This is a genomic window from Streptococcus oralis, from assembly GCF_964238205.1.
Lineage (GTDB): Bacteria > Bacillota > Bacilli > Lactobacillales > Streptococcaceae > Streptococcus > Streptococcus oralis_CZ.
In genome coordinates this window covers 234512-292182 of the sequence record NZ_CAXSLF010000001.1, presented here as the reverse complement: position 1 = coordinate 292182, position 57671 = coordinate 234512, and the positions used below count along the sequence as shown (strand labels likewise).

At 39.5% G+C, this 57671-nt stretch carries 53 protein-coding genes and 1 riboswitch (1 of these 54 cut by a window edge); of the genes, 51 read left to right on the top strand and 2 right to left on the bottom strand.

The genetic code is table 11. The annotated features are described in order from the left end of the window. Both ccdA2 and sdbB read left to right on the top strand, forming a co-directional pair. Positions 1-632: the 3' portion of a thiol-disulfide oxidoreductase-associated membrane protein CcdA2 gene (ccdA2, locus tag ACESOD_RS01490; RefSeq protein ID WP_373093592.1), read on the top strand. 76 nt of this gene lie to the left of the window's left edge; 632 of the gene's 708 nt are visible here — the last part of the coding sequence; its start codon lies off the left edge, out of view; the stop codon is at positions 630-632. 12 nt (positions 633-644) lie between these two features. Then, complete coding sequence (sdbB, locus tag ACESOD_RS01485; RefSeq protein ID WP_373093590.1) at positions 645-1208, top strand: thiol-disulfide oxidoreductase-associated lipoprotein SdbB; 564 nt, start codon at positions 645-647, stop codon at positions 1206-1208. A gap of 57 nt (positions 1209-1265) precedes the next feature. Here the strand turns inward: sdbB and ACESOD_RS01480 are convergent, their stop codons facing one another. Continuing rightward, a complete protein-coding gene (locus tag ACESOD_RS01480; protein WP_000176425.1) occupies positions 1266-2252 on the bottom strand; it encodes an L-lactate dehydrogenase in 987 nt (328 codons plus the stop codon). A 193-nt stretch (positions 2253-2445) separates the two neighbouring features. Here ACESOD_RS01480 and gyrA point away from each other — a divergent pair, with 193 nt between their 5' ends. From gyrA to ACESOD_RS01340, 28 genes are all read left to right on the top strand, one after another. Next, positions 2446-4914, top strand: coding sequence for a DNA gyrase subunit A (gyrA, locus tag ACESOD_RS01475; RefSeq protein WP_373093588.1), 2469 nt, complete (start codon positions 2446-2448; stop codon positions 4912-4914). Then, positions 4914-5663 (top strand): class A sortase, encoded by a 750-nt coding sequence (locus ACESOD_RS01470; RefSeq protein WP_373093586.1) that lies wholly within the window; start codon positions 4914-4916, stop codon positions 5661-5663. Before gyrA ends, ACESOD_RS01470 begins: the two co-directional genes overlap by 1 nt. Before the next feature lie 287 nt (positions 5664-5950). Then, complete coding sequence (locus ACESOD_RS01465) at positions 5951-7027, top strand: aspartate-semialdehyde dehydrogenase (protein WP_373093584.1); 1077 nt, start codon at positions 5951-5953, stop codon at positions 7025-7027. Between the two features lie 50 nt (positions 7028-7077). Then, positions 7078-8013 carry a 4-hydroxy-tetrahydrodipicolinate synthase gene (gene dapA / locus ACESOD_RS01460; RefSeq protein WP_060955817.1) on the top strand — a complete coding sequence of 312 codons (936 nt, stop codon included), beginning with the start codon at positions 7078-7080 and terminating at the stop codon, positions 8011-8013. 111 nt (positions 8014-8124) lie between these two features. Beyond that, positions 8125-8982, top strand: a complete 858-nt coding sequence (gene dprA, locus ACESOD_RS01455; protein ID WP_083279658.1) for a DNA-processing protein DprA — start codon at positions 8125-8127, stop codon at positions 8980-8982. Positions 8983-9100: 118 nt separating this feature from the next. Then, positions 9101-11188, top strand: a complete 2088-nt coding sequence (gene topA, locus ACESOD_RS01450; RefSeq protein WP_373093582.1) for a type I DNA topoisomerase — start codon at positions 9101-9103, stop codon at positions 11186-11188. Positions 11189-11295: 107 nt separating this feature from the next. Continuing rightward, on the top strand, positions 11296-11655 hold the full coding sequence (locus ACESOD_RS01445) for a YbaN family protein (protein ID WP_373093580.1): 360 nt from the start codon (positions 11296-11298) through the stop codon (positions 11653-11655). A gap of 93 nt (positions 11656-11748) precedes the next feature. Further along, a complete protein-coding gene (locus ACESOD_RS01440) occupies positions 11749-12381 on the top strand; it encodes a copper homeostasis protein CutC (protein ID WP_373093578.1) in 633 nt (210 codons plus the stop codon). Positions 12382-12423: 42 nt separating this feature from the next. Next, positions 12424-13080, top strand: coding sequence for an MmcQ/YjbR family DNA-binding protein (locus tag ACESOD_RS01435; RefSeq protein WP_373093576.1), 657 nt, complete (start codon positions 12424-12426; stop codon positions 13078-13080). 303 nt (positions 13081-13383) lie between these two features. Continuing rightward, positions 13384-14946, top strand: a complete 1563-nt coding sequence (locus ACESOD_RS01430) for a 2-isopropylmalate synthase (protein ID WP_373093574.1) — start codon at positions 13384-13386, stop codon at positions 14944-14946. An 11-nt stretch (positions 14947-14957) separates the two neighbouring features. After that, a complete protein-coding gene (gene leuB, locus ACESOD_RS01425) occupies positions 14958-15995 on the top strand; it encodes a 3-isopropylmalate dehydrogenase (RefSeq protein WP_373093573.1) in 1038 nt (345 codons plus the stop codon). Continuing rightward, complete coding sequence (locus ACESOD_RS01420; protein WP_373093571.1) at positions 15992-16261, top strand: DUF1294 domain-containing protein; 270 nt, start codon at positions 15992-15994, stop codon at positions 16259-16261. Before leuB ends, ACESOD_RS01420 begins: the two co-directional genes overlap by 4 nt. A 3-nt stretch (positions 16262-16264) precedes the next feature. Beyond that, a complete protein-coding gene (leuC, locus tag ACESOD_RS01415) occupies positions 16265-17647 on the top strand; it encodes a 3-isopropylmalate dehydratase large subunit (RefSeq protein ID WP_373093569.1) in 1383 nt (460 codons plus the stop codon). Between the two features lie 9 nt (positions 17648-17656). Then, complete coding sequence (gene leuD, locus ACESOD_RS01410) at positions 17657-18250, top strand: 3-isopropylmalate dehydratase small subunit (RefSeq protein WP_033681709.1); 594 nt, start codon at positions 17657-17659, stop codon at positions 18248-18250. A 33-nt stretch (positions 18251-18283) separates the two neighbouring features. Beyond that, complete coding sequence (locus ACESOD_RS01405; protein WP_373093567.1) at positions 18284-19063, top strand: L-threonylcarbamoyladenylate synthase; 780 nt, start codon at positions 18284-18286, stop codon at positions 19061-19063. A gap of 312 nt (positions 19064-19375) precedes the next feature. Next, positions 19376-20359: a GMP reductase gene (gene guaC, locus ACESOD_RS01400; RefSeq protein WP_373093565.1), complete on the top strand. Its 984-nt coding sequence runs from the start codon at positions 19376-19378 to the stop codon at positions 20357-20359. Next, positions 20352-20448, top strand: a riboswitch (purine riboswitch). It overlaps the preceding gene by 8 nt. 76 nt (positions 20449-20524) lie before the next feature. Next, entirely contained in the window at positions 20525-21106 is a 582-nt protein-coding gene (locus ACESOD_RS01395) for a xanthine phosphoribosyltransferase (protein ID WP_373093563.1), read from the top strand. Further along, on the top strand, positions 21106-22365 hold the full coding sequence (locus ACESOD_RS01390; RefSeq protein ID WP_000813114.1) for a nucleobase:cation symporter-2 family protein: 1260 nt from the start codon (positions 21106-21108) through the stop codon (positions 22363-22365). Before ACESOD_RS01395 ends, ACESOD_RS01390 begins: the two co-directional genes overlap by 1 nt. Before the next feature lie 93 nt (positions 22366-22458). Next, complete coding sequence (gene ligA, locus ACESOD_RS01385; RefSeq protein WP_373093561.1) at positions 22459-24417, top strand: NAD-dependent DNA ligase LigA; 1959 nt, start codon at positions 22459-22461, stop codon at positions 24415-24417. Positions 24418-24420: 3 nt separating this feature from the next. Further along, the gene (locus tag ACESOD_RS01380) at positions 24421-25353 is read left to right on the top strand and encodes a diacylglycerol kinase family lipid kinase (protein WP_373093559.1); all 933 of its coding nucleotides are present in this window, start codon (positions 24421-24423) and stop codon (positions 25351-25353) included. Between the two features lie 49 nt (positions 25354-25402). Next, the gene (pulA, locus tag ACESOD_RS01375) at positions 25403-27685 is read left to right on the top strand and encodes a type I pullulanase (protein WP_373093558.1); all 2283 of its coding nucleotides are present in this window, start codon (positions 25403-25405) and stop codon (positions 27683-27685) included. Positions 27686-27973: 288 nt separating this feature from the next. Continuing rightward, positions 27974-29014, top strand: a complete 1041-nt coding sequence (locus ACESOD_RS01370; protein ID WP_373093557.1) for a DMP19 family protein — start codon at positions 27974-27976, stop codon at positions 29012-29014. 375 nt (positions 29015-29389) lie between these two features. Continuing rightward, positions 29390-31318, top strand: a complete 1929-nt coding sequence (gene glgB / locus ACESOD_RS01365; RefSeq protein WP_373093555.1) for a 1,4-alpha-glucan branching protein GlgB — start codon at positions 29390-29392, stop codon at positions 31316-31318. Continuing rightward, positions 31308-32450 (top strand): glucose-1-phosphate adenylyltransferase, encoded by a 1143-nt coding sequence (locus ACESOD_RS01360; RefSeq protein WP_373093553.1) that lies wholly within the window; start codon positions 31308-31310, stop codon positions 32448-32450. Before glgB ends, ACESOD_RS01360 begins: the two co-directional genes overlap by 11 nt. Continuing rightward, the gene (gene glgD / locus ACESOD_RS01355) at positions 32440-33579 is read left to right on the top strand and encodes a glucose-1-phosphate adenylyltransferase subunit GlgD (RefSeq protein ID WP_373093551.1); all 1140 of its coding nucleotides are present in this window, start codon (positions 32440-32442) and stop codon (positions 33577-33579) included. The genes ACESOD_RS01360 and glgD overlap by 11 nt, the downstream gene beginning before the upstream one ends. Further along, complete coding sequence (gene glgA, locus ACESOD_RS01350) at positions 33576-35009, top strand: glycogen synthase GlgA (protein ID WP_373093549.1); 1434 nt, start codon at positions 33576-33578, stop codon at positions 35007-35009. Before glgD ends, glgA begins: the two co-directional genes overlap by 4 nt. 62 nt (positions 35010-35071) lie before the next feature. Continuing rightward, on the top strand, positions 35072-35713 hold the full coding sequence (gene serB / locus ACESOD_RS01345) for a phosphoserine phosphatase SerB (protein ID WP_373093547.1): 642 nt from the start codon (positions 35072-35074) through the stop codon (positions 35711-35713). Between the two features lie 16 nt (positions 35714-35729). After that, positions 35730-36845, top strand: a complete 1116-nt coding sequence (locus ACESOD_RS01340) for a glycerate kinase (RefSeq protein ID WP_373093546.1) — start codon at positions 35730-35732, stop codon at positions 36843-36845. Here ACESOD_RS01340 and ACESOD_RS01335 read toward each other — a convergent pair. Continuing rightward, complete coding sequence (locus ACESOD_RS01335) at positions 36842-37288, bottom strand: DUF1694 domain-containing protein (RefSeq protein WP_248034364.1); 447 nt, start codon at positions 37286-37288, stop codon at positions 36842-36844. The two genes, ACESOD_RS01340 and ACESOD_RS01335, sit on opposite strands and share 4 nt — an antisense overlap. 164 nt (positions 37289-37452) lie before the next feature. Here ACESOD_RS01335 and eno point away from each other — a divergent pair, with 164 nt between their 5' ends. The 21 genes from eno (at position 37453) to ACESOD_RS01230 (ending at position 57570) form a co-directional block, all read left to right on the top strand. Continuing rightward, positions 37453-38757: a surface-displayed alpha-enolase gene (gene eno, locus ACESOD_RS01330; RefSeq protein ID WP_000022825.1), complete on the top strand. Its 1305-nt coding sequence runs from the start codon at positions 37453-37455 to the stop codon at positions 38755-38757. Between the two features lie 261 nt (positions 38758-39018). Continuing rightward, entirely contained in the window at positions 39019-40359 is a 1341-nt protein-coding gene (gene xseA / locus ACESOD_RS01325) for an exodeoxyribonuclease VII large subunit (protein ID WP_373093543.1), read from the top strand. Continuing rightward, positions 40337-40549 carry an exodeoxyribonuclease VII small subunit gene (locus tag ACESOD_RS01320; protein ID WP_049504637.1) on the top strand — a complete coding sequence of 71 codons (213 nt, stop codon included), beginning with the start codon at positions 40337-40339 and terminating at the stop codon, positions 40547-40549. The genes xseA and ACESOD_RS01320 overlap by 23 nt, the downstream gene beginning before the upstream one ends. Further along, positions 40546-41421, top strand: a complete 876-nt coding sequence (locus ACESOD_RS01315) for a polyprenyl synthetase family protein (RefSeq protein WP_373093542.1) — start codon at positions 40546-40548, stop codon at positions 41419-41421. The genes ACESOD_RS01320 and ACESOD_RS01315 overlap by 4 nt, the downstream gene beginning before the upstream one ends. Continuing rightward, positions 41414-42229, top strand: a complete 816-nt coding sequence (locus ACESOD_RS01310) for a TlyA family RNA methyltransferase (RefSeq protein ID WP_049504636.1) — start codon at positions 41414-41416, stop codon at positions 42227-42229. The genes ACESOD_RS01315 and ACESOD_RS01310 overlap by 8 nt, the downstream gene beginning before the upstream one ends. Continuing rightward, entirely contained in the window at positions 42222-42653 is a 432-nt protein-coding gene (locus ACESOD_RS01305) for an arginine repressor (protein WP_045763404.1), read from the top strand. The genes ACESOD_RS01310 and ACESOD_RS01305 overlap by 8 nt, the downstream gene beginning before the upstream one ends. A 6-nt stretch (positions 42654-42659) precedes the next feature. Then, a complete protein-coding gene (gene recN / locus ACESOD_RS01300; protein WP_373093540.1) occupies positions 42660-44327 on the top strand; it encodes a DNA repair protein RecN in 1668 nt (555 codons plus the stop codon). Next, entirely contained in the window at positions 44328-45056 is a 729-nt protein-coding gene (locus ACESOD_RS01295; protein WP_045763402.1) for a metallophosphoesterase family protein, read from the top strand. It abuts the gene before it with no gap. Positions 45057-45134: 78 nt separating this feature from the next. Then, on the top strand, positions 45135-46958 hold the full coding sequence (gene lepA, locus ACESOD_RS01290) for a translation elongation factor 4 (protein ID WP_373093538.1): 1824 nt from the start codon (positions 45135-45137) through the stop codon (positions 46956-46958). Positions 46959-47155: 197 nt separating this feature from the next. Continuing rightward, positions 47156-47764, top strand: coding sequence for a hypothetical protein (locus tag ACESOD_RS01285; protein ID WP_373093537.1), 609 nt, complete (start codon positions 47156-47158; stop codon positions 47762-47764). 200 nt (positions 47765-47964) lie between these two features. Beyond that, the gene (locus ACESOD_RS01280) at positions 47965-48441 is read left to right on the top strand and encodes a PTS sugar transporter subunit IIA (RefSeq protein ID WP_000521965.1); all 477 of its coding nucleotides are present in this window, start codon (positions 47965-47967) and stop codon (positions 48439-48441) included. A gap of 39 nt (positions 48442-48480) precedes the next feature. Continuing rightward, positions 48481-48786, top strand: coding sequence for a PTS sugar transporter subunit IIB (locus ACESOD_RS01275; RefSeq protein WP_000590576.1), 306 nt, complete (start codon positions 48481-48483; stop codon positions 48784-48786). A 44-nt stretch (positions 48787-48830) separates the two neighbouring features. Beyond that, on the top strand, positions 48831-50306 hold the full coding sequence (locus tag ACESOD_RS01270; RefSeq protein WP_049529555.1) for a PTS galactitol transporter subunit IIC: 1476 nt from the start codon (positions 48831-48833) through the stop codon (positions 50304-50306). A gap of 103 nt (positions 50307-50409) precedes the next feature. Further along, the gene (locus ACESOD_RS01265; RefSeq protein ID WP_373093534.1) at positions 50410-51303 is read left to right on the top strand and encodes an aldose 1-epimerase family protein; all 894 of its coding nucleotides are present in this window, start codon (positions 50410-50412) and stop codon (positions 51301-51303) included. 257 nt (positions 51304-51560) lie between these two features. Then, entirely contained in the window at positions 51561-51986 is a 426-nt protein-coding gene (gene lacA / locus ACESOD_RS01260) for a galactose-6-phosphate isomerase subunit LacA (RefSeq protein WP_373093532.1), read from the top strand. A 30-nt stretch (positions 51987-52016) separates the two neighbouring features. Beyond that, positions 52017-52532 (top strand): galactose-6-phosphate isomerase subunit LacB, encoded by a 516-nt coding sequence (lacB, locus tag ACESOD_RS01255; RefSeq protein ID WP_001216925.1) that lies wholly within the window; start codon positions 52017-52019, stop codon positions 52530-52532. A gap of 10 nt (positions 52533-52542) precedes the next feature. Continuing rightward, positions 52543-53472, top strand: a complete 930-nt coding sequence (locus ACESOD_RS01250; RefSeq protein ID WP_373093530.1) for a tagatose-6-phosphate kinase — start codon at positions 52543-52545, stop codon at positions 53470-53472. Between the two features lies 1 nt (position 53473). After that, positions 53474-54454, top strand: coding sequence for a tagatose-bisphosphate aldolase (gene lacD, locus ACESOD_RS01245; protein ID WP_373093528.1), 981 nt, complete (start codon positions 53474-53476; stop codon positions 54452-54454). Between the two features lie 235 nt (positions 54455-54689). Beyond that, positions 54690-55526, top strand: coding sequence for a PRD domain-containing protein (locus ACESOD_RS01240; RefSeq protein WP_061863124.1), 837 nt, complete (start codon positions 54690-54692; stop codon positions 55524-55526). 35 nt (positions 55527-55561) lie between these two features. Continuing rightward, entirely contained in the window at positions 55562-55879 is a 318-nt protein-coding gene (locus ACESOD_RS01235; protein WP_049527213.1) for a PTS lactose/cellobiose transporter subunit IIA, read from the top strand. Next, entirely contained in the window at positions 55879-57570 is a 1692-nt protein-coding gene (locus ACESOD_RS01230) for a lactose-specific PTS transporter subunit EIIC (protein WP_373093526.1), read from the top strand. The genes ACESOD_RS01235 and ACESOD_RS01230 overlap by 1 nt, the downstream gene beginning before the upstream one ends. Positions 57571-57671 lie beyond the last annotated feature (101 nt).

Here is a 57671-nt window from a genome sequence, read left to right as displayed (position 1 = left end):
TGTTACCAGTCTACGCAGGTGTTCTGCTAGATGATCAAGAGGAGTCAAGGACATTTCGTTTTTTGGGTAAAGATGTTGCCTGGTCAGGATTGATTCGAACACTCTGTTTCATTGCGGGGATCTCTCTCATCTTCTTTATTCTTGGATTTGGAGCAGGATTCCTTGGGAATTTACTTTATGCTGATTGGTTTCGTTATGTCATGGGAATCATGATTATTATACTGGGTTTGCATCAGATGGAAATTCTTCACTTAAAAAAATTAGAGGTACAAAAAACAGTAACATTTAATCAAAAACAGCCTAGCAAATATTTGTCGGCCTTTTTACTGGGTATCAGCTTCAGCTTTGGCTGGACTCCATGTATAGGCCCAGTTTTAAGTTCTGTTTTAGCACTGGCTGCCTCAGGAGGAAATGGAGCTCTTCAGGGGGCCTTATTAACCCTCATTTACACTCTTGGAATGGCGCTTCCATTTTTAATTCTGGCCTTGGCATCAGGTCTTATCATGCCTTATTTTAGTAGAATCAAATCCCACATACTTTTATTGAAGAAAATTGGTGGTTTATTGATCATTCTCATGGGAATTTTATTAATGTTGGGACAGTTAAATGTCTTATCTGGAATATTAGGATAAAAGGAGTTATCTATGAAAAAAATTATCTATTTTGGGCTTAGTTTCTTGTCTCTCTTTCTTCTGATTGCTTGTGGCAAGGAAGAGAAAAAATCGAGTCAAGAAAACAAAACGACTCAGACACAGCAGCAAGCAACTGTGAAGCAAGTAGCTATTGGAGTCGAAGCACCAGATTTTACCCTCCAATCGATGGATGGAAAAGAAGTCAAATTATCTGATTTTAAAGGAAAAAAAGTTTATCTTAAATTTTGGGCATCTTGGTGTGGACCATGTAAGAAGAGTATGCCAGAATTGATGGAGCTTGCTGCTAAGGAAGATCGTGATTTCGAAATTTTATCTGTCATTGCGCCAGGGCTTCAAGGTGAAAAAACGATAGACCAATTTCCAAAGTGGTTTGAAGAACAAGGTTATAAAGACATCCCAGTTTTGTATGATACAAAAGGAGCTGTTTTTCAAGATTATCAAATTCGAAGCATCCCTACAGAGTATCTAATTGATTCACAGGGTAAAATTGCTAAGATTCAATTAGGTGCGATTAGTAACGCAGATGCAGAAGCAGCTTTTGCTCAAATGAAATAAAGTAATGAAATATAAAAATGTCTAGACAAACCGTCTAGACATTTTTTCTAACTTAAATTAGTTTTTAGAAGCTGCTTGGAATTCAGGGTTTTTCCAAGCTTCATCAATAATAGCTTGCAATTCTTTTGCTGAAGCTTGCATTTTTTGAGTTTCAGCATCGTTCAATGGGATGTTAACTGGACGAACGATACCGTGTGCACCAACGATAGCTGGTTGACCGATAAAGACGTTTTCAACTCCGTATTGACCTTCTTGGAATACTGAAAGTGGAAGAACAGCATTTTCATCATCAAGGATAGCTTTTGTGATACGAGCAAGGGCTACTGCGATACCATAGTATGTTGCACCTTTTTTGTTGATGATTGAGTAAGCAGCATCACGAACTGAGATGAAGAGTTCTACAAGGTCCGCTTCATCCAAGTCACGGTTAGCTTGCAACCATTGTTCCAATTTTACACCGGCAACGTTTGCGTGTGACCAAACGGCAAACTCAGAGTCACCGTGTTCACCCATGATGTAGGCGTGAACTGAACGAGCATCAACGCCGATTTTTTCAGCAAGTGCTTGACGGAAACGAGCTGAGTCAAGTGAAGTACCTGAACCGATAACACGTTCTTTAGGGAAACCTGAGAATTTCCAAGTTGAGTAAGTCAAAACGTCAACTGGGTTAGCTGCAACAAGGAAGATACCGTCGAAACCAGAAGCAACAACTTGTTCAACGATTGATTTGTTGATAGCAAGGTTTTTACCAACAAGGTCAAGACGAGTTTCACCTGGTTTTTGTGGAGCACCAGCAGTGATAACTACAAGGTCAGCGTCCGCACAGTCTTCATACTTAGCTGCATAAATTTTCTTAGGTGAAGTAAAAGCAAGCGCGTGGCTAAGATCTTCAGCATCACCAACAGCTTTTTCAAACAATTGAGGAATTTCAATGATACCAAGTTCTTGGGCAATTCCTTGGTTAACAAGAGCAAAAGCGTATGATGATCCTACGGCACCGTCACCGACAAGGATAACTTTTTTGTGTTGTTTAGTTAATGTCATTTGTCTAAACATCTCCTTCATTTTTTAAGGGCTTCCCCTGTTTAGTTTCATTTTATCACTTTTAAATAGCTTTGTCACGGATATAACATCCACTTGGTCATGTAAACGTTTTAGTCATACTGTAACACTGAAATAAGAGACAAACTATGGTATAATATATCTAGTTACTAATAGTGAAATGAGGCATTTGTTAATGCAAGATAAAAATTTAGTGAATGTCAATCTGACAAAGGAGATGAAGACCAGCTTTATCGACTACGCCATGAGTGTTATCGTATCGCGGGCCCTTCCTGATGTTCGAGATGGGTTGAAACCAGTTCATCGTCGTATTCTATACGGTATGAACGAATTGGGTGTGACACCAGATAAACCTCATAAGAAATCTGCCCGTATTACAGGGGACGTAATGGGTAAATACCACCCACACGGTGACTCATCTATCTACGAAGCTATGGTTCGTATGGCGCAATGGTGGAGTTACCGATACATGCTTGTAGATGGGCATGGGAACTTTGGTTCCATGGATGGTGATGGTGCCGCAGCTCAGCGTTATACTGAAGCACGTATGAGCAAGATTGCTCTTGAGATGCTTCGTGACATCAATAAAAATACCGTTGATTTTGTTGATAACTATGATGCCAATGAACGTGAACCCGTGGTTCTCCCAGCTCGTTTCCCAAACCTTTTGGTCAATGGTGCTACAGGTATCGCTGTTGGTATGGCGACCAATATTCCGCCACATAACTTGGGTGAAACCATAGATGCTGTTAAGTTAGTGATGGATAATCCAGAAGTCACAACTAAGGAATTAATGGAAGTTCTTCCTGGTCCAGATTTCCCAACTGGTGCCCTTGTTATGGGGAAATCAGGGATTCATAAGGCCTATGAAACTGGTAAAGGATCGATTGTGCTTCGTTCTCGTACTGAAATCGAAGAAACTAAGACTGGTCGCGAACGTATCGTTGTAACAGAATTTCCATACATGGTTAATAAAACCAAAGTCCATGAACATATTGTGCGTTTGGTTCAGGAAAAACGTATCGAAGGTATTACAGCTGTTCGTGACGAATCAAACCGTGAGGGAGTTCGCTTTGTTATCGAAGTGAAACGTGATGCGTCAGCTAATGTTATTTTGAACAACTTGTTCAAGATGACTCAAATGCAAACTAGCTTTGGATTTAACATGCTGGCTATCCAGAATGGTGTACCAAAGATTCTTTCTCTTCGTCAAATCTTGAATGCCTATATTGAGCACCAAAAAGAAGTGGTGACTCGTCGTACTCAATTTGACAAAGAGAAAGCTGAAGCGCGTGCACACATCTTGGAAGGTTTGTTGATTGCTCTGGATCACATCGATGAAGTTATTCGTATCATCCGTGCCAGTGAAACGGATGCAGAAGCCCAAGCTGAATTGATGAGCAAGTTCAAGTTATCTGAACGTCAAAGTCAAGCAATTCTCGATATGCGTCTTCGTCGTTTGACAGGTTTGGAACGTGACAAGATTCAGTCAGAATATGATGAGCTTATTGCTTTGATTGCTGACTTGGCAGACATTCTTGCAAAACCAGAACGTGTAGCGCAAATCATCAAGGAAGAATTGGATGAGGTCAAACGTAAGTTTGGCGATCCACGTCGTACTGAGTTGATGGTTGGTGAAGTCTTGACGCTTGAAGATGAAGACTTGATTGAAGAGTCTGATGTCCTCATCACTCTATCAAATAAAGGTTATATCAAACGTTTAGACCAAGACGAATTTACAGCTCAAAAACGTGGTGGACGTGGCGTTCAAGGAACTGGAGTTAAGGACGATGACTTTGTGCGTGAATTGGTTTCAACCAGCACTCACGATCATTTGCTATTCTTCACCAATAAAGGGCGTGTGTATCGTCTTAAGGGGTATGAAATTCCAGAATATGGTCGTACAGCCAAAGGTTTGCCAGTTGTCAATCTTTTGAAACTGGATGAAGGTGAAAGCATTCAAACCATTATCAATGTTGAATCAGAACGTAGTGATGATGCCTATCTCTTCTTTACAACTCGCGCAGGTATTGTCAAAAGAACCAGTGTCAAAGAATTTGCCAACATTCGTCAAAATGGTCTCAAAGCCTTAAATCTGAAAGATGAGGATGAGTTGATTAATGTCTTACTAACTGAAAAAGACACAGATATCATCATCGGAACCAAATTAGGTTATGCAGTTCGTTTCAATCAGTCTTCAGTTCGTAGTATGAGTCGTATCGCCACTGGTGTTAAAGGGGTAAACCTTCGTGAAGGTGATGCAGTAGTAGGAGCGAGAGTGATCACTGACCAAGATGAAGTCCTCATTATCACCGAAAAAGGATACGGTAAGCGTACAGTTGCCACTGAATATCCAACTAAAGGTCGTGCTGGTAAAGGAATGAAAACAGCCAATGTTACTGAAAAAAATGGTCCTCTTGCTGGTCTCTTAACAGTAAACGGTGACGAAGACTTGATGATTATCACTGACACAGGTGTCATGATTCGAACAAATGTAGCCAATATTTCACAAACGGGGCGTTCAACTATGGGAGTAAAAGTGATGCGTCTAGATCAAGATGCTAAGATTGTGACTTTTACAAGTGTTGCAGCAGCAGAAAAAGAAGAAGTTGGGGCAGAACAGGAAACAGAAAGTGAAGCATAATGTCTCAAAAAAAGAATAAAAGTAAAAAAAATAAACGTAAGAATCTACTGATTAACATACTGGCAGGATTCCTGATCTTGTTATCTATCGCTTTAATCTTCAATGCCAATATTCGTGATATGTTCATGATTTGGAACACTAATAAGTATCAGGTCAGTCAAGTAACTAAGGAAGAGATTGAGGAGAATAAAGAAACAGAAGGAAATTTCGATTTTGATTCTGTAAAATCACTTTCCTCGGAGGCAGTCCTATCAGCTCAGTGGAATTCTCAGCAACTTCCGGTTATTGGAGGTATTGCCATTCCAGAGCTTGAAATGAATCTGCCAATATTTAAGGGGCTCGATAATGTTAACCTCTTTTATGGTGCTGGGACAATGAAAGCCAATCAGGTAATGGGGGAAGGAAATTATTCTCTAGCAAGTCACCGTATCTTTGCAGGTGAAAATGCAGATAAGAAATTATTCTCTCCTCTTGCTCGCGCTGAGAAAGGGATGAAAATTTATCTCACTGATAAAGAGAAAGTCTATACATACGAGATTGAAGAAGTTAAAATTGTAACTCCTGATCGCGTAGATGTAATTGACGAACGTGATGGGGTTAAAGAGATTACCTTGGTAACCTGTGAAGATGCTAATGCAGTTGAGAGAATTATCGTTAAAGGGAATTTGACAGAGATAAAATCTTATGCAGAAACTCCATCAGATATCTTAGAAGCCTTTAATAAACCCTATAAACAATTTTATGAATAGTAGAAGAGGTTGGGACAAAAGAGCCCGACCTCATTTTTTATTAGCAATCAAACTTTGACGCGGTAGCTGATTGAACTTTTTGTTCGTCTTTTAGACTCCAAAAAGCTCCTAATCATCCTCGCGGGGCTGGGACTACGAAATCGAGACTTTGTCTATCGATTTCTGTCCCACCGCCTTTTCTTGTCAATTTCAGAAAATAGATAGGAAAAAGACTTTTCAATTTTGGTAAAAAGTAGTATAATGTTTCTATTATAGAAATTTTTAGAAAATTCCGAAAGAGGTTTGTTATGGGATACACAGTTGCTGTTGTCGGCGCTACAGGTGCCGTTGGTGCACAAATGATCAAAATGTTGGAAGAATCAACTCTTCCGATCGATAAGATTCGTTACCTTGCGTCTGCACGTTCTGCAGGAAAGGTCTTACAATTCAAAGGTCAAGATGTGACCATCGAAGAAACAACAGAAGATGCTTTTGAAGGGGTTGATATAGCTCTCTTCTCAGCTGGTGGATCAACTTCTGCAAAATACGCACCCTATGCTGTAAAAGCAGGAGCAGTCGTCGTAGATAACACTTCTTACTTCCGTCAAAATCCAGATGTACCATTGGTTGTTCCTGAAGTGAATGCTCACGCCCTTGATGCTCACAACGGAATCATCTCTTGTCCTAACTGTTCAACTATTCAAATGATGGTAGCTCTTGAACCAGTTCGTCAGAAATGGGGCTTGGACCGTATTATCGTATCAACTTATCAAGCAGTTTCAGGTGCTGGTATGGGAGCAATTCTTGAAACCCAACGTGAGCTTCGTGAAGTCTTGAATGACGGTGTTAATCCACGTGATGTACATGCGGAAATCTTGCCTTCAGGTGGCGATAAGAAACACTATCCAATTGCCTTCAATGCTCTTCCACAAATTGATGTTTTCACTGATAATGACTACACTTACGAAGAAATGAAGATGACCAATGAAACCAAGAAAATCATGGAAGACGATAGCATTGCCGTATCAGCAACATGTGTACGTATTCCAGTTTTGTCAGCTCACTCTGAGTCAGTCTATATTGAAACAAAAGAAGTAGCACCAATCGAAGAAGTGAAAGTAGCTATTGCTGCCTTCCCAGGTGCAGTTCTTGAAGATGATGTTGCTCACCAAATCTATCCTCAAGCAGTAAATGCTGTTGGTTCACGTGATACATTCGTTGGACGTATCCGTAAAGACTTGGATGCAGAAAAAGGTATTCATATGTGGGTAGTATCTGATAATCTTCTTAAAGGTGCAGCTTGGAACTCAGTTCAAATCGCAGAAACACTTCACGAACGTGGTCTAGTACGCCCAACAGCTGAATTAAAATTTGAATTGAAATAATGTGTAGGAGTTCATTTGAACTCCTTCTTTAAAATAGAGAGGTGTTTTGTATGTCTTATCAAGATTTAAAAGATTGTAAAATTATCACGGCCTTTATTACTCCTTTTCATGAAGATGGGTCAATCAATTTCGATGCCATTCCAAAGTTGATTGAACATTTATTAGCACATCATACAGACGGAATTCTCCTAGCAGGAACAACTGCTGAGAGTCCGACTCTGACTCACGATGAGGAGTTGCAGTTGTTTGCGGCTGTTCAAAAGGTTGTCAATGGCCGTGTTCCTTTAATCGCTGGTGTTGGTACCAATGATACACGAGATTCTATTGAATTCGTCAAAGAGGTAGCAGAGTTTGGCGGTTTTGCGGCTGGTCTTGCGATTGTTCCTTACTACAATAAACCATCTCAAGAAGGTATGTATCAACACTTTAAAGCTATTGCAGATGCATCTGATTTGCCTATTATAATCTATAACATTCCAGGTCGTGTAGTTGTAGAAATGACTCCAGATACTTTACTTCGTTTGGCGGAACATCCAAATATCGTTGGTGTTAAGGAATGTACCAGCCTTGCTAATATGGCTTACTTGATTGAGCATAAGCCAGAAGAATTCTTGGTATACACTGGTGAGGATGGAGATGCCTTCCATGCTATGAACCTTGGTGCAGACGGAGTTATATCTGTTGCATCCCATACAAATGGGGATGAGATGCATGAAATGTTCACTGCAATCGAAGAAAGTGATATGAAGAAAGCGGCAGCTATTCAACGTAAATTTATTCCTAAAGTTAATGCTCTATTCTCTTACCCGAGTCCGGCACCTGTTAAGGCAGTACTCAACTATATGGGATTCGAAGCTGGGCCTACTCGTCTACCTTTGGTTCCTGCGCCTGAAGAGGATGCTAAACGCATTATCAAGGTTGTTATTGATGGGGATTACGAAGCAACTAAGGCAACTGTCACTGGAGTTCTTCGTCCTGATTACTAAAATTTTCATTATTAATGATAGAAACTTCCTAAACAAGTCAATTTGTTGGGAAGTTTTTTTCTTTTTTACGAATAAATAGATAGAGAGAAAAATAAGGAGGCTATCATGAAAATTAAGATTGATAATTTTGAGATTTATAAGTTGAAACAAGCAGGTCTAAGTAATCAACAAGTGCTAAAGGTTCTTCAATATGGAGAAATTTATGATCAGGAATTAAGCTTAGAAACGATAGCAGAAGCATCTGAGTGTAGAAATCCAGTGGTTTTTATGGAACGTTACCATAAACTCACCTTTGAAAGTATGGAGAGATTAAGAAGTGACTTTGAAAAATTTCCCTCATTTTCCATCCTAGACGATGTCTATCCCTTTGCTCTCAGTGAAATCTATGATGCTCCAGTATTATTATTTTATAAGGGCGATTTAAATCTCTTAAAGTTGCCTAAGATTGCAGTTGTAGGCAGTCGCTCTTGTAGTCAAACAGGGACAAAATCAGTCCGTAAGGTTATTGAAGAACTGGAGAATGAGCTGGTGATTGTGAGTGGGCTTGCTAGAGGGATTGATACTGCAGCCCATATGTCTATTCTTCAAGGTGGTGGAAAAACTATTGCAGTTATAGGGACTGGCTTGGATGTCTATTATCCTCGATCTAATAAACGACTGCAGGACTACATCGGTGAATATCATTTGCTACTGAGTGAATATGGACCTGGTGAAGAACCCTTGAAATATCACTTTCCAGCACGAAATCGGATTATTGCTGGTCTATGTATGGGTGTTATCGTTGCTGAGGCAAAGATGAGATCTGGTAGTTTGATTACCTGTGAGCGAGCTATGGAAGAAGGAAGAGATGTTTTTGCTATTCCAGGTAGCATTTTAGATGGTCGTTCAGATGGTTGTCATCACTTGGTTCAAGAAGGTGCAAAACTTGTTTCGAGTGGTCAGGATGTGCTAGCAGAATTTGAGTTTTAAGAACTAGTAAGGTTTTATCGGTTAAACTTTTCTTCTATATATAAGAGTTAAGTCTTGACAGGTTTTTAAAAATGGTTTACACTTTATAAAGTTTATTACTTTGAAAAGGTGTGATACTGTGGCTACGGCAACAAAGAAAAAAAAATCAACAGTTAAAAAAAATCTAGTAATCGTGGAGTCGCCTGCAAAGGCTAAAACGATTGAGAAATACCTGGGTAGAAATTATAAGGTTTTAGCCAGTGTTGGTCATATTCGTGATTTGAAAAAATCCAGTATGTCAGTCGATGTAGAAAATAATTATGAACCCCAATATATCAATATTCGTGGGAAAGGTCCTCTGATCAATGACTTGAAAAAAGAAGCTAAAAAAGCCAGTAAAGTCTTTCTCGCAAGTGACCCGGACCGCGAAGGAGAAGCAATTTCTTGGCATTTAGCTCATATTCTGAATCTAGATAAAAATGATGCTAATCGTGTTGTTTTCAACGAGATTACCAAGGATGCGGTAAAAAATGCCTTTAAAGAACCTCGTAAGATTGATATGGATTTGGTGGACGCCCAACAAGCACGTCGTGTCTTGGACCGCTTGGTAGGTTATTCTATTTCACCAATTTTATGGAAAAAGGTCAAGAAGGGCTTATCAGCTGGCCGTGTTCAGTCTGTCGCGCTCAAGTTAATCATTGACCGTGAAAATGAGATCAATGCTTTTCAACCAGAAGAATATTGGACTATTGATGGAGTCTTCAAAAAGGGGACTAAGCAATTCCAAGCATCTTTCTATGGAATGAATGGCAAGAAGATGAAATTGGCTACCAATGAAGAGGTCAAAGAAGTCTTGTCTCACCTATCCAGCAAAGACTTTACAGTGGATCAGGTAGATAAAAAAGAGCGCAAGCGTAACGCTCCACTACCTTATACTACCTCAACTATGCAGATGGATGCAGCTAATAAAATCAATTTCCGTACTCGAAAGACCATGATGGTTGCCCAGCAACTCTATGAAGGGATTAATATTGGTACGGGCGTCCAAGGTTTGATCACCTATATGCGTACAGACTCGACTCGTATCAGTCCAGTTGCACAAAATGAAGCTGCAAGCTACATCAATGAACGTTTTGGTAGTAAGTATTCTAAGCATGGTAGCAAGGTCAAAAATGCTACTGGTGCTCAAGATGCCCATGAGGCTATTCGCCCATCAAGTGTCTTTAACACGCCAGAAAAAATTGCTAAATACTTAGACAAAGACCAACTAAAACTCTATACCCTTATCTGGAACCGTTTTGTAGCGAGTCAGATGACTGGTGCCATCTTTGATACCATGGCTGTTAAGCTCTCTCAAAATGGAGTTCAATTTGCAGCAAATGGCAGTCAGGTTAAATTTGATGGTTACTTGGCCATTTACAATGACTCAGATAAGAATAAGATGTTGCCGGACATGGCAGTTGGTGATGTTGTCAAACAGGTCAATAGTAAACCTGAGCAACACTTTACTCAACCACCAGCCCGATATTCGGAAGCAACACTGATTAAGACCTTGGAGGAAAATGGGGTTGGACGTCCATCGACTTATGCACCTACCATTGAAACTATTCAAAAACGCTATTATGTGCGTTTGGCAGCCAAGCGTTTTGAACCGACAGAGTTGGGAGAAATTGTCAATAAACTGATTGTTGAGTACTTCCCTGATATTGTCAATGTGACCTTTACAGCTGAAATGGAAAGAAAACTTGATGATGTCGAAGTCGGTAAAGAACAATGGCAACGAGTGATTGATGAATTTTACAGACCCTTCTCTAAAGAGGTTGCCAAAGCCGAAGAGGAGATGGAAAAAATCCAAATCAAGGATGAGCCAGCAGGATTTGATTGTGAAGAGTGTGGTAGTCCGATGGTTATTAAACTTGGTCGTTTTGGTAAGTTCTACGCTTGTAGCAATTTCCCAGATTGCCGTCATACACAGGCTATCGTGAAAGAGATTGGTGTTGAGTGTCCAAGCTGTCATCAAGGACAAATCATTGAAAGAAAAACCAAGCGTAATCGTATCTTTTATGGTTGCAATCGCTATCCAGAGTGTGAATTCACTTCTTGGGACAAGCCTGTAGGGCGAGATTGTCCAAAATGTGGTAACTTCCTCATGGAGAAAAAAGTCCGTGGTGGCGGTAAGCAAATAGTTTGTAGCAATGGCGACTATGAAGAAGAAAAAATCAAATAAAAAAATGAGTCCTGAAAATAAATTTCAGGCTCTTTTTAGTAAAGGCTTGACAAAATTCATTAAAATGTGGGAAACTAGTAAATGATTATTCTAAACTAGGAGAAGATATGCGTTTCATTTATCTCAGTATTGGTTTTATCTCGTTAGCTCTAGCTCTCGTAGGTATAGTTTTACCACTTTTGCCAACAACACCCTTTCTCTTGTTGTCAATAGCTTGTTTTTCAAAATCTTCTAAACGTTTTGAAGATTGGCTCTATCATACCAAGCTCTACCAAACTTATGTTGCGGACTTTCGTGAGACCAAGTCTATTGCGCGTGAACGTAAGAAAAAAATTATTGTATCGATTTATATCTTGATGGGAATTTCCATTTATTTTGCGCCTCTTTTACCAGTTAAAATCGGTTTGGGATGTTTAACCATCTTTATTACCTACTATCTTTTTAAGGTGATTCCTGATAAAGAATAGCTTTAATAAGTAAAGATTTCCCTTGATAAAAATAAAAACATATTCAAAATAATATGATATAATAAATTCAAACTAATCTTCAAGGAGTATCAAATGATTTACGAATTTTGTGCTGAAAATGTAACCTTGCTTGAAAAAGCTATGCAGGCAGGAGCTCGTCGCATCGAGCTTTGTGACAATCTAGCAGTTGGTGGAACAACTCCAAGTTACGGAGTTACCAAGGCGGCTGTGGAACTGGCTGCCGACTACGATACGACCATTATGACTATGATTCGCCCACGTGGTGGTGATTTTGTCTACAATGATTTAGAAGTTGCCATCATGCTTGAGGATATTGCTCTAACTTCTCAGGCAGGTAGTCAAGGAGTTGTCTTTGGTGCATTGACATCAGATAAGAAGTTGGACAAAGCCAACCTTGAAAAATTGATTGATGCATCTAAAGGCATGGAAATTGTCTTTCACATGGCCTTTGATGAATTGAGCGACCAAGATCAGTTAGAAGCTATTGATTGGCTCAGTCAAGCTGGAGTAAGACGTATCTTAACTCGTGCTGGTGTATCTGGCGACTCTTTAGAGAAACGCTTTGCTCACTATCATAGAATTCTAGAACACGCAGCTGGTAAAATTGAAATCTTACCGGGCGGAGGGATTGATATGGACAACCGTCAAACCTTTATCGACCAACTGGGTGTGACACAATTACATGGAACTAAGGTTGTCTTTTAAAAAATAGAAAGGAACTGCTGCTTAGGGTAGCAGTTTTCACTTATGTTTGAAATTTTTAAATCCTATCAGTTTAATCAAGAAAAAGCTCATGCTTATGGTTTTGTAGAAAATAGTGGAGTCTGGACCTATAGTTGCCAGATTTTGCAAGGTGACTTTGTCATGGTTTTGTCCATCACTGCTGATAATGTGAGTTTTCAGGTCTTTGACCAGGAAACCGGTGACCTCTATCCACAAGTCCATATGGAAAGCATGAGGGGAAGTTTTGTCGGAAATGTCCGTGAGGCTTGTCTGGAGATTCTTTACCAGATTCGAAAGGCTTGTTTTGAGGTACAGGATTTTATCTGTCCTCAGACTAAGCGAATCATGACTCAAGTTCAGGAAAAGTATGGAAATCAGTTGGAGTATTTGTGGAAAAAATCACCTGATACGGCAGTGTTAAGACATGAAGGCAATAAAAAATGGTATGCTGTTTTGATGAGAATCTCTTGGGATAAGCTGGAAAAGGGTAGAGAAGGTCTAGTCGAAGCAGTCAACCTCAAACATGATCAAGTAGTGGATCTACTTTCACAAAAGGGCATTTATCCAGCTTTTCATATGAACAAACGTTACTGGATTAGTGTGGCGCTTGATGATACTTTATCAGATGAAGAAGTACTAGAATTGATAGAAAAAAGTTGGAACTTAACTTCTAAAAAATGAAACATTTCAATAATTTTCAATTAGCTAAATATTCTCTACTGAAGAAATTTTCAGAAAATATTGGATTTTTTCTTGACAAGTACTTTTGCCTATGCTAAAATACTAAACAAGATATCAAACGAAGGAGAAAGTCAAACATGAAAGCAGCTAAGTTTAATCAATTCGCTTTGTTGTTGAGGTACTCGGGCTAGTGCAAAAAGCATTAGTCCTGTTTGGCTTACCAAGCGGGAGTGAATCAACATCTCGCTTGGGTTTCTGAGCGAGATGTTTTTTTAAAACCGCATTTGGAAAAGGGGAAATCTTATGAGAACAGTTGAATTTCTAGATACCAGCCTTCGGGATGGAGAACAGACACCGGGTGTTAACTTTTCAATCAAGGAAAAAATTGCCATTGCAAGACAGTTGGAGAAATGGGGCATTTCAGCCATCGAAGCTGGTTTTCCAGCGGCTAGTCCAGACTCATTTACGGCAGTTCAGGAGATTGCTAAGACCTTGAAGAAAACAGCGGTGACTGGTTTGGCACGCTCTGTCAAGTCTGATATTGATGCTTGTTATGAGGCCCTCAAGGATGCCAAATATCCACAGGTTCACGTCTTTATCGCTACCAGTCCGATTCACCGAAAGTATAAGCTCAATAAGAGCAAGGAAGAGATTTTGGAAGCAATCAGTGAGCATATCTCTTATGCACGTTCCAAGTTTGAAGTGGTCGAATTCTCTCCTGAAGATGCGACCAGAACGGAGTTGGATTTCCTTCTACAAGTTGTTCAAACAGCGGTTGATGCAGGTGCGTCTTATATCAATATCCCTGATACGGTAGGATTTACCACACCAGAAGAATACGGTGCTATCTTCAAATACTTGATTGAGAATGTCAAGACGGAACGTCAGATTATCTATTCACCACACTGTCATGATGACCTCGGAATGGCAGTAGCTAATAGCCTTGCTGCTGTCAAGAACGGAGCAGGACGTGTTGAAGGAACTATCAACGGTATTGGGGAGCGAGCTGGAAATGCTGCTTTGGAAGAAATAGCAGTGGCCCTCAATATCCGCCAAGATTACTATCAAGCAGAAACTAGTATTGTTTTAAATGAAACCATCAATACGTCAGAAATGGTTTCTCGCTTCTCAGGAATTCCAGTTCCTAAAAACAAGGCTGTGGTCGGTGGCAATGCCTTTTCTCACGAATCTGGTATTCACCAAGACGGAGTCCTTAAAAATCCTCTTACCTATGAAATCATCACTCCTGAATTGGTCGGTGTCAAGAGTAATAGCCTTCCGCTTGGAAAATTATCTGGACGTCATGCTTTTGTTGAGAAACTGAGAGAATTGGCCCTAGATTTTACAGAAGAGGATATCAAACCACTTTTTGCTAAGTTCAAGGCGCTGGCTGATAAAAAGCAAGAAATCACAGACGCAGATATTCGTGCTCTGGTAGCTGGAACCTTGGTTGAAAACCCAGAAGGATTCCACTTTGATGATTTACAACTGCAAACTCATGCAGATAATGACATTGAAGCGCTTGTTAGTCTGGCTAATATGGATGGTGAGAAGGTCGAATTTAATGCGATAGGGCAAGGTTCTGTTGAAGCAATCTTTAACGCTATCGACAAGTTCTTTAACCAATCCGTCCGCTTGGTGTCCTATACCATTGATGCTGTGACAGATGGAATTGATGCCCAGGCTCGGGTCTTGGTCACTGTTGAAAACAGAGATACAGAAACCATCTTTAACGCAGCAGGTCTTGATTTCGATGTGTTGAAGGCTTCGGCTATTGCCTACATCAATGCTAATACCTTTGTTCAAAAAGAGAATGCTGGTGAGATGGGACGTAGCGTTTCCTATCGCGATATGCCTAGTGTGTAAAGGAGAATACTATGACAAAGAAAATAGTAGCTCTAGCAGGGGATGGAATTGGCCCAGAAATCATGGAGGCTGGTTTAGAGGTTTTGGAAGCTCTAGCTGAAAAAACAGGCTTTGTCTATGAAATAGACAGACGACCTTTTGGAGGTGCAGGTATTGATGCTGCAGGGCATCCCTTACCTGATGAAACCCTCAAGGCAAGTAGAGAAGCAGATGCCATTCTTCTAGCGGCTATCGGTAGTCCTCAGTATGATGGAGCAGCGGTTCGGCCTGAACAAGGCTTGCTGGCTCTCCGTAAGGAACTCAATCTTTACGCTAATATTCGCCCTGTAAAAATCTTTGACAGTCTCAAGCATTTGTCACCACTCAAACCGGAACGAATTGCTGGTGTAGACTTTATCGTGGTGCGTGAGTTGACAGGCGGGATTTACTTTGGAGATCATATCCTTGAAGAGCGCAAAGCGCGTGATATCAACGACTATAGCTATGAAGAAGTAGAGCGGATTATTCGTAAGGCCTTTGAAATTGCAAGAAATCGCAGAAAAATCGTTACTAGTATCGATAAGCAAAATGTGTTGGCAACATCAAAACTCTGGCGGAAAGTAGCTGAGAAGGTCTCACAGGATTTCCCAGATGTGACATTGGAACACCAGTTAGTGGACTCAGCTGCCATACTCATGATTACCAATCCTGCTAAGTTTGATGTCATCGTGACGGAGAATCTTTTTGGAGATATTTTATCTGATGAATCAAGCGTCCTATCTGGTACACTTGGGGTCATGCCATCAGCCAGTCATTCTGAAAATGGACCAAGTCTTTATGAACCCATTCACGGTTCAGCGCCTGATATTGCAGGTCAAGGAATTGCAAATCCTATCTCTATGGTTTTATCAGTTGCCATGATGTTGAGAGATAGTTTTGGACGTCATGAGGATGCGGAGCGCATTGAACGTGCTGTTGAGGCAAGTTTGGCAGCTGGTATATTAACGAGAGATCTAGGAGGACAGGCTTCAACAAAGGAAATGACGGAAGCTATTATTGCAAGGTTATGAAGTTAGACGAAAAAATTACTCTAGTCCTTTTGATTTGGAATGTTATAGTTTTCTTGATTTATGGTATTGACAAATCCAAGGCGAGGAGAAGAGCTTGGCGCATTTCTGAGAAAATCTTACTTATTTTAGCCTTTACTTGTGGTGGTTTTGGTGCCTGTTTGGCAGGAATCATCTTTCACCACAAGACTCGAAAATGGTACTTTAAAACAGTTTGGTTTCTCGGGATGGTGTCCACACTAGTAGCCTTATATGTTATTTGGAGGTAATGGATGGCAGGAAAATCGATTTTTGATAAATTATGGGACCGTCATGTCATCACAGGAGAAGAGGGGCAACCCCAACTCATGTATGTGGACCAGCACTATATTCATGAAGTGACCAGCCCTCAAGCCTTTCAAGGTTTGCGAGACGCAGGACGAAGATTGAGACGACCAGACTTGACATTTGGAACTTTTGACCACAATGTCCCGACGGTCAATATCTACGATATTCGAGATGTCATTTCCAAGGCACAAATTGATAAGCTGGCTGAAAATGTTGAGGAGTTTGGGATTGAACATGCGGCCCACGGTTCTGAAAAGCAGGGGATTGTTCATATGGTTGGTCCAGAAACAGGAAGAACTCAACCAGGAAAATTCATTGTCTGTGGAGACAGTCATACAGCAACCCATGGAGCTTTCGGAGCTATCGCCTTTGGAATTGGGACCAGTGAGGTCGAACATGTTTTTGCTACCCAGACTCTCTGGCAGGTCAAACCTAAGAAAATGCTGGTAGAATTCACTGGTGTTCCTCAAAAAGGAGTTTATTCCAAGGATTTCATTTTAGCCTTGATTGCTAAATACGGCGTTGCCTGTGGAGTTGGCTATGTGGTGGAATATAGGGGTCAGGCTATTGATGTACTGAGCATGGAAGAGCGCATGACCATCTGCAATATGTCCATCGAGTTTGGATCTAAGATGGGAATCATGAATCCGGATCAAACCACCTATGATTATCTCAAGGGACGCGAGTGTGTTCCAGAGGACTTTGAAGAGGCTATGGCAGATTGGGAGACCCTTGTCAGTGATGAGAATGTCGTTTACGATAAGGTTATCCAGATGGATGTCTCAGACTTGGCTCCTATGGTGACCTGGGGAACCAATCCTGCTATGGGGGTTGACTTTGACAGTAGCTTCCCAGAAATTAAGAATATGAATGATGAGCGAGCTTACAATTACATGGACTTGGCACCAGGTCAAAAGCCAGCGGATATTGAACTAGGCTATATCTTTATCGGCTCTTGTACCAATGCTCGTCTCAGCGATTTGCAACTGGCTGCGAGATTTGTTAAAGGGAAGAAAATAGCACCCAACTTAACGGCTATCGTGGTTCCGGGCTCTCGTCCTGTGAAACGAGCTGCTGAGAAGTTGGGCTTGGACAAGGTCTTTCTAGATGCTGGCTTTGAGTGGAGAGATCCCGGTTGCTCTATGTGCCTAGGAATGAATCCTGACAAGGTACCTGATGGCGTTCACTGCGCCTCAACCAGCAACCGCAACTTTGAAGACAGACAGGGCTTTGGTGCTAAAACCCACCTCTGCAGTCCAGCCATGGCAGCTGCGGCAGCTATTGCAGGGCGTTTCGTAGATGTTCGGCAAATGCCAGAAGCCCAGTAAGGAGAGGATATGGAGAAATTTACAGTTTATACGGGAACGACCGTTCCTCTTATGAATGATAATATCGACACCGACCAAATCCTACCCAAGCAGTTTCTCAAGTTAATTGATAAAAAAGGTTTTGGTAAGTACCTCATGTATGCTTGGCGTTATCTGGATGACAAGTATACTGAGGATCCAGACTTTGTCTTTAACCGACCTGAATATCGGAAAGCTAGTATTCTCATTTCAGGGGATAACTTTGGGGCAGGGTCTTCGAGGGAACATGCAGCTTGGGCCTTAGCAGACTATGGTTTTAAGGTCGTGATTGCTGGCTCTTTTGGAGATATTCATTACAATAATGAACTCAATAATGGCATGTTGCCTATTGTTCAGCCTAGAGAGGTTAGAGAGAAACTAGCCCAGCTAAAACCAAGTGACCAGGTAACTGTGGACTTGGAACAACAAAAAATCATCTCACCAATTGGAGAATTCACTTTTGAAATCGATAGCGAGTGGAAACACAAGCTCTTAAATGGTTTGGATGATATCGGTATTACCTTGCAGTATGAAGATTTGATTGCTGCTTATGAAAAACAACGCCCAGCCTATTGGCAGGATTAGGATTAGAAGAAAAATAGAAAAGGAAATAGAACTATGACAAAACACATTCAATGGAACGGAACACTTTCACAAGAAGGATATGACATTTTAAAAGGTGAGGGCGGATGTATCGTTTGTCCTACAAAAGTTGGTTACATCATCATGACTAGTGATAAGGCAGGTCTTGAACGCAAGTTTGAAGCCAAAGAGCGTAACCGTAACAAACCAGGTGTTGTTCTCTGCGGTAGCATGGACGAGCTTCGTGCTTTAGCACAACTCAACCCAGAAATTGAAACCTTCTACCAAAAACATTGGAACGAAGATATTCTTCTTGGTTGTATCCTTCCTTGGAAACCAGAAGCTTTTGAAAAACTAAAAGCATACGGTGATGGCCGTGAAGAACTCATGACTGACGTACGTGGTACTAGCTGTTTTGTTATCAAATTTGGGAAAGCTGGTGAACAATTAGCTGCCAAACTTTGGGAAGAAGGCAAGATGGTTTATGCGTCATCAGCTAACCCATCTGGAAAAGGAAACCGTGGTAAGGTAGAAGGTATCGGAGAACGCATCGAAGGGGCAGTGGACCTTGTCATCGAAGCAGACGACTATGTCGCATCTATCCAGCCTGACAAAACGATTGAAACTCGCTACGAGCAAGGTGTGATGGTGTCTATGGTCGATAAAGATGGTAAACTCATCCCAGAACAAGGAGGAGCACGCTCAACTTCACCAGCTCCAGTTGTAATCCGCAAAGGGCTTGACATTGATAAGATTATGATGCACCTGTCAGACACTTTTAACTCATGGGACTATCGTCAGGGCGAGTATTATTAAGATAAAAAAGAAGTCTAGTGTTATGAGGGAATACCCCACCCTACACTAGGCTTTTTCTTTTTTATCTTCAAAAATTTATCTTCAAAAACGTTTTATAGCAAGCATCATTAAGGCATTGCAATTTCAGACATAAGACATCTCAATGTCTACTTATTGTCTAAATCAATAATTACAAACACGAACATTATTTGTTTTCAGTTATAATAATTGACAAAAAACGGACATTATTGTAAACTTGTTAGAGTAATTGTCTGGAAAAGACGAGGCTATTCCTAACTTTAGGAAAGTCTAAAGAAGAGAAATGAGAGATATATGTTAAACGAATTTCCAATCTTTGACTATGAAGATATTCAGCTAATCCCAAATAAGTGTGTCCTTCAAAGTCGAGCAGAAGCTGACACACATGTGACCTTGGGGAAACATACCTTTAAGTTGCCAGTTGTTCCTTCTAATATGCAGACTATCTTGGATGAAGATGTTGCTGAACAGCTTGCCAAGGGTGGCTATTTTTACATCATGCACCGTTTTGATGAAGAGGGACGCATTCCTTTTGTCAAACGTATGCACGATCAGGGCTTGATTGCTTCAATCTCAGTAGGTGTTAAAGACTACGAGTATGACTTTGTTAGTCAATTAAAGGAAGATGCTCCAGAGTACATTACCATTGATATTGCTCATGGTCATGCTGATAGCGTTATTTCAATGATTCAGCACATCAAGAAAGAATTGCCAGATACGTTTGTCATCGCTGGAAACGTTGGAACTCCAGAAGCCGTGCGTGAACTTGAAAATGCTGGAGCAGACGCTACTAAGGTCGGGATCGGTCCAGGTAAGGTATGTATTACTAAGGTCAAAACTGGTTTTGGTACTGGTGGTTGGCAGTTAGCAGCCCTTCGTTGGTGTGCTAAAGCTGCGCGTAAACCGATTATTGCCGATGGTGGTATCCGTACACACGGTGATATCGCCAAATCAATCCGCTTTGGTGCAAGTATGGTTATGATTGGTTCACTATTTGCAGGTCATATCGAAAGTCCTGGTAAAACAGTTGAAGTTGATGGTAAACAATTCAAAGAATACTATGGTTCGGCTTCAGAATACCAAAAAGGTGCCTATAAGAATGTCGAAGGTAAAAAAATCCTTCTTCCTGCCAAAGGGCATTTACAGGATACCTTAACTGAGATGGAACAGGATTTGCAAAGTTCGATTTCTTATGCTGGAGGTCGTAAGGTTGCTGATCTTCGTCACGTTGACTATGTCATTGTGAAGAACTCTATCTGGAATGGAGATGCTCACTAAAAATATGATTACTTATTTATGTCGCGAATTGGCGTGGCGTTTCTACAAGGTACCGTAAATACCTAACAATGAGTAAGCTGCAGAGATATAAGGATAGGTGTTAAATCTATTTCTTTATTTCCTAGAGGCTTACTTGGTAAGTCTCTTTTTATTTCGGAGGTTATTGTGAAATTATTAGAAGAACGAATTTTAAAGGACGGAAACGTTCTTGGTGAGAATATTCTTAAGGTGGATTCCTTCTTAACCCACCAAGTTGATTATTCCTTGATGCGCGAGGTTGGTCGTACTTTTGCAGAGCATTTTAAAAATGCTGGTATTACCAAAGTCGTAACCATTGAGGCATCTGGAATTGCCCCAGCCCTTTATGTGGCTGAACAGTTAGATGTACCCATGATTTTTGCTAAGAAGGCAAAAAATATTACTATGAATGAAGGAATTTTGACTGCTGAAGTTTATTCTTTTACTAAACAAGTAACTAGTACCGTATCTATTGCAGGTAAGTTCTTATCTCCTCAAGATAAAGTATTAATTATTGATGATTTCTTGGCTAATGGTCAAGCAGCTAAAGGTTTGATTCAGATAATTGAACAGGCTGGTGCTACAATTGAAGCTATCGGAATTGTGATAGAAAAATCCTTCCAAGATGGTCGTGAACTGCTAGAAAAATCAGGTCATCAAGTAGTATCACTCGCGCGATTAGAGCGTTTTGAAAATGGAAAAGTTATATTTAAGGAGGCAGACATCTAATGAAACAACAGGAAAACCACTCACAGGCAGCCGTTCTTGGTTTGCAACACTTGCTAGCCATGTACTCAGGTTCAATCCTGGTACCAATCATGATTGCAAGTGCTTTAGGGTATTCAGCTCAACAGTTGACCTACCTTATTTCAACAGATATCTTTATGTGTGGGGTTGCAACTCTCTTACAATTGCAACTCAATAAACATTTTGGTGTTGGTTTACCTATTGTTCTTGGGGTAGCCTTCCAGTCTGTTGCTCCTCTTATCATGATCGGTCAGAGTCATGGTAGCGGTGCTATGTTCGGAGCTTTGATTGCTTCAGGGATTTATGTTATCCTGATTTCAGGTATCTTCTCTAAGGTTGCCAATCTTTTCCCTGCAATCGTAACTGGATCTGTCATTACGACGATTGGTTTGACCTTGATTCCTGTTGCCATCGGAAATATGGGAAATAACGTTGAAAAACCAACTGGACAAAGTTTAGCCTTGGCCATGATTACAGTCCTCATTATTCTTTTGGTCAATATCTTTACAAAAGGATTTATCAAATCTATTTCAATTTTGATTGGTTTGATTGCAGGTACAATTATCGCTGCTACAATGGGCTTGGTTGATTTCTCACCAGTAGCAGAAGCTCCACTCGTTCATATCCCAACTCCATTTTACTTCGGTGCTCCGCAATTTGAGATTTCTTCTATTGTCATGATGTGTATTATCGCTACTGTATCTATGGTAGAATCAACTGGTGTTTATCTTGCCCTTTCTGATATTACTAAAGATCCAATCGATAGCACTCGTCTTCGCAATGGTTATCGTGCAGAAGGTCTCGCTGTTCTGCTTGGTGGACTTTTCAACACCTTCCCATATACAGGATTTTCACAAAACGTTGGTTTGGTGAAACTTTCAGGTATTCGTACTCGTTTGCCAATCTACTATGCAGCTGGTTTCCTTATCTTACTTGGTCTCTTGCCTAAGTTTGGTGCCTTGGCTCAGATTATTCCGAGCCCTGTTCTTGGTGGAGCAATGCTTGTCATGTTTGGTTTTGTATCTCTTCAAGGGATGCAAATCTTGGCGCGTGTAGACTTTGAGCACAATGAACACAACTTCCTCATTGCAGCAGTTTCTATTTCTGCTGGGGTGGGATTGAACGGAAGCAATCTCTTCAATACTTTACCGACTGAATTACAAATGTTCTTTTCAAATGGTATTGTTATTGCAAGTACAGTAGCCATCGTCTTGAATGCTATTTTGAATCGTAAAAAATAAAAATAAATGAGAAGTGATAGAAATATCCTTCTCATTTTCTTTTTTAGAGCTTGAGTATTGTTTATAGAGTCCTTTTTATGGTAAAATGGTTCTATGAATGAAAGAATGAAAGAGCTCGTTGAACTGCTCAATCACTATGCGACAGAGTATTATACAAGTGATAATCCATCTGTATCTGATAGTGAGTATGACCGTCTTTATCGTGAACTGGTAGAGTTAGAAAAAGCTCATCCTGACCAAGTCTTGCCAGAAAGTCCGACACATCGTGTTGGTGGAAAGATTCTTGATGGATTTGAGAAATATAGTCATCAGTATCCTCTTTATAGTTTGCAGGATGCTTTTTCACGTGAAGAACTCGACTCCTTTGATGTGCGTGTTCGTAAAGAATTGGATGATGTCACTTATATTTGTGAGTTGAAGATTGATGGTTTATCGATTTCCTTGACTTATGAGCAGGGAATTTTTGTTGCTGGAGCAACTCGAGGTGATGGCTCCATTGGTGAAAACATCACTGAAAATCTTAAACGAGTGAAAGACATTCCTTTATCATTATCTGAAAAAATAGATATAACAGTTCGTGGTGAATGTTATATGCCGAGAGCTTCTTTTGACCAGGTCAATCAATCTCGTCAAGAAAACGGGGAGCCAGAATTTGCCAATCCAAGAAATGCCGCTGCAGGAACACTTCGCCAGTTAGATACAGCAGTAGTAGCCAAACGTAATCTTGCAACCTTCCTTTATCAGGAAGCTAGTCCTTCAACTCGGGATAGTCAAGAGAAGGTTTTGAAACATTTAGAACAATTAGGCTTTGTAGTTAATCAAAGACGTCTATTAGCTCATAGTATGGATGAGATTTGGGCGTTTATTCAAGAAGTAGGTCAAGAAAGAGACCAATTGCCATATGATATCGACGGTGTCGTGATTAAGGTCAACGACCTAGCTGGTCAGGAGCAACTAGGATTTACAGTCAAAGCACCCAAATGGGCAGTCGCTTATAAGTTCCCTGCAGAAGAAAAAGAAGCAAAATTGCTTTCTGTTGACTGGACAGTAGGAAGAACTGGTGTTGTAACTCCGACTGCTAACCTTACTCCAGTGCAACTTGCAGGTACAACTGTAAGTCGTGCAACTCTTCATAATGTCGACTATATCGCTGAAAAGGATATCCGTAAGGATGACACAGTCATTGTCTACAAAGCGGGTGATATCATACCAGCCGTTCTACGAGTGGTGGAGTCTAAACGTGTATCGGAGGAAAAACTAGATATCCCAACAAACTGTCCAAGTTGTGAGAGTAAGCTGTTACACTTTGAAGATGAGGTGGCTCTTCGTTGTATAAACCCACGTTGTCCAGCTCAAATCAAGGAAGGGTTGATTCACTTTGCATCTCGTGACGCCATGAATATCTCTGGCCTTGGTCCATCAATCGTGGAGAAATTATTTGCTGCTAATTTGGTTAAGGATGTTGCAGATATTTATCGCTTGACTGTGGAAGATTTGCTCTTGCTAGATGGTATCAAGGAAAAATCTGCTCACAAGCTCTACCAGGCTATTCAAGCATCCAAAGAAAATTCTGCTGAAAAACTCTTGTTTGGTTTGGGGATTCGTCATGTAGGAAGTAAGGCAAGTCAGTTGCTTTTACAAAACTTCCACTCAATCGAATCGCTAGCACAAGCCAATCCTGAAGAAATTGCAAATATTGAAAGTTTGGGGAGTGTCATTGCTCAAAGCCTACAGACCTATTTTGCTACAGAGGGTTCTGAAATCCTTTTAAGGGAATTGAAAGAATCAGGTGTTAATCTAGACTACAAAGGACAGACAGTTGCAGCAAATGCAGCCTTGTCTGGTTTAACTGTCGTATTGACAGGAAAGCTAGAGCGTTTGAATCGCTCAGAAGCTAAAAATAAATTAGAAAGTCTAGGAGCCAAGGTTACTGGTAGTGTGTCGAAAAAAACAGACCTTGTTGTAGCAGGAGCAGATGCAGGAAGCAAGCTCCAAAAAGCACAAGAACTGGGAATAGAGATTCGTGATGAAGCTTGGCTTGAGAGTTTGTAAGCTATGAAAGAAGTAAAAAAACGCGCACGTCTCATTTATAATCCGACCTCAGGCCAGGAAATTATCAAGCAAAATATCGCAGAAGTTCTAGAAGTGTTAGAGAGCATAGGCTATGAAACAAGTGCTTTTCAGACCAAAACTGAACACTTATCAGCCCAGAAAGAAGCAGAAAGAGCTGCAAAAGCTGGATTTGATTTGGTTTTGGTAGCTGGTGGCGATGGTACTATCAATGAAGTGGTTAATGGAATTGCACCTCTGGAACATCGTCCAAAGATAGCCATCATTCCTACTGGAACTACCAATGACTATGCAAGAGCATTGAAAATACCTATGGGAGATCCAGTTGCTGCAGCGAAAATCATTGCTAAAAATGAAACCAAGCAAATTGATATTGGTCGTGCTTATGGTGATAAGTATTTCATCAATATTGCTGCGGCAGGAACTCTTACGGAGTTAACTTTTAGCGTTCCGAGTGAACTAAAGACGCGTTTAGGTTATCTGGCTTACGTTGCTAAAGGCTTCGAGATGTTTCCAAAATCCAAAGCCCGTCCTGTTCGTATTTACCATGATTGGGGAATTTTTACAGGAGAAGTTTCTCTTGTCTTTGTTGCCTTGACCAATTCTATTGGTGGATTTGAGCAATTTGCACCTGATACCAAACTGGATGATGGCAATTTCACGCTTATTCTAGTAAAGACGGATAAAATACTAGATATGTTGAGTCTGCTAGTTCAGGCCATGAACGGAGGCCAACACGTTTCAGATATCAATGTTGAATACCTTAAAACGAGTAAACTCCGAATTGAAACTTTGGATCATGAAGAGCCTTTTATGCTCAATCTTGATGGAGAATACGGTGGCGACACACCAGTAGATTTGGAAGTGTGCCATAATCACATTGAATTTTTTGTGAATCGTGAGGCACTTAATCAATAAATTATTAGTCACATATAAAATCAAATTTATTTAGAAATTAGGGAGAAACATGTACAATTATCCTGTACTTATTCATTATCATCGTAAAGATGAAGCTTACGAGGCTTGCAGTTTCAGCAAAAAGCCTCTAGATTCAGCAGAACTTATCAAAGAAGAAGAATATTTTGGAGCAAAATTCTCACTGACTCAATCGAGTGAAGTAGCTCTTGAGACCATGACTTTTACTGTTGAAAAAGATGGTGTCAGCAAAGAATATCCTATTCGCTTCAATTATTATCCACTTTTGACAGAGGTTTGGATTTTGGATGGAGATGATACAGTTTATTATTCTGAAAATCCAGCTATTGCAAGTACTCATTATAAAGACCAAAATCCTTTTGCCTTCGACAAGGCAATCAATAGCGCTAGTTTTGACCACCACTGGGGTTATCAAGGAGAGTTGGGATGTCAAGTTTCTGAAACTGAAACAAGATTTAGCCTATGGGCACCAACAGCTACATCTGTCCAAGTAGTAGTCTATGAATCTGCAAGTAACGACGCACCTATCCTTAAAACCTTTGAAATGGAGCGAGGAAATAGTTACTCCTATAGTCACAAGTATAATACAATTGGTGTTTGGAGTTTATCAGTTCCAGAAAGCTTAGCAGGTTGTGCTTACCACTACCAAATTGACTTTCCTCATCACCAGTCATTAACTCGTGATCCATATACAATAGCGACAAGTCCTGATGGAAAACGTTCAGCCATTGTCTCAAACCAAGATCGTCAGGTCGAAGGTTTTGAGGTTAAGCATGGTACAGAAGCAACTTGGCGTTTGGAAAATCCTTGCCAGGCAGTTGTGTATGAAATGCATATCCGTGATTTGACTAAGTCTGAAACATCTGGTGTTGCGCCAGAATTAAGAGGAACCTTCTTAGGTGCAGCGCAAACTGGAACAGTTAACCAATATGGTCAATCGACTGCGTTTGATTACATCAAAGAACTTGGTGTCAACTATGTTCAGTTGCAACCAATTGCTGACCGTCATAAAGAATACGATGCTGATGGAAATGTAACTTATAACTGGGGATATGATCCACAAAACTACAATGCTCCAGAAATTAGCATGTCTACAAATCCAAATGATCCAGGTCAAGCTATCCGTGATTTGAAAGCCATGGTCCAAGCTTATCACGATGCTGGTATCGGTGTTATTATGGACGTTGTTTACAATCATACCTACTCAACTGTTGATGCACCATTCCAAACAACGGTTCCTGATTATTACTATCGAATGAACCATGATGGGACCTACCAAAATGGAACAGGAGTCGGTAACGAAACTGCCAGTGAGCATGAAATGTTCCGTAAATATATGATTGATTCTCTTCTCTACTGGGTAAAAGAATACAATATTGACGGTTTCCGCTTTGATTTAATGGGAATTCATGACGTCAAAACCATGCAGATGATTCGTTGGGCTATGGACGAAGTCGATCCGAAAATCATCCTGTATGGAGAAGGTTGGGATATGGGAACAGGTCTTGCTCCTTATGACAAGGCTAAGAAAGACAATGCCTACCAGTTGCCAAACATTGGATTCTTTAATGATAATCAACGTGATGCGATCAAAGGTTGTGAAGTCTATGGCTCTATCAAATCTGGCTTCGTCAGTGGAGCAGGTACTGAGCCGATCCTCGCAAAGGCTATTCTTGGAAGTCGTGAGCTCGGTTCTTATCTCAGCCCCAATCAGGTTCTTAACTATGTAGAAGCCCACGATAACTACAATTTGCATGATTTACTTAGAACCCTTCATCCATCGGAGAGTGATAAACGCATCATGAAGAAAGTAGAAACAGCAACGGCTATGAACCTCCTCATGCAAGGGATGGCCTTCATGGAACTGGGGCAAGAGTTTGGCCGTACTAAACTCGTAGCTACAGGCGAAAATGGAGAGTTGACTCACGCAGATCGTGAGCGAGCAATGAACAGTTACAATGCTCCTGATAGTGTCAACCAAGTCAACTGGGATTTGATCAATGAGCGTCAAGATAGCATCGAGTTTGTCCGTCAGATTATCCGTCTTAAAACACAAACTAGTGCCTTTTCATACCCTACCTATGAAGAAGTCTACCGTCATGTCTTTGTTCACACAGCTATTGAAAATAGTGGTTGGATTGTTTACGAGATTCAGGGAATTGAAGAGCATTTCTTGGTTGTTTTCAATGCCAAAGGGGCTTCATATTACTATGAAAATGCAGGGAACCTTGAAATGTTGGTAACTAATAGCCGTTCTAATCAAGAAAATGTTATTGACGACGTCAGTGTGGCAGTCTTGAATGTTTTATCGTAAGTCTTAAATTGAAGACGGAGTCAATGAAATGTAGGGCAAAGCTATTTTGTAGAGTCCAATGAATGAACAAAAATGTTTCAACGGCTCATTTCTACTAAAAATACGAGGTCGGGATTTTTGATCCCGGCCTATAATTCTAGACAGTCTCCGTTGAAGTCCTAAGTAAAACTAAAATTTTCAGAAATAGTAGTTCATTTTCAAGTCGTAGACAGATAGAAAAAAAACAGAAGTTTCATTACTAATTGAATTAAAATTAGAAAAGTTCATTACTTTTAGTGGGAGATACCTATGGATATCAATACAATTACTCTGGAAAAATTCATCACCTTAAATGAAGAGGAGAAACTTCAATGTCTCAAAGACATTAAGCATACCTACCAATTCGAAAAGATAAAGGAAATCCTCTCAGAGCTTGGGTTAGAAAATTTAAGTGGCCAAGTACTTAGTGAACTAGCCAAAGTTTGTAATAATTGGAGTCAATTCGAAGAGGCAAAAACAGTTTTAGAGATGGTTTATGAAGAAGATAGGGATGCTATTTGGTATTATCGAAATGGTTTTACCCATTGGCGTTTATCTAGTGACCCGAACAATGACTTTGAAACTGAAGCTAATCAGGCTCTAGCCTTATTAGAAAATGCTATCAAAAATGCTGATTCCTCAACAAATCCAGTCATTGAATGGTGTATTGAGTTGGTTAAAGTAGGTTCTCTAAAGGAAGTTCTTGAAGCTAATCCAGCAGATTATCCCTTGCTAGAAAAATACTATTTTGAAGATGTTAATGAAACTAATCAAGAAATGACAATTGCGCAGAATAAGAAATTATACAAGAATATTACGGTAGAAGACGTTCAAAAGGCAAAAGACTCATGGGATATTATTAAACCAGTATACGAAACTGTTAACATCTATAACACCTATGAAGACTATCTCGATTCTGCAAAAATCTTTACTTCAGAACAAAGATACCTTCTAGCGATTATCTGGTATTTTATCGAAGTAAACAATGGAGGCCACTATCAATTTTTCGATAATTCTACAGGGATTGTCTGGGAAGATACTTTAAAGGGCTTCGAACTGTTTGGAATGAAGGAGCATGCTGCTAATTTCAAAAATCTTCTTGCATACTTTGGTGGAGCTATCTCCTTTGTTAGAGAAGAGAGATCGGAGATGCTAGCACAGATGGAAGAAGAGTATGGTGATGCTTTTTATGAGAAATTGGATGAAGCAGATGATTTTATCTATGATTATGATGGAAATGAGAATGAACTAAGTTTTATCAAAAAATATCCCGAGAAATTCATTTTTCATGGAAGTGCAGATAAATCGTAAAGAATAGTAAATAAAGAAAGAGCAGATTGGAAGATATGCTCTATTTTTTGGGAGAAATTCCTTGTTTCTGAATAGTTGCAATCTAAATTAAATGTTATAAACTCAATATTTACGGATTTTCAATATATTTTTCAAAAATATAAGGCTAAAAATTGCTTAAATCCGAATATTTTGTTACTATTATATAAAAATGTAAGAAAATGAAAAGAGGCGAAGATAAATCAGAAAATTAAAATGATTTTCCCAGGACACATCAGAGAATTATTTTCAGATTTTCGAAATAATTTTTAAAAATATAGTAATTTACTTGAAACTTCTCTTAAAAGGTAGTATAATAAAAAACAAGAAAACGCTTTCAATTAAAAGGGGGATTCAATGGATAAATTTGAGGCTTTAAGAACTTTTACCAGTGGTGAAAATTTCCATCTTCAACACTATTTAGGAGCGCATCGTGAAGAAAGAGACGGTGAGTATGGTTATACATTCCGTGTCTGGGCGCCAAATGCGCAGGCTGTCCATCTAGTTGGTGATTTTACTAACTGGGTTGAAAATCAAATCCCCATGGTTCGTAATGAATCTGGAGTTTGGGAAGTTTTTACAACTTTAGCTCAAGAGGGGCATATTTATAAATATCATATTACTCGTGCTAATGGTCATCAGCTTATGAAGATTGATCCCTTGGCAGTACGCTATGAAGCTCGTCCAGGAACAGGGGCAGTTTTAACAGAAATTCCTGAGAAAAAATGGAAGGACGGTCTCTGGTTAGCTCGCAGAAAACGTTGGGGATTTTTCGAACGACCAGTCAATATCTATGAGGCGCATGCAGGATCTTGGAAGAGAAATCCTGATGGAACACCTTATAGCTTTGCTCAACTCAAAGAAGAGCTCATCCCCTATCTTGTTGAGATGAACTATACTCATATCGAGTTTATGCCTTTGATGTCTCACCCACTTGGTTTGAGTTGGGGCTACCAGCTCATGGGCTACTTCGCTTTAGAGCATGCCTATGGTCGTCCAGAAGAGTTTCAAAACTTCGTTGAGGAATGTCACATCAACAATATCGGTGTAATTGTGGACTGGGTACCTGGACACTTTACAATCAATGATGATGCTTTGGCATACTACGACGGCACACCGACTTTTGAATACCAAGATCATAATAAGGCTAACAACTACGGTTGGGGAGCACTCAACTTCGACCTTGGAAAAAATGAAGTCCAATCTTTCTTGATTTCTAGCATTAAGTTTTGGATCGATTTCTATCACCTAGATGGTATTCGTGTTGATGCCGTAAGTAATATTCTCTATCTAGATTATGACAATGCTCCATGGACACCAAATAAAGACGGTGGCAATCTCAACTATGAGGGATATTATTTCCTACAACGTTTGAACGATGTTATTAAGCTAGCTCATCCGGATGTTATGATGATTGCAGAGGAGTCTTCTTCAGGTACCAAGATTACTGGCATGAAGGAAATGGGTGGACTTGGATTTGACTACAAGTGGAACATGGGGTGGATGAATGATATCCTACGTTTCTACGAAGAAGATCCAATTTACCGCAAGTATGACTTTAATCTTGTAACTTTCAGCTTCATGTATGTCTTTAATGAAAATTATCTCCTACCATTCTCACATGATGAGGTTGTACATGGTAAGAAAAGTATGATGCATAAGATGTGGGGTGATCGTTACAATCAGTTCGCTGGTTTGAGAAACCTCTACACTTATCAAATTTGTCACCCTGGTAAGAAATTACTCTTCATGGGTAGTGAGTTTGGTCAATTCCTAGAGTGGAAATCCGAAGAGCAATTAGAGTGGTCTAACCTAGAAGATCCGATGAATGCCAAGATGAAGTACTTTACATCACAGTTGAATCAGCTTTATAAAGACCACCGTTGTCTTTGGGAAATTGATACAAGCTATGATGGTATTGAAATTATTGATGCGGATAACAGAGATCAGAGTGTTCTTTCCTTTATCCGAAAAGGCAAGAAAGGCGAGATGCTAGTCTGTATCTTCAATATGGCACCGGTTGAACGACCTGATTTCACAATCGGTCTTCCTGTTGCAGGTATTTATGAAGAAATTTGGAATACAGAGTTAGAACAATGGGGTGGTGTGTGGAAAGAGCATAACCAAACTGTTCAAACTCAAGAAGGATTGTGGAAGGATTATGAGCAGACTTTGACATTTACCTTGCCAGCTATGGGAGCAAGTATTTGGAAAATCAAACGTCGCATAAAACCTACTAAGAAAGTCGCTAATAAAACTCAAAAAGGAGTAGAAAATGAAGAATGAAATGCTAGCTTTAATCCTTGCTGGTGGGCAAGGAACTCGTCTCGGTAAACTCACTCAAAGCATTGCTAAACCTGCCGTGCAATTTGGTGGGCGCTACCGTATCATTGACTTCGCTCTTTCAAACTGTGCCAACTCTGGTATCCATAATGTTGGGGTTATCACACAGTATCAACCACTAGCTCTCAATAGCCACATTGGTAATGGTTCTAGTTGGGGTCTAGATGGTATTGACACCGGAGTTTCTATCCTTCAACCCTACTCTGCAAGTGAGGGGAACCGTTGGTTTGAAGGTACAAGTCATGCCATTTACCAAAACATCGACTATATCGACAGCATCAATCCTGAGTATGTTTTGATTCTTTCGGGTGACCATATCTACAAGATGGACTACGATGATATGCTCCAATCACACAAGGACAATAATGCCAGCTTGACAGTCGCTGTCTTGGATGTGCCACTTAAAGAAGCTAGCCGTTTTGGTATCATGAATACAGATGCTAATAATCGTATTGTCGAATTTGAAGAAAAACCAGCTGAACCAAAATCAACTAAGGCCTCAATGGGTATTTATATCTTTGATTGGAAACGACTTCGCAATATGCTAGTTGCAGCTGAAAAGGCTAATATTGATATGTCAGATTTTGGTAAAAACGTTATTCCAAATTATCTTGAAACTGGTGAAAGTGTCTATGCTTATGAGTTCAATGGATACTGGAAGGACGTTGGTACTATCGAATCACTCTGGGAAGCAAATATGGAATACATCTCTCCAGAAAATGCTCTAGATAGCCGTAACCGTCAATGGAAAATTTATTCTCGTAACCTTATCGCTCCACCAAACTTCCTTGGAGAATTCGCTCAAGTAGAAGACTCTCTTGTAGTGGACGGCTGTTACGTAAATGGTACAGTGAAACACTCTATTCTTTCTACAACTGCTCAAGTTCGTAAGGGAGCAGAAGTTGTTGATTCTGTCGTCATGAGTGGAGCAGTTATCGGTAGAGGTGCTAAAATTACACGTGCAATCATCGGTGAAGGAGCAATCATTGCTGATGGCGTGGAAATTGATGGTACAGAAGAAGTACAAGTAGTCGGATATAACGAAGTAGTGGGGGTAGTAACAGATGAAGATTGATAAATATTCAGCGATTTTAGGAAATACCGTTGGTTTCCATGATATGTCAACCTTGACAAGTAACCGTCCAGTGGCAAGTTTGCCATTTGGAGGAAAGTATCGTTTGATTGACTTCCCACTTTCAAGTTTAGCTAATGCAGGCGTTCGTAGTATCTTCGGAATTTTCCAACAAGACAATATCAGCTCTGTTTTTGACCATATTCGTTCAGGACGTGAGTGGGGCTTGAATACCCTTCTTAGCCACTACTATCTTGGAATCTACAATACTCGTGTAGAAAGCAGTACAGTTGGTAAAGAGTACTATCAACAACTCTTAACTTACTTAAAACGTTCTGGGTCTGACCAAACAGTTTCCTTGAACTGTGATGTTTTGGTGAATATCGATCTCAATCAAGTTTTCCATTTGCATAATACAACAAAATCACCAATTACAGTTGTTTATAAGAAATTGCCTAAGAATGACATTTCAGAAGTAAATGCAATCCTTGGTATCGATGAAACTGACCACGTGCTTTCTCACAAACTCTTTGATAAAAAATCAAACCAAGAATACTACAACATGTCGACAGATATCTTTGTTGTAGACACTCAATGGTTGATTAAACGTTTAGAAGAAGAAGCTCAAAAAGAATATCCAGAAAAATTACGTTATGTTCTTCGTGATTTGGCAGCAAAAGAAGGTGCTTTTGCCTACGAATATACTGGTTACCTAGCAAATATTCATTCAGTAGAAACCTACTACCAAGCGAACCTAGATATGCTTGATCAGCATAAATTCTACTCTTTGTTCTCACCAAATCAAAAAATTCATACTAAAGTTAAAAACGAAGAACCTACCTACTATGCACCTGGTTCTAAAGTAAACACATCTCAATTTGCTTCAGGTAGTATCATTGAAGGTGAAGTGGATAAATCTGTTATTTCGCGTAATGTTCGAATCAATAAAGATAGCTTGGTTAAAGAGTCTCTTATTTTCCCTCGCGTTATCGTTGGTAAAGGTGCACAAGTCGAGTATGCAATCGTTGATAAGGGTGCTGAAATAGCTGAGGGAGTTGTCATTCGAGGTACAGCAGAAAACCCTGTTGTCATCAAAAAAGGCGAAAAAGTAACAGAGGATGTCCTTTCATGAAAATTTTATTTGTAGCAGCAGAGGGCGCTCCCTTTTCAAAAACTGGTGGATTGGGAGACGTTATCGGAGCACTTCCAAAATCATTAGTAAAAGCTGGGCATGAAGTTGCTGTTATCTTACCCTACTATGACATGGTTGAAGCCAAGTTTGGTGATCAGATCGAAGATGTCCTTCAATTCGAAGTCTATGTTGGTTGGCGCAGACAATTTTGTGGAATTAAGAAAACTGTTTTAAACGGTGTTACTTTCTACTTTATTGACAATCAATATTATTTCTTCCGCGGACATGTGTATGGAGATTTTGATGATGGTGAACGCTTTGCCTTCTTCCAACTTGCAGCCCTTGAAGCTATGGAGCGTATTGGATTTATCCCTGATGTTCTACATGCTCATGATTATCATACAGCAATGATTCCGTTCTTGTTAAAAGAAAAATACAGATGGATTCAAGCCTACCAAGGAATCAAGACTGTTTTGACCATTCATAACTTGGAATTTCAAGGTCAATTCTCTGAAAGCATGCTTTGGGACTTGTTCAGGGTTGGATTTGAGCGCTACGCTGATGGAACAGTTCGTTGGAATGATTGTCTTAACTGGATGAAGGCAGGTATTCTCTATGCAGATCGTGTATCAACCGTGTCACCGAGTTATGCTTATGAGATCATGACTACAGAGTTTGGTTGCGGTATTGATCAAATTCTTCGTATGGAATCTGGTAAGGTTTCAGGTATTGTTAATGGTATAGATACAGATTTGTACAACCCAGAGACGGATGCTTTACTTGACTATCATTTTAATAAAAATGATCTGTCAGGAAAGGCTCAAAATAAAGCAAAACTTCAAGAAAAAGTTGGTCTTCCAGTACGTTCTGATGTACCAATGATTGGTATTGTATCTCGCTTAACTCGTCAAAAAGGTTTTGATGTGGTAGTTGAGAGCTTGCATCGAATGCTTCAAGAGGATATTCAAATCGTTGTTTTGGGAACTGGAGATCCAGGATTTGAACAAGCCTTCTCTTGGTTTAGTCAAGTATTCCCAGAAAAACTTTCTGCCAATATCACTTTCGATGTGAAATTGGCACAAGAAATCTATGCAGCATGTGATATTTTCCTCATGCCAAGTCGCTTTGAACCGTGTGGCCTTTCACAAATGATGGCCATGAGATATGGTACGCTTCCTTTGGTAAATGAGGTTGGTGGTCTTAGAGATACTGTTCAAGCCTTTAATCCAATTGATGGAACAGGTACAGGCTTTAGTTTTAATAACCTAACTCCATACTGGCTCAACTGGGCCTTGCAAACAGCTCTGGATGTTTATCACAACCATCCTGATGTTTGGAAGAACATGCAAGTTCAAGCTATGGAATGTGATTTCTCTTGGGATACAGCCTGCAAGTCATATCTTGATTTGTATCATAGCTTAGCAAACTAAATAGTTAAAATCGTATGATACCTTCATACGATTTTTTGAGATTCTGAAAGTAAGGCAATTATATGAAAAAAATTAAAGGACTCTGTGTACTGGATGTTGATGGGACACTAATAGAAGAGGAAATTATTGATTTGTTGGGGAAAGAAGCAGAGTGTGAAAATGAAGTAGCTCTACTGACTGCCCAAGCTATGAGGGGAGAACTAGATTTTGAAGAAAGCCTGAGAAAACGTGTTTCTTTATTACAAGGACTATCTGTCGATAAATTTGAACATCTTTATACACAGGTTCATTTTAGCAAGAATGCCCAAGAGTTCGTTAAAATTCTTCAAAAACATGATATTGAGGTCGGTCTAGTTTCGGGTGGTTTTGTACCTATTGTCGAAAGACTGGCGACCGAACTTGGTATTAGGCTTATTGCTGCAAATCGTCTTGAAGTAAAGGATGGATTTTTGACAGGAAAACTTGAAGGAGAGATCATTACTAGGGAAGTCAAGGAAGAAACTCTAGTAAGATGGGGCAAAGAATTAGACCTTCCTATTGAGAGGACCATTGCTATTGGAGATGGAGCTAATGATTTAGCAATGTTGAAGAGAGCTGGAATCGGCATTGGCTTCTGTGCCAAAGCAATCGTGAAAGAGGAAATTCCCCTTCAAATTGAAGAAAGAGACTTCTCAAGAGTATTGAAGCTGATAGATTTATTTTGATTAGAAAGGAGAGTGTATGAAAATTGTTATCGCACCTGACTCTTTTAAGGAGAGTCTCCCTGCAAGTGAAGTAGCTAAAGCTATCAAACGAGGCCTTCAAAAGGCTCTACCTGAATCGGAATGTTTGCTCTTACCTGTTGGAGATGGAGGAGAAGGAACAGTAGACGCTATAAAAAGTGCTTTAGGTCTTGAAGAACATACAACTCAGGTAACAGGTCCATTTGGTGATAAGGTACAAATGCCTTATGTTTATAAAGAAACTCTCGCTTTATTTGAAGTTGCGGATTTGATAGGTCTTGCTAAAATTCCCATTGAAAAACGAAATCCCCTGAAGATTCAAACAAAGGGGATTGGCCAACTAATCCTGCATTTAATAGAGCAAGGAATGAAAGAAATCTATATCGGAGTTGGTGGGACATCCAGTAACGATGGTGGGATTGGTATTGCTTCAGGAATTGGTTACCAGTTCTATGACAAAAATGGAGATGAACTTCTAGCTACGGGTCAATACTTGTTTGAAATTACTGATATCTCAAAGGAGAAAGTTATATCTATTCCTTCTGATGTGCGAATTAAAATCTTAGCAGATGTTACCAATCCACTCTGTGGAACTCACGGTGCTACCTATACATTTGGAAAGCAAAAAGGATTAGATCCAGCTCAATTTCAAAAAGTTGATGATGCTATTGAAAACTTTTACCACAAAGTTGCACCTGAAATGTTAAAATTGGATGGTGCTGGAGCAGGTGGTGGTATTGCAGCGGGCTTATGTGCTTTTGCTGGAGCAGAGATCGTATCTGGTATCCAAACTTGTTTGGATTTGATAAACTTTGATGAACAGGTTGTAGATGCAGATCTAGTTATCGTTGGTGAAGGTAGATTGGATGCTCAAAGTTTTTCAGGCAAGGCGCCAATCGGGGTAGCAAAAAGAACACCAAATGGTGTTCCAGTTATTGCTATTTGTGGGAGTCTGTCAGAGGATTTACCACCCTTACCATTTGAAAATATCGTTGCAGCCTTTTCTATATTAGAAAAAAGTGAACCACTGGAAGATAGTCTAAAAAATGCCGCTATCTATTTAGAAGATACAGCTGCAAACATTGGTCAAATTTTAGCTTTGAAGAAAAATTAACCAAACCACTTTTTCCAAAGAGAAGTAGGAGCTTTTTTCATCTCTTTTTCCTGCCATAAGTCTGAAAAGGCCTTTCTGAGGTCTTTTTCACTTGTTTGAACAGGGGCATCGCTATGGATAACTAGGCCAAAAGGAGAAGAGTTATGATCTTCAGAAACGATGGTCGCTTGGCAGTCAGCATCTTTGGATTGTTTTAGATAAAAAACTTGTTTATCAAACTCTACCTGAGGAGAAATTTTGACAAATAGAGGTTGAGTCTCTTTTTTAAAGGTTTCTATAATTGTTAAAAATCCATTTTTAAATTTATCATCATCAGCTGTTTCAAGGTCTGCGTAGCCAAGGACACGTTCTTCAAATGTTCCGAGAAAACGTCTTTGTTCATCAGGATTTAGTTTAAGACCACCATTGGCCTTTTCTAGGATTTGTTTAGATAGATCAGTCATAAAAATAGTATATCATAAAATAAAGGAGAAAACAGATAAAAGAAAGCGATTACTTTATAAACTTAAGGAAAATTTGCACAAAGATAACGTTTTTCCTTGAAAAAGGAGTCTTTTTAAGGTATCATAGAGGTGTAAAAAATTTAACTCAATAAGGAGAGTAAAAAATGTCAATTATTACTGATGTTTACGCTCGCGAAGTCCTAGACTCACGCGGTAACCCAACACTTGAAGTAGAAGTTTACACTGAATCAGGTGCTTTCGGACGTGGTATGGTTCCATCAGGAGCTTCTACTGGTGAACACGAAGCAGTTGAACTTCGTGATGGTGACAAATCTCGTTACGGTGGTCTTGGTACACAAAAAGCTGTTGACAACGTAAACAACATCATCGCTGAAGCAATCATCGGCTACGATGTACGTGACCAACAAGCTATCGACCGTGCTATGATCGCACTTGACGGAACTCCTAACAAAGGTAAATTGGGTGCTAACGCAATCCTTGGTGTGTCAATCGCTGTAGCTCGTGCTGCTGCTGACTACCTTGAAATCCCACTTTACAGCTACCTTGGTGGATTCAACACTAAAGTTCTTCCAACTCCAATGATGAACATCATCAATGGTGGTTCTCACTCAGATGCTCCAATCGCTTTCCAAGAATTCATGATCGTACCTGCTGGTGCACCAACATTCAAAGAAGCTCTTCGTTGGGGTGCTGAAATCTTCCACGCTCTTAAGAAAATCCTTAAATCTCGTGGTCTTGAAACAGCCGTAGGTGACGAAGGTGGATTCGCTCCTCGTTTCGAAGGAACTGAAGACGGTGTTGAAACTATCCTTGCTGCTATCGAAGCTGCTGGTTATGTTCCAGGTAAAGACGTATTTATTGGATTTGACTGTGCATCATCAGAATTCTACGATAAAGAACGTAAAGTATACGACTACACTAAATTCGAAGGTGAAGGAGCTGCTGTTCGTACTTCTGCAGAACAAATCGACTACCTTGAAGAATTGGTAAACAAATACCCAATCATCACTATCGAAGATGGTATGGACGAAAACGACTGGGATGGATGGAAAGCTCTTACTGAACGTCTTGGTGGTAAAGTTCAATTGGTTGGTGACGACTTCTTCGTAACAAACACTGCTTACCTTGAAAGAGGTATCGCTGAAGGCGCTGCTAACTCAATCCTTATCAAAGTTAACCAAATCGGTACTCTTACTGAAACATTCGACGCTATCGAAATGGCTAAAGAAGCTGGTTACACTGCCGTTGTATCACACCGTTCAGGTGAAACTGAAGATTCAACAATCGCTGACATCGCAGTTGCAACTAACGCAGGACAAATCAAGACTGGTTCACTTTCACGTACTGACCGTATCGCTAAATACAACCAATTGCTTCGCATCGAAGATCAACTTGGTGAAGTAGCTGAATACCGTGGATTGAAATCATTCTACAACCTTAAGAAATAAAATAGTTCAGTGAACTATTTTATCCCGAACCTTGAAACTCAAAAGTTCGGTCGTTGATTTAACAACGTTTTAAGCCCCTCGGATTTTATCCGAAGGGCTTTTTTTCTGTTCAGGGGGCATAAAAGGGGCAAAAATATTAAGAAATCAATTCACACATAAATTCCCTGTATTTTCACTATTCTAGGTGGAAATTCAAGATTTTTAAGCATATTTTTGGTATAATAATACCCAGGAAAAACTAGAGAAAAGAAGGAGGTAGAGATGGAAAAGTATTTATCGGTTACAACTTTGACCAAGTATTTAAAAATGAAATTCGATAAAGACCCCTACTTGGAACGGGTCTATTTAACTGGTCAAGTCTCTAACTTCCGCAAGCGTCCAACGCATCAGTATTTTTCTCTTAAGGATGATCGTGCAGTTATTCAAGCAACCATTTGGTCAGGTATTTATCAGAAACTAGGTTTTGATTTGGAAGAAGGTATGAAGATCAATGTGGTTGGTCGTGTCCAGGTCTATGAGCCAAGTGGAAGTTATTCGATTATCATTGAAAAAGCTGAACCAGATGGTGTCGGTGCCTTAGCTATCCAATTTGAACAACTTAAGAAGAAACTGGCAGAAGAAGGTTTGTTTCAAGAACGCTTTAAACAATCTTTACCACAATTTTCAAAAAAAATAGGGGTGGTGACCAGTCGAAGTGGTGCTGTGATTCAAGATATCATCACTACAGTCAGTAGACGCTTCCCTGGTGTGGAAATTGTCTTATATCCTACTAAAGTTCAAGGTGAGGGTGCTGCAGAGGAAATCGCTCGTAATATAACTCGAGCCAATGAACGCGATGACTTAGATGTTCTGATTATTGGTCGTGGGGGAGGTTCCATTGAAGATCTTTGGGCCTTTAACGAAGAAATTGTAGTTCGAGCAATTTTTGAATCTCGTTTACCGATTATTTCGAGTGTAGGTCATGAAACAGATGTCACCTTGGCTGATTTTGTTGCTGACAAGAGAGCAGCAACACCGACAGCTGCTGCTGAACTCGCTACACCAGTAACTAAGTTAGATCTTTTGACCTATCTTCAGAATCAAGAAAAACGTATGACTACAGCGGTTAAGTATAGTTTGTCAAAGAAACAAGAAGCTTTGAGAATCCTCAGTCAATCGGTCATCTTCAGACAACCAGAGCGTTTATATGACGGTTATCTACAACGCTTGGATCAGTTACAGCTACGACTGAAGCAAGGACTGAATGCTGAATTGGTTCGAAATCAACAAAAGGTTCAAGAACAAATCCACCGTTTGGAACAATTATCACCAATCATCAAAATCCAGCGTTATCAGGATCGTATCCAGCAATTAAAGAAACTGCTGCGAAGCCAGATGGCTGTGACCTATGATGCAAAAGTAGCAGAAGTAAAACGCCTATCAGAAGCTCTCCTTATGCTAGATACTAGTCGAATTGTAGCCAGAGGTTATGCAATTGTCAAAAAAGGAGAAGTTGTAGTGGCTTCCGCGAAAGATTTGAAAGAAAATGACCAAGTATCACTGTTGATGCGAGACGGTCAAGTAGATTTAGAGGTAAGAGATGTCAAAACAAAAGAAATTTGAGGAAAATCTAGCAGAACTTGAAACGATTGTTCAAAGCTTAGAAAATGGTGAAATTGCTTTGGAAGATGCTATTTCTGCATTTCAAAAAGGAATGCTCTTATCCAAAGAATTGCAGGCAACACTTGATAAGGCTGAAAAGACCTTGGTCAAGGTGATGCAAGTAGATGGAACAGAAAGTGAACTGGTATGAACAAGCAGGAAAAACTAGCTTTGGTCGAGTCAGCTCTTGAAGACTTTTATGGCAACCAACAATTTGCGTCCAGTTTAAGAGAAGCTGTTCTTTATTCCATACATGCTGGAGGTAAACGGATTCGTCCATATTTACTTTTAGAAGTTTTGGACTCCTTGCAAGTGCCTATCACTCAGGAACATGCTCAAGTTGCAGCGGCACTAGAAATGATTCATACAGGAAGTTTGATCCATGATGATCTACCTGCTATGGATAATGATGATTATCGCCGAGGACGTTTGACCAATCATAAGGTGTATGGTGAAGCTCTAGCTATTTTAGCAGGGGATGCGCTTTTTTTGGATCCCTATGCTTTAATTGCTCAAGCTGATTTACCGAGTCAAACAAAGGTTGATTTAATAGCTAATTTATCACTTGCTTCTGGAAGTATGGGAATGGTAGCTGGTCAAGTGTTAGATATGGAAGGTGAAGGAAAACAGTTAAGTCTAGAAGAACTTCAGACCATTCATGCTAATAAGACCGGTAAACTATTAGCCTTTCCTTTCCAAGCTGCTGGTATCATTGCTGGATTGGATGAAAATCTTCAAAAACAGCTTAAAACAGTTGGCGAATTGATTGGCCTGGCTTTCCAAGTGAGAGATGATGTCCTTGATGTAACAGCAAGTTTTGAGGAAATAGGAAAGACACCCCAGAAAGATTTGCAAGCCGAGAAGTCAACATATCCTGCATTGTTGGGATTAGACCAGGCGATAGCGTTTTGCAATCAAACTTTGGATCAAGCTACTGCGAAACTAGAAGAGATTAGTCAAGTTGTGAGTTTTGATAAGGAGCCAATTGTGAAAATAGTAGAAAGTTTGAGAATCAATGGCTAAGGAAAGAGTAGATGTACTAGCTTACAAACAAGGTTTATTTGAAACGAGAGAACAAGCCAAACGAGGTGTTATGGCAGGTTTGGTAGTCGCTGTTTTAAATGGCGAACGATTTGATAAACCAGGAGAAAAAATTCCTGATGATACAGAGTTGAAACTCAAGGGTGAGAAACTTAAGTATGTCAGTCGTGGTGGCTTGAAACTTGAGAAGGCACTAGATATTTTTGATCTATCAGTTGAGGGACAAACGACCATTGATATCGGAGCTTCAACAGGTGGTTTTACGGACGTCATGTTGCAAAATGGTGCTAAACTAGTTTTTGCAGTTGATGTTGGTACTAACCAACTGGCATGGAAATTACGCCAAGACCCTCGTGTTGTCAGTATGGAGCAGTTTAATTTTCGTTATGCGGAAAAAATTGATTTTGAACAGGAACCAAGTTTCGCAAGTATCGATGTCAGTTTTATTTCCTTAGGCCTTATTTTGCCGGCTTTGCACCGTATTTTAGCTGATCAAGGTCAGGTTGTAGCTCTAGTTAAACCTCAATTTGAGGCTGGTCGAGAACAGATTGGTAAAAATGGAATTATCAGAGATGCCAAAATTCACCAAAATGTTTTAGAATCAGTTACTAAAATGGCAGTTGATGAAGGATTTTCAGTCTTAGGATTGGATTATTCTCCTATTCAAGGTGGTCATGGGAATATCGAGTTTTTAGCCTATTTGCGAAAAGAAGATCACGCAATCAATCAGGTTACTTCTGAAATAGAAAAAATAGTGGAGAAAGCACATAGAGAATTTAAAGATGAATAAAAAAGAGAGACTTGAGAAGATTAGAAGATTTGTGACTGATTATCAAATCGGCACACAGGAAGAAATCGTTGAACACTTGAGAGAAGCAGGTATCTCTGCTACTCAAGCAACAGTCTCCCGAGATATTAAAGAATTGGGTATTGTAAAAATTCCATTGAAAGACAATACTTACATTTATGAATTACCAAAATCAATCGTTAGAAGCTTGCAATTGGCAGAAAACAATATTGTTCATGCTGAACGCATGGGAAATATGATCAATTTGCAAGTCATTCCAGGAAATACTATTTTCGTCAAGAGTCAGTTGATGACTGTTTTTTCTGACCAAATTTTTAGCTGTATTGCTGATGATAATTCCATCTTGATGGTATTGAGAAGTGAAGAAACAGCCAAAGATATTTTTGAGCAAGTTAAAAATTGGTAGGATTATATGTTACTGGAAATTTCGATTAAAAATTTTGCTATCATCGAATCAATTTCTTTGAACTTTGAACAAGGGATGACTGTTTTAACTGGTGAAACAGGTGCGGGTAAATCAATCATTATTGACGCTATGAATATGATGTTAGGAGCTCGAGCTACAACAGAAGTCATTCGTCATGGGGCACCAAAAGCGGAAATTGAAGGTCTTTTTTCAATTGAAAGTAATCGTGCGCTAGAAGAAATTTTTGATGAACAAGGATTAGAATTAAGTGATGAAATCATTATTCGTCGCGAAATTTTACAAAACGGTCGGAGCATCAGTCGTGTCAATGGACAGATGGTTAATCTTTCAGTATTAAGGACGATTGGTCAACAGCTAGTTGATATCCATGGTCAACATGACCAAGAGGAGTTAATGCGCCCACATCGACATATCCAGATGTTGGATGAGTTTGGGGATGCCTCTTTCTTTGAATTAAAAGAAGCCTATCAGACGAGCTTCGATAACTACCGCCGTATGCGCAAGCAAGTGCTTGACATCAAAAAAAATCAGCAGGAACACAAGGCTCGAATTGAAATGTTGGAATTTCAGATGGCTGAGATTGAAGCAGCTAATTTGAAAGCTGGTGAAGATATTGCCCTTAATCAAGAAAGAGACAGACTACTGAACCATAAACATATCGCCGATACTTTAACAAATGCTTATAGTATGTTGGATAATGAAGAATTTTCAAGCCTTGCAAATGTTCGTTCGGCCATGAATGATATGGAAAGTCTTGAAGAGTTCGATCCAGAGTATCGTGAGATTTCAAACTCCCTTTCTGAATCCTATTATGTTCTAGAAGATATCACCAAGCGCTTGGAATCCATTATTGATGATTTAGATTTTGATGGTAATCGTTTGATGCAGGTTGAAAGCCGACTAGATTTAATTCACACCATTACCCGTAAGTATGGTGGTAGTGTGGATGATGTCCTTGAATACTTTGCCAAGATTACAGATGAATACAATCTTCTAACAGGAAATAATCTATCTTCTGAAGATATGGAAATCGAACTCAAGAAACTTGAAAAAAATCTTGTGGATCTAGCGGGTCAAGTTGCTCAAGCTCGCCATAAAATAGCGCAGGACTTAGAAGCTGAAATCAAGCAAGAATTGCAAGACCTATACATGGAGAAAGCACAATTTCAAGTTCGTTTTAGTCAAGGAAAATTCAGTCGCGAAGGTAATGAGAGTGTTGAATTTTACATTTCAACCAACCCTGGAGAAGATTTTAAACCATTAGTAAAAGTAGCTTCTGGAGGAGAGTTGTCTCGTTTGATGTTGGCTATCAAGTCTGCTTTTTCTCGTAAGGAAGGCAAGACCAGTATCGTCTTTGATGAGGTGGATACGGGAGTTTCAGGTCGTGTAGCTCAAGCCATTGCACAAAAGATTCACAAAATTGGTCAGAACGGACAAGTATTGGCGATTTCTCACCTTCCGCAAGTTATTGCGATTGCAGATTATCAGTTCTTCATCGAAAAGATTAGCAATGAATATTCAACCGTTTCAACAGTTCGCTTGTTGACAGTTGAAGAAAGGATTGAAGAAGTCGCTAAGATGTTGGCTGGAGAGAATGTAACAGAAGCAGCATTGACTCAAGCAAGAGAATTATTACAAAGTAAGGAGAAATAAATGACAGACTATTATGTAATTGGTGATGTCCACGGAAAAGCTGGAATGTTAGAAGATTTACTTAAAACATGGGATGGCAAGACTCAATTACTTTTTCTTGGAGATTTGATTGATAGAGGAGAAGATAGTCGCCGTGTTCTTGAAATGGTCAAGGATTTGGTAGATAACCAAGGAGCCATCTGCTTATCAGGGAACCACGAGTATATGTTTTTAACTTGGTTGGATAATCCTGAAGAAAGTTATGACCACTATCGTCGAAATGGTGGGGATACAACTATTAATTCTATTTTGGGACGCCCACTGGATGCACCAGTAGATGGAGTAGCAGATGCAAAGCGTGTTGAGACAGAAGCAGCAGACTTAGTGGAGTTTATCCGTCAGATGCCTTTTGTCATTGAAACGGAAAAGTATATCTTTGTTCATGCCGGTATTGATTTGACTTTGGAGGATTGGCACGATACTACTGACTATAAGAAGGTATGGCTCAGAAAACCATTCCACGAAGCAGCCAATCATACTGGAAAAACCATTGTCTTTGGACATACACCAGTCTATGGTTTGTTGGATCAAAAACCTGGTACATCTGAACTTTGGATGACAGAAGACGGTAAGATTGGAATGGATGGAGGAGCTGTTTACGGTGGTGTCCTTCACGGTATTGTCTTTACCGACCAAGGTATGACAGAACATTACTTCATTGAAAATGACGGCTTTGTTGCTGAAGATTAGTACTCCTAACAGGGTATGGTCTTGTCAAAATGTTAAAAACAATTTATAATTAATAGATACCCTGAAAGGAAGAGAATGATGAACTTAGAAGAATTGAAAAAACGACAGGAGAAGATTCGTAACTTCTCTATTATCGCCCATATTGACCATGGAAAGTCAACACTAGCAGACCGTATTTTGGAAAAGACAGAGACAGTTTCCAGTCGTGAAATGCAGGCCCAACTTCTTGATAGTATGGATTTAGAGCGTGAGCGTGGAATTACTATCAAGCTTAATGCTATCGAGCTTAATTATACGGCTAAAGATGGTGAGACTTATATCTTCCACTTGATTGACACACCTGGACACGTGGACTTTACCTATGAGGTTTCACGTTCCCTAGCTGCCTGTGAAGGTGCTATTTTGGTCGTTGATGCTGCCCAAGGGATTGAGGCTCAAACTCTAGCAAACGTTTACCTTGCCTTAGATAATGATTTGGAAATCCTTCCAGTTATCAATAAGATTGACCTACCAGCAGCAGATCCAGAGCGCGTGCGAACAGAAATCGAAGATGTCATTGGTCTAGATGCTAGCGAAGCAGTATTGGCTTCAGCTAAGGCGGGTATCGGTATCGAAGAAATTCTCGAGCAAATCGTAGAAAAAGTTCCATCACCAACTGGTGACGTGTCAGCACCATTGAAAGCTTTGATTTTTGACTCAGTTTATGATGCCTATCGTGGTGTTATCCTCCAAGTTCGTGTCATGGATGGAGTAGTCAAACCTGGTGATAAGATTCAGCTCATGAGCAATGGTAAGACCTTCGATGTTACTGAAGTCGGAATCTTCACACCTAAAGCTGTAGGACGAGAATTCCTTGCGACAGGTGACGTTGGTTATATCGCGGCTTCTATCAAGACTGTTCAGGACACACGTGTCGGTGATACAGTAACCTTGGCGACAAATCCAGCGACCGAACCACTTTCAGGATACAAGCAGATGAATCCAATGGTTTTCGCAGGTCTCTATCCAATCGAGTCAAATAAATACAATGACCTTCGTGAAGCTCTTGAAAAATTGCAACTCAACGATGCTAGTCTTCAGTTTGAACCTGAAACTTCTCAAGCTCTTGGATTTGGTTTCCGTTGTGGTTTCCTTGGACTTCTTCATATGGATGTTATTCAGGAACGTTTGGAACGTGAGTTTAACATCGACCTTATTATGACTGCACCATCAGTTATCTACAAGGTTAATCAGACTGATGGTGAGTCTATGGATGTGTCTAACCCATCCGAGTTCCCAGATCCTACAAAGATTGCAACTATCGAAGAACCTTATGTTAAGGCACAAATCATGGTACCGCAAGAATTCGTCGGAGCAGTAATGGAATTAGCTCAGCGCAAACGTGGTGACTTTGTGACCATGGATTATATTGATGACAATCGTGTTAATATTATCTATCAAATCCCACTAGCTGAAATTGTCTTTGACTTCTTCGATAAACTAAAATCTTCGACACGCGGTTATGCAAGCTTTGATTACGAATTGTCAGAGTATCGTCCATCTAAGCTGGTGAAAATGGATATCCTTCTTAATGGTGATAAGGTGGATGCTCTTAGCTTTATCGTTCACAAGGACTTTGCCTACGAACGTGGGAAACTCATCGTTGATAAGCTCAAGAAAATCATTCCTCGTCAACAGTTTGAAGTTCCGATCCAAGCAGCTATTGGGCACAAGATTGTCGCGCGTACAGATATTAAAGCTCTTCGTAAAAATGTGCTTGCTAAATGTTACGGTGGTGACGTTTCTCGTAAACGTAAACTCCTTGAAAAACAAAAAGCTGGTAAGAAACGCATGAAAGCCATCGGTTCAGTAGAAGTCCCACAAGAAGCCTTTCTCAGCGTATTGAGCATGGATGAAGAATAGTCGCTATGTGAGAATAGCATAGATTGTAATAAATCGATCAGTTGATTTAGATTGAAGAAAAGTCCATTTTGGACAATTTTCTTCAATCTTTTTCTTTCTTTTGAATCACTCAATTGATTTTGTAAAGTGTCAAAATACAGTAATTTTTTGACACTTTTCTCTTCATACTTTAAAATAGAAGTGAAAGGAGAGTTATCATGAAAAAAATAATAACTTTATCTACACTTTTACTTTGTAGTCTTAGTCTAATTGCTTGTAGCAATTCAGAGAAGACAAATGAAGTAAAGACAGAAGCCTCTTCTAGTGTTCAAGAAGTTTCAAGTCAAGAGCCTAGTTCATCGCAAAAGCAGACGGAAGAAACTCAAATAGTTGGATCTGATGATTATGGATATGTGAAAATTCCTAAATCATGGGTTCATTTCAAAGAAATTGAAGGTGGAGATGACATTCAGTATTGTGATGGGACGGATGTCAATATTGTAACTCTCAATACCTTTAAACCAGAGCAGTTTGGTATTAGTGAAAGTGAGTACGCTGCGCTTGAAACTGTTCAAATCTCAACTAGTATTTATGAATCTAAACAGAAAAGTCAAGACTTTTCCAAGGTATGGGGGTCAAAATCAACTATCGGTGGCTATGAGGCCTATGTAGTAAACTGTATTGCTAAAAATGGTAAACACTTAATTATCTGGGTATTTAAATCTGATGATGGTAAGTTTAGATATGTTTCTCTGGAAGGTGTTCCAGAGGTATTAAAAAATCTTCTTCCAATGGTGGAAGAAAGTTGGACCAATAAAAAGAGTTAACATCGTGAAAACAGGAGTACTTCCTGTTTTTTTGTTTTACTTATTAAGAAATTTATAAAAAATATGTTTGAAATCATTAAATGTTTAATTCGTAAACAAAAAAAATAAATATCAAACAAAATACAACAAAAAAACATTGACAACGGTTTCATATAGTGTTATACTTGTACCATAAAAGTTAAATATGAAGGGAGAAGGTCATGGGATTAGATCATTTCTTTGACAAAGACTTAGTCTTTTGCTTAGAAGCAGATAATCAAGAGCAACTTTTCGATCAAGTTGCAACCCTACTGGAAGAAAAGAAAGTTGTTACAGAGACCTATCGATCGGCCTTGATTGAACGTGAAAAATCGTTCCCAACTGGTTTGGATATGGAGTTTTTAGGGAAGGATTTGCCTAACGTAGCTATCCCTCATACTGATACAATTCATAATCTAACTGAAAATGTTGTCGTGGTTCGTCTGGAAAAACCAGTAACATTCCACAATATGATTGCTCCTGATAAGGAAGTAGAAGTTTCATTGTTGTTCTTTATCATCAACAATTCAAGTTCAAGTCAAACAAATATTCTTGCACAGTTGATGGACTTCTTTACAGGCAATGGTCATCTTGAAGCGCTGTCTAAGATTACGGAACCTGAAGCCTTGTTCCAATATATCTCAGAAGCGACTGCTTAATTTGTTAATAATTTTTATATAAAAACGGAGGAAATCCAAATGATTAAAATTCTTGCTGCTTGTGGTGCAGGTGTTAACTCAAGCCACCAAATTAAAAGTGCTCTTGAAGAAGAACTTTCTAACCGTGGGTACGATGTTCAATGTGATGCCGTTATGGTAAAAGATGTCAATGAAGACTTGATTAAAGGTTATGATATCTTCACACCAATCGCTGCTACAGATTTAGGTTTTGAACCAGGTATTCCAGTTGTTGAAGCAGGACCAATCTTGTTCCGTATTCCAGCTATGAGCGCTCCAGTCTATGACAATATTGAAGCAGCTATCAAAGAACATGGTTTAAGCTAATCATTAATTTGTAAATATTCCATAAAAATAAAGGGAGGAAAATTATGGATTTCATTATCAATCTGGCCAACGATTTCTTTAAACCTATCTTGGCTATGGGTGGCCCAATCATCATGCTGATCATTTTGACAGTATTGGCCTTGCTTTTCGGAGTGAAATTCTCCAAAGCACTTGAAGGTGGTATTAAACTTGCCATCGCGCTTACTGGTATCGGTGCGATCATCGGAATGCTTAACGGAGCTTTCTCAGCTTCTCTTGCAAAATTCGTTGAAAATACTGGTATTCAATTGAACATCACCGACGTTGGTTGGGCACCACTTGCTACAATCACTTGGGGTTCTGCCTGGACACTTTACTTCTTGCTTGTGATGTTGATTGTCAACATTGTAATGCTTGCAATGAAGAAAACTGATACACTTGACGTCGATATCTTTGATATCTGGCACTTGTCTATCACTGGTCTTTTGATTAAATGGTATGCTGACAACAATGGAGTTAGCCAAGGAGTTTCACTCTTCATCGCGACTGCAGCAGTTGTTCTTGTTGGGGTTCTTAAAATCATCAACTCTGACTTGATGAAACCAACATTTGATGACCTTCTTAACGCACCAAGTTCATCACCAATGACTTCAACTCACATGAACTACATGATGAACCCAGTTATCATGGTTTTGGATAAGATTTTTGATAAACTCTTCCCAGGTCTTGATAAATTTGACTTTGACGCTGCTAAATTGAACAAGAGAATCGGTTTCTGGGGATCTAAATTCTTCATCGGATTCATCCTTGGTATCGTTATCGGTTTGATGGGAACTCCACATCCAGTTGCTGGAGTAGAAGATGCATCTTCATGGGAACTTGTTATTAAAGGTTGGTTGTCACTTGGTTTGACTGCCGGTGTCTGCTTGGAGCTCTTCTCATTGATCGGTTCATGGTTCATCGCAGCCGTAGAACCACTTTCACAAGGTATTACAAACGTTGCTACTAAACGTCTTCAAGGACGTAAATTCAACATCGGTCTTGACTGGCCATTTATCGCTGGTCGTGCTGAAATCTGGGCTTGTGCCAACGTACTTGCACCAATCATGTTGGTTGAAGCTGTGCTTCTTTCAAATGTCGGAAATGGTATCTTGCCACTTGCTGGTATCATCGCAATGGGTGTAACTCCAGCTCTCTTGGTAGTTACTCGTGGTAAATTGCTCCGTATGATTATCTTCGGAACACTCTTGTTGCCACTCTTCCTTCTTTCAGGTACACTTATCGCACCATTTGCAACAGAACTTGCTAAAGGTGTAGGTGCCTTCCCAGAAGGTGTAAGCCAAACTCAATTGATTACTCACTCAACTCTTGAAGGACCAATCGAAAAACTATTTGGTTGGGCAATTGGTAACGCTACAACTGGTGATATCAAAGCTATCCTTGGCGCATTAGTATTCCTAGTATTCTACGTTGGTATCTTTGCATGGTACAGAAAACAAATGATCAAACGTAATGAAGAATACGCAGCAAACGCAAAATAATTCGCTCCTAAAAATGTAAATTGTAAAAACTAGGTTGTCAGTTTCCAAATCTGGAGTCGACAGCCTAGTTTTTTTAGGCCTTAAATAAATGGAGGTAATTCTAATGATTGAATTAAAAACAGAACAGTTAAGTGTACAGTTTCAAACTTTTGGTGGTGCACTTTCTTCAATAAAAGACAAAGATGGAATTGAGTATTTGTGGCAGGGAGATCCAACTTACTGGAGTGGACAAGCACCGGTTCTATTTCCAATTTGTGGATCTGTTAGAAATGATACTGTCTTGTATGAGCAAGAAGATGGTAGTCAAGTAGCAGGAAAAATTCCGCGTCATGGTTTGGTTCGAAAAAAAGAATTTGAATTAGTAGAACAAACAGAGAATTCTGTCACCTTTGCTATCGAAGATGACCAAGACATGTATGAGAATTATCCCTATCATTTTCGACTAGAAATAACTTATACTGTTACTGGAAAGACTATTCGAACACAGTATCAAGTTACCAATAAGGAAACAGATAAGAAAATGCCATATTTTATTGGTGGACATCCAGGCTTTAACTGTCCTTTATTTGATGATGAAGCTTATGAAGACTACTATCTTGAATTTGAAAAGCCAGAAACTTGTACAGTTCCTAAACCATTCCCAGAAACAGGGATGTTAGATTTTCAAGATAGAAGTAGCTGGTTAAAAGACCAAAAAGAATTGGATCTAAACTATGATTTCTTTAGCTATGATGCTGTGACTTTAGATGAATTAACCTCTCGCTCTGTTTCCTTACGGTCACGTAAGCATGATAAGGGATTAAAACTGGACTTTGAAGAGTTTCCAAACCTCATCGTTTGGTCAACGCTTAATAAAGGTCCTTTCCTTGCTCTGGAACCTTGGTCAGGTTTGTCAACTTCACTCGAAGAGGGCGATCATCTAGAAGATAAGAAAAATGTTCGAATCTTAAATCCAGCTCAAAGTGATCAAATTGGTTTTGATATAGAAATTTTCTAAAAAATAAACAAAAACAAACATAAACTGTTGACTTTTTTAAACAATAGTAGTATATTATGTTTAGAAAGAACAATTTGTGTTTGTTTTGACAAGTTATTCTTCCAATTTCTCCAAGGAGAAGTTACTAAGAGTGAATAGATGATTCATTCTTAATCTAAAATAGTCAACAAAACTACTAGTAACTATTTGGTGATGGTCATTTTCTTTCCAGAACAAAAAAATTTTTACTGGTCTATTATAAAAAAGGAGTATACAATATGTCTATTGTTATTGGTGCAGATGCTGCAGGTTTGAGATTGAAAGAAGTCGTTAAAGATTTCTTGGAAAAAGAAAACTTCCACGTTGTGGATGTTACAGCTGAAGGTCAAGACTTCGTTGATGTAACTCTTGCAGTTGCTGAAGAAGTTAAAAAAGAAGAACAAAACCTTGGTATTGCCATTGATGCTTATGGTGCAGGTCCATTTATGGTTGCAACTAAAATCAAAGGAATGGTTGCTGCAGAAGTATCTGACGAACGTTCAGCTTATATGACTCGTGGTCACAACAACTCACGTATGATTACTATGGGTGCTCAACTTGTTGGTGACGAATTGGCTAAAAACATTGCTAAAGGCTTTGTAAATGGTAAGTATGACGGCGGTCGTCACCAAATTCGTGTCGATATGTTGAACAAAATGTGCTAATTTTTATAACGAAAGAAAGGTAAGATAAAAATGAGAATTGCAATTGGATGTGACCACATCGTAACTAATGAAAAAATGGCGGTTTCAGAATTTTTGAAATCAAAAGGACATGAAGTCATCGACTTTGGTACTTATGACCACGCTCGTACTCACTACCCAATCTTTGGTAAAAAAGTTGGTGAAGCAGTAGTTAGTGGCCAAGCTGATCTTGGTGTATGTATCTGTGGTACTGGTGTAGGTATCAATAACGCTGTTAACAAAGTTCCAGGTGTTCGTTCTGCTTTGGTTCGTGATATGACAACAGCTCTTTACGCTAAAGAACAATTGAATGCCAACGTTATCGGATTTGGTGGTAAAATCACTGGTGAATTGCTTATGTGCGATATCATTGAAGCTTTCATCAACGCTGAATACAAACCATCTGAAGAAAATAAAAAATTGATCGCTAAAATCCAACACGTTGAAACTCATAACGATCATCAAACAGATGCCAACTTCTTTACAGAATTCCTTGAAAAATGGGATCGCGGTGAATACCACGACTAAGAGGTGACTCATGATTTTAACAGTCACAATGAACCCATCCATTGATATTTCCTATCCTTTGGATGAATTGAAAATCGACACTGTCAACCGTGTTGTCGATGTTACGAAAACAGCGGGTGGTAAAGGTCTTAATGTTACACGAGTTCTATCAGAACTTGGTGATTCTGTAGTTGCAACTGGGCTTGTCGGTGGTAAGCTTGGAGAATTTCTTGTAGAAAACATTGATAATAAAGTAAGCAAACGTTTCTTTTCTATCCAAGGGGAAACTCGTAACTGTATCGCAATTTTACATGGAGAAAATCAAACAGAAATCCTAGAAAAAGGTCCTGAAGTTCAAGAACAAGAAGGTCAAGATTTCTTGGCTCATTTCAAGGAACTTTTAGAGACTGTAGAGGTAGTAGCCATTTCAGGTAGTCTACCAGCAGGACTTCCAGTGGATTATTATGCTAGTCTGGTTGAACTTGCTAACCAAGCTGGTAAACCTGTTGTCTTGGACTGTTCAGGAGCTTCACTTCAGGCGGTTCTTGAATCTTCACATAAGCCAACAGTTATCAAACCAAATAATGAAGAATTATCTCAACTTTTAGGAAGAGAAATTTCTAAAGACTTGGATGAATTAAAAGAAGTCCTTCAAGAACCACTATTTGATGGAATCGAGTGGATCATCGTTTCTTTAGGTGCTAACGGAGCATTCGCTAAACACGATAACACTTTCTACAAAGTAGATATTCCAAGAATCCAAGTTGTAAACCCAGTTGGATCTGGTGATTCTACAGTAGCAGGTATTGCTTCAGGATTGTTCCATAAAGAATCTGATCAAGAATTACTGACTAAGGCGAATGTCCTTGGTATGCTAAATGCTCAAGAAAAAATGACTGGTCATGTCAATATGGCAAACTATCAAGGCCTATATGACCAACTAGTAGTGAAAGAGGTATAAAATGGTTTTAACAGAAAATAAACGCGCTTGTATGCAAAAACTCTCTAATGAGAATGGTATCATCTCAGCTCTTGCTTTTGACCAACGTGGTGCTTTGAAACGCCTTATGGCTCAATACCAAACAGAAGAGCCAACAGTAGCTCAAATGGAAGAACTTAAAGTCTTGGTAGCGGATGAATTGACAAAATACGCTTCATCTATGCTTCTTGACCCTGAATACGGACTTCCTGCAACAAAAGCTTTGGATAAAGAAGCTGGTCTTCTTCTTGCATATGAAAAAACAGGATATGATACTTCAAGTACAAAACGTTTGCCTGACTGTTTGGATGTTTGGTCTGCAAAACGTATCAAAGAACAAGGTGCAGATGCAGTTAAATTCTTGCTTTACTACGATGTAGATAGTTCAGATGAATTGAACCAACAAAAACAAGCCTACATCGAACGTGTTGGTTCTGAATGTGTTGCCGAAGATATTCCTTTCTTCTTGGAAATCTTGGCTTACGATGAAAAGATTGCTGATGCAGGTTCTGTAGAATATGCGAAAGTAAAACCTCGTAAAGTTATCGAAGCTATGAAAGTATTCTCTGATCCACGTTTCAACATCGACGTATTGAAAGTTGAAGTTCCAGTAAACGTGAAATATGTTGAAGGATTTGGTGATGGAGAAGTCGTTTACAGCCGTGAAGAAGCAGCAGCATTCTTCAAAGCTCAAGACGAAGCTACTAACTTGCCATACATCTACTTGAGTGCAGGTGTATCAGCTAAATTATTCCAAGAAACATTGCAATTTGCTCATGATTCAGGTGCTCGTTTCAACGGTGTACTTTGTGGTCGTGCTACTTGGGCGGGTTCAGTTGAACCTTATATCAAAGATGGAGAAGCAGCAGCTCGCGAATGGCTTCGTACAACTGGATTTGAAAACATTGATGAACTCAATAAAGTACTTCAAACAACAGCTACTTCATGGACTGAACGTGTCTAAATTCCCCCCCCTTTTATGTCCTAAAACCTAGCAAAAAAACTTTTAAAAAAAGTTGTATGTAAAGGTTTACAAAATAAAAATCTTGTGCTATACTTAAATCACAAGTTAATACAAAGTGAGTGTTACTAAGTAATATTAGGCATGATCACAGATGACTCAGATGTATATTTTTTGAGTTCATTTGTGGTCATTTTTTATGCTCACAAAACTTAAATAATAGGGCAAGGAGGTTGCCATGTATCGGATATTAAATCCAATGAATAACAATGTTTCTCTCGTGCGGAATAGCAAGGGAGAGGAGTTGATCGTAATTGGTAAGGGTATTTCGTTCGGTAAGAAGAAAGGAGATTTGATTTCTGAGGATCAGGTTGAAAAAGTTTTTCGGATGAAAACAGAAGAGTCGCGAGAAAACTTTATGGCTCTTCTAAAGGATGTACCGCTTGATTTTATTACGGTCACTTATGAGATTATTGATAATCTTTCTAAAAAATATCAATATCCTGTCCAAGAGTATCTATACGTCACTCTGACAGACCATATCTATTGTTCTTATCAGGCTATTAGCCAAGGACGCTATAAGGATAGTAACTTGCCTGACATTTCTGCCAAATATCCTATCGCTTTTCAAATTGCACAAGAAGCTTTTGAAATTTATCGTCAAAAACTGACAGAAAATTTTCCTGAAGACGAAATCATTCGTATCGCTTATCATTTCATCAACGCCGAAGGTGAGAGTGAAGTCGAAGTTGTTGAGTCGATTGATAAGAGAAAGGAAATTTTAAAGAGGGTCGAAAGCGTTTTGAAGAGTTATAAAATCCAGCGAACACCTGAAAATAATAATTTCTACGACCGCTTTATGATTCATCTCAATTATTTCTTGGATTATCTGGATCGTAGTCGCGATGATAATCAATCCTTGCTCGATATGGAAGAACATATAAAGAATACCTATCCAGAAGCATTCGAGATTGGTAGCAAAATTTATGAGGTCATTGCTCAGGAAACTGGTCTTGACCTCTACAAGAGTGAACGAGTTTATCTTGTTCTACACATCCAACGTTTATTGTCATAACGCTTTACTAAAAAATATATAAGGAGAATTCTATCATGAATAGGGAAGAAGTAACATTGTTAGGTTTTGAAATCGTTGCCTATGCAGGTGATGCTCGTTCAAAATTATTAGAAGCTTTGAAGGCTGCTGAAGCTAGCGATTTTGCTAAAGCAGAAGCTCTTGTTGAAGAAGCAGCAGGTTGCATTGCGGAAGCTCACAAAGCGCAAACATCTATGCTTGCTCAAGAAGCTGCAGGGGAAGAAATTCCATACAGCATCACAATGATGCACGGACAAGATCACCTGATGACAACAATCTTGCTAAAAGATTTGGTGCATCATTTAATTGAACTTTATAAAAGAGGAGCTAAATAATGAATAAGTTAATTGCCTATATCGAGAAAGGGAAGCCTTTCTTTGAAAAACTATCTCGAAATATCTATCTTCGTGCTATTCGAGATGGATTTATCGCTGGAATGCCTGTCATTCTCTTCTCAAGTATTTTTATCTTGATTGCTTTTGTTCCAAACTCTTGGGGCTTTAAATGGTCTGATGAAGTAGTAGCACTTTTGATGAAACCTTACAGCTACTCTATGGGGATTCTAGCAGTCTTGGTAGCTGGTACCACTGCTAAATCTTTAACAGACTCCGTCAATCGTAGTATGGAGAAAACCAACCAAATCAACTATATGTCAACGCTATTGGCGGCTATTGTTGGTTTACTGATGTTAGCAGCTGACCCAATCGAGGGTGGCTTTGCAACTGGTTTCCTAGGAACAAAAGGGTTGCTTTCAGCCTTCCTGGCAGCTTTTGTAACTGTAGCTATCTATAAGGTTTGTGTGAAGAACAACGTTACTATTCGCATGCCTGACGAAGTTCCACCGAATATCTCACAAGTCTTTAAAGACGTTATTCCTTTTACACTTTCCGTTGTTTCTCTTTATGCCCTTGACTTGCTTGCACGTCATTTTGTTGGTACAAGCGTTGCAGAATCAATCGGTAAGTTCTTTGCACCTCTTTTCTCAGCAGCAGACGGTTATCTTGGTATTACTATTATCTTTGGTGCTTTTGCCTTCTTCTGGTTTGTCGGTATTCACGGCCCATCTATCGTTGAACCTGCCATTGCAGCGATTACTTATGCAAATGCCGAAGTCAACTTGAACCTTCTTCAACAAGGTATGCACGCTGATAAGATCCTTACATCTGGTACACAAATGTTTATCGTTACCATGGGTGGTACAGGAGCAACTCTTGTAGTTCCATTCATGTTTATGTGGTTGTGTAAGTCTAAGCGTAATCGTGCAATCGGACGTGCTTCAGTAGTTCCTACATTCTTCGGTGTAAATGAACCAATCTTGTTTGGTGCACCACTTGTTTTGAACCCAATCTTCTTTATTCCATTTATCTTCGCACCTATTGCAAACGTATGGATCTTTAAGTTCTTTATCGAAACTCTCGGCATGAACTCATTTACTGCCAACCTTCCATGGACTACACCTGGGCCTCTAGGTATTGTTCTTGGTACAAACTTCCAGTTCTTGTCATTTGCTCTTGCAGCATTGTTAATCGTAGTGGATATTGCTATCTACTATCCATTCCTTAAAGTTTATGACGAACAAATTCTTGAAGAAGAACGTTCTGGTAAAGCCAACGATGAATTAAAAGAAAAAGTAGCCGCAAACTTCAATACTGCTAAAGCAGATGCTATCCTTGAAAAAGCTGAAGTAGAATCAGCACAAAATACAATTACTGAAGAAACAAACGTGCTCGTTCTTTGTGCGGGTGGAGGAACAAGTGGTCTTCTTGCAAATGCCTTGAATAAAGCGGCAGCAGAATACAAGGTGCCAGTTAAGGCAGCCGCTGGTGGCTATGGAGCTCACCGTGAAATGTTACCAGAGTTTGATTTGGTTATCTTAGCACCACAAGTTGCTTCAAACTATGAGGACATGAAGGCTGAAACAGATAAACTTGGAATCAAATTGGCTAAGACTGAAGGAGCTCAATACATCAAGTTGACTCGTGATGGTAAAGGTGCTCTTGCATTTGTTCAAGCTCAATTCGATTGATGATAGGGACTGTAAAACAGTCTCCTATCATCACGGAAATCGCTATGGCGAATTTCCTAATCGCCTTGTTAATTCGTCGGTAAAAAAATATCGTTTTTAAC

Excerpts from the sequence above, each read along its gene's own strand:
- sdbB (WP_373093590.1), top strand. The coding sequence starts at position 645 with ATGAAAAAAATTATCTATTTTGGGCTTAGTTTCTTGTCTCTCTTTCTT.
- ACESOD_RS01480 (WP_000176425.1), bottom strand. The coding sequence starts at position 2,252 with ATGACATTAACTAAACAACACAAAAAAGTTATCCTTGTCGGTGACGGT.
- gyrA (WP_373093588.1), top strand. The coding sequence starts at position 2,446 with ATGCAAGATAAAAATTTAGTGAATGTCAATCTGACAAAGGAGATGAAG.
- ACESOD_RS01470 (WP_373093586.1), top strand. The coding sequence starts at position 4,914 with ATGTCTCAAAAAAAGAATAAAAGTAAAAAAAATAAACGTAAGAATCTA.
- ACESOD_RS01465 (WP_373093584.1), top strand. The coding sequence starts at position 5,951 with ATGGGATACACAGTTGCTGTTGTCGGCGCTACAGGTGCCGTTGGTGCA.
- dapA (WP_060955817.1), top strand. The coding sequence starts at position 7,078 with ATGTCTTATCAAGATTTAAAAGATTGTAAAATTATCACGGCCTTTATT.
- ACESOD_RS01445 (WP_373093580.1), top strand. The coding sequence starts at position 11,296 with ATGCGTTTCATTTATCTCAGTATTGGTTTTATCTCGTTAGCTCTAGCT.
- ACESOD_RS01440 (WP_373093578.1), top strand. The coding sequence starts at position 11,749 with ATGATTTACGAATTTTGTGCTGAAAATGTAACCTTGCTTGAAAAAGCT.
- ACESOD_RS01435 (WP_373093576.1), top strand. The coding sequence starts at position 12,424 with ATGTTTGAAATTTTTAAATCCTATCAGTTTAATCAAGAAAAAGCTCAT.
- ACESOD_RS01430 (WP_373093574.1), top strand. The coding sequence starts at position 13,384 with ATGAGAACAGTTGAATTTCTAGATACCAGCCTTCGGGATGGAGAACAG.
- leuB (WP_373093573.1), top strand. The coding sequence starts at position 14,958 with ATGACAAAGAAAATAGTAGCTCTAGCAGGGGATGGAATTGGCCCAGAA.
- ACESOD_RS01420 (WP_373093571.1), top strand. The coding sequence starts at position 15,992 with ATGAAGTTAGACGAAAAAATTACTCTAGTCCTTTTGATTTGGAATGTT.
- leuC (WP_373093569.1), top strand. The coding sequence starts at position 16,265 with ATGGCAGGAAAATCGATTTTTGATAAATTATGGGACCGTCATGTCATC.
- leuD (WP_033681709.1), top strand. The coding sequence starts at position 17,657 with ATGGAGAAATTTACAGTTTATACGGGAACGACCGTTCCTCTTATGAAT.
- ACESOD_RS01405 (WP_373093567.1), top strand. The coding sequence starts at position 18,284 with ATGACAAAACACATTCAATGGAACGGAACACTTTCACAAGAAGGATAT.
- guaC (WP_373093565.1), top strand. The coding sequence starts at position 19,376 with ATGTTAAACGAATTTCCAATCTTTGACTATGAAGATATTCAGCTAATC.
- ACESOD_RS01390 (WP_000813114.1), top strand. The coding sequence starts at position 21,106 with ATGAAACAACAGGAAAACCACTCACAGGCAGCCGTTCTTGGTTTGCAA.
- ligA (WP_373093561.1), top strand. The coding sequence starts at position 22,459 with ATGAATGAAAGAATGAAAGAGCTCGTTGAACTGCTCAATCACTATGCG.
- ACESOD_RS01380 (WP_373093559.1), top strand. The coding sequence starts at position 24,421 with ATGAAAGAAGTAAAAAAACGCGCACGTCTCATTTATAATCCGACCTCA.
- pulA (WP_373093558.1), top strand. The coding sequence starts at position 25,403 with ATGTACAATTATCCTGTACTTATTCATTATCATCGTAAAGATGAAGCT.
- ACESOD_RS01370 (WP_373093557.1), top strand. The coding sequence starts at position 27,974 with ATGGATATCAATACAATTACTCTGGAAAAATTCATCACCTTAAATGAA.
- glgB (WP_373093555.1), top strand. The coding sequence starts at position 29,390 with ATGGATAAATTTGAGGCTTTAAGAACTTTTACCAGTGGTGAAAATTTC.
- ACESOD_RS01360 (WP_373093553.1), top strand. The coding sequence starts at position 31,308 with ATGAAGAATGAAATGCTAGCTTTAATCCTTGCTGGTGGGCAAGGAACT.
- glgD (WP_373093551.1), top strand. The coding sequence starts at position 32,440 with ATGAAGATTGATAAATATTCAGCGATTTTAGGAAATACCGTTGGTTTC.
- glgA (WP_373093549.1), top strand. The coding sequence starts at position 33,576 with ATGAAAATTTTATTTGTAGCAGCAGAGGGCGCTCCCTTTTCAAAAACT.
- serB (WP_373093547.1), top strand. The coding sequence starts at position 35,072 with ATGAAAAAAATTAAAGGACTCTGTGTACTGGATGTTGATGGGACACTA.
- ACESOD_RS01340 (WP_373093546.1), top strand. The coding sequence starts at position 35,730 with ATGAAAATTGTTATCGCACCTGACTCTTTTAAGGAGAGTCTCCCTGCA.
- ACESOD_RS01335 (WP_248034364.1), bottom strand. The coding sequence starts at position 37,288 with ATGACTGATCTATCTAAACAAATCCTAGAAAAGGCCAATGGTGGTCTT.
- eno (WP_000022825.1), top strand. The coding sequence starts at position 37,453 with ATGTCAATTATTACTGATGTTTACGCTCGCGAAGTCCTAGACTCACGC.
- xseA (WP_373093543.1), top strand. The coding sequence starts at position 39,019 with ATGGAAAAGTATTTATCGGTTACAACTTTGACCAAGTATTTAAAAATG.
- ACESOD_RS01320 (WP_049504637.1), top strand. The coding sequence starts at position 40,337 with ATGTCAAAACAAAAGAAATTTGAGGAAAATCTAGCAGAACTTGAAACG.
- ACESOD_RS01315 (WP_373093542.1), top strand. The coding sequence starts at position 40,546 with ATGAACAAGCAGGAAAAACTAGCTTTGGTCGAGTCAGCTCTTGAAGAC.
- ACESOD_RS01310 (WP_049504636.1), top strand. The coding sequence starts at position 41,414 with ATGGCTAAGGAAAGAGTAGATGTACTAGCTTACAAACAAGGTTTATTT.
- ACESOD_RS01305 (WP_045763404.1), top strand. The coding sequence starts at position 42,222 with ATGAATAAAAAAGAGAGACTTGAGAAGATTAGAAGATTTGTGACTGAT.
- recN (WP_373093540.1), top strand. The coding sequence starts at position 42,660 with ATGTTACTGGAAATTTCGATTAAAAATTTTGCTATCATCGAATCAATT.
- ACESOD_RS01295 (WP_045763402.1), top strand. The coding sequence starts at position 44,328 with ATGACAGACTATTATGTAATTGGTGATGTCCACGGAAAAGCTGGAATG.
- lepA (WP_373093538.1), top strand. The coding sequence starts at position 45,135 with ATGAACTTAGAAGAATTGAAAAAACGACAGGAGAAGATTCGTAACTTC.
- ACESOD_RS01285 (WP_373093537.1), top strand. The coding sequence starts at position 47,156 with ATGAAAAAAATAATAACTTTATCTACACTTTTACTTTGTAGTCTTAGT.
- ACESOD_RS01280 (WP_000521965.1), top strand. The coding sequence starts at position 47,965 with ATGGGATTAGATCATTTCTTTGACAAAGACTTAGTCTTTTGCTTAGAA.
- ACESOD_RS01275 (WP_000590576.1), top strand. The coding sequence starts at position 48,481 with ATGATTAAAATTCTTGCTGCTTGTGGTGCAGGTGTTAACTCAAGCCAC.
- ACESOD_RS01270 (WP_049529555.1), top strand. The coding sequence starts at position 48,831 with ATGGATTTCATTATCAATCTGGCCAACGATTTCTTTAAACCTATCTTG.
- ACESOD_RS01265 (WP_373093534.1), top strand. The coding sequence starts at position 50,410 with ATGATTGAATTAAAAACAGAACAGTTAAGTGTACAGTTTCAAACTTTT.
- lacA (WP_373093532.1), top strand. The coding sequence starts at position 51,561 with ATGTCTATTGTTATTGGTGCAGATGCTGCAGGTTTGAGATTGAAAGAA.
- lacB (WP_001216925.1), top strand. The coding sequence starts at position 52,017 with ATGAGAATTGCAATTGGATGTGACCACATCGTAACTAATGAAAAAATG.
- ACESOD_RS01250 (WP_373093530.1), top strand. The coding sequence starts at position 52,543 with ATGATTTTAACAGTCACAATGAACCCATCCATTGATATTTCCTATCCT.
- lacD (WP_373093528.1), top strand. The coding sequence starts at position 53,474 with ATGGTTTTAACAGAAAATAAACGCGCTTGTATGCAAAAACTCTCTAAT.
- ACESOD_RS01240 (WP_061863124.1), top strand. The coding sequence starts at position 54,690 with ATGTATCGGATATTAAATCCAATGAATAACAATGTTTCTCTCGTGCGG.
- ACESOD_RS01235 (WP_049527213.1), top strand. The coding sequence starts at position 55,562 with ATGAATAGGGAAGAAGTAACATTGTTAGGTTTTGAAATCGTTGCCTAT.
- ACESOD_RS01230 (WP_373093526.1), top strand. The coding sequence starts at position 55,879 with ATGAATAAGTTAATTGCCTATATCGAGAAAGGGAAGCCTTTCTTTGAA.